The organism is Microcoleus sp. BR0-C5 (assembly GCF_036705045.1).
In the GTDB taxonomy this organism is placed as follows: Bacteria; Cyanobacteriota; Cyanobacteriia; order Cyanobacteriales; family Microcoleaceae; genus Microcoleus.
The window spans coordinates 1-44,251 of sequence record NZ_JAUBTR010000061.1 but is presented as its reverse complement, the minus strand read 5'-3'; the positions used below and the strand labels follow the sequence as shown (position 1 = coordinate 44,251).

At 46.7% G+C, this 44,251-nt stretch carries 34 protein-coding genes; 25 read left to right on the top strand and 9 right to left on the bottom strand.

Features of this window, described 5'->3' with window-relative positions; all coding sequences use genetic code 11:
* Positions 1 to 64 precede the first annotated feature (64 nt).
* From QUB08_RS23915 to QUB08_RS23905, 3 genes are all read right to left on the bottom strand, one after another.
* Positions 65 to 943, bottom strand: a complete 879-nt coding sequence (locus QUB08_RS23915; protein WP_333227712.1) for an inositol monophosphatase family protein — start codon at positions 941 to 943, stop codon at positions 65 to 67.
* A 250-nt stretch (positions 944 to 1,193) separates the two neighbouring features.
* A complete protein-coding gene (locus QUB08_RS23910) occupies positions 1,194 to 2,318 on the bottom strand; it encodes a cupin-like domain-containing protein (protein ID WP_333227710.1) in 1,125 nt (374 codons plus the stop codon).
* 232 nt (positions 2,319 to 2,550) lie between these two features.
* The gene (locus QUB08_RS23905) at positions 2,551 to 3,408 is read right to left on the bottom strand and encodes a sugar kinase (protein WP_333227708.1); all 858 of its coding nucleotides are present in this window, start codon (positions 3,406 to 3,408) and stop codon (positions 2,551 to 2,553) included.
* Between the two features lie 83 nt (positions 3,409 to 3,491).
* Between QUB08_RS23905 and rsmI the strand changes: the two genes are divergently transcribed.
* The 7 genes from rsmI to QUB08_RS23870 all read left to right on the top strand — a co-directional run bounded on the left by rsmI (position 3,492) and on the right by QUB08_RS23870 (position 10,141).
* A complete protein-coding gene (gene rsmI / locus QUB08_RS23900) occupies positions 3,492 to 4,376 on the top strand; it encodes a 16S rRNA (cytidine(1402)-2'-O)-methyltransferase (protein ID WP_333227706.1) in 885 nt (294 codons plus the stop codon).
* A gap of 112 nt (positions 4,377 to 4,488) precedes the next feature.
* On the top strand, positions 4,489 to 5,712 hold the full coding sequence (locus tag QUB08_RS23895) for a glycosyltransferase (RefSeq protein WP_333227704.1): 1,224 nt from the start codon (positions 4,489 to 4,491) through the stop codon (positions 5,710 to 5,712).
* Between the two features lie 233 nt (positions 5,713 to 5,945).
* Positions 5,946 to 7,106, top strand: a complete 1,161-nt coding sequence (gene hpxO / locus QUB08_RS23890) for an FAD-dependent urate hydroxylase HpxO (protein WP_333227702.1) — start codon at positions 5,946 to 5,948, stop codon at positions 7,104 to 7,106.
* A 111-nt stretch (positions 7,107 to 7,217) separates the two neighbouring features.
* Positions 7,218 to 7,580, top strand: a complete 363-nt coding sequence (gene uraH, locus QUB08_RS23885; RefSeq protein ID WP_333227700.1) for a hydroxyisourate hydrolase — start codon at positions 7,218 to 7,220, stop codon at positions 7,578 to 7,580.
* 297 nt (positions 7,581 to 7,877) lie between these two features.
* On the top strand, positions 7,878 to 8,897 hold the full coding sequence (locus QUB08_RS23880) for an aromatic ring-hydroxylating dioxygenase subunit alpha (RefSeq protein WP_333227698.1): 1,020 nt from the start codon (positions 7,878 to 7,880) through the stop codon (positions 8,895 to 8,897).
* A gap of 280 nt (positions 8,898 to 9,177) precedes the next feature.
* Complete coding sequence (uraD, locus tag QUB08_RS23875) at positions 9,178 to 9,675, top strand: 2-oxo-4-hydroxy-4-carboxy-5-ureidoimidazoline decarboxylase (protein ID WP_333227696.1); 498 nt, start codon at positions 9,178 to 9,180, stop codon at positions 9,673 to 9,675.
* Between the two features lie 310 nt (positions 9,676 to 9,985).
* Positions 9,986 to 10,141 (top strand): hypothetical protein, encoded by a 156-nt coding sequence (locus QUB08_RS23870; RefSeq protein ID WP_333227694.1) that lies wholly within the window; start codon positions 9,986 to 9,988, stop codon positions 10,139 to 10,141.
* On the opposite strand, the gene QUB08_RS23865 is transcribed toward QUB08_RS23870, so the two are convergent.
* Together QUB08_RS23865 and QUB08_RS23860 are read right to left on the bottom strand one after the other, a co-directional pair.
* A complete protein-coding gene (locus tag QUB08_RS23865; RefSeq protein WP_333227692.1) occupies positions 10,126 to 10,896 on the bottom strand; it encodes an ABC transporter permease in 771 nt (256 codons plus the stop codon). The two genes, QUB08_RS23870 and QUB08_RS23865, sit on opposite strands and share 16 nt — an antisense overlap.
* A 13-nt stretch (positions 10,897 to 10,909) precedes the next feature.
* A complete protein-coding gene (locus tag QUB08_RS23860; protein ID WP_333227690.1) occupies positions 10,910 to 11,737 on the bottom strand; it encodes an ABC transporter ATP-binding protein in 828 nt (275 codons plus the stop codon).
* A 428-nt stretch (positions 11,738 to 12,165) separates the two neighbouring features.
* On the opposite strand from QUB08_RS23860, the gene QUB08_RS23855 reads away from it, so the two are divergent.
* From QUB08_RS23855 to puuE, 4 genes are all read left to right on the top strand, one after another.
* The gene (locus QUB08_RS23855; protein WP_333227688.1) at positions 12,166 to 13,287 is read left to right on the top strand and encodes an ABC transporter substrate-binding protein; all 1,122 of its coding nucleotides are present in this window, start codon (positions 12,166 to 12,168) and stop codon (positions 13,285 to 13,287) included.
* 182 nt (positions 13,288 to 13,469) lie between these two features.
* Positions 13,470 to 15,707 (top strand): iron uptake porin, encoded by a 2,238-nt coding sequence (locus QUB08_RS23850; RefSeq protein ID WP_333227687.1) that lies wholly within the window; start codon positions 13,470 to 13,472, stop codon positions 15,705 to 15,707.
* Positions 15,708 to 16,003: 296 nt separating this feature from the next.
* The gene (locus tag QUB08_RS23845; RefSeq protein ID WP_333227685.1) at positions 16,004 to 16,717 is read left to right on the top strand and encodes a GntR family transcriptional regulator; all 714 of its coding nucleotides are present in this window, start codon (positions 16,004 to 16,006) and stop codon (positions 16,715 to 16,717) included.
* Positions 16,718 to 16,805: 88 nt separating this feature from the next.
* Positions 16,806 to 17,729, top strand: coding sequence for an allantoinase PuuE (gene puuE / locus QUB08_RS23840; protein WP_333227683.1), 924 nt, complete (start codon positions 16,806 to 16,808; stop codon positions 17,727 to 17,729).
* A gap of 53 nt (positions 17,730 to 17,782) precedes the next feature.
* On the opposite strand, the gene QUB08_RS23835 is transcribed toward puuE, so the two are convergent.
* A complete protein-coding gene (locus QUB08_RS23835; protein ID WP_333227681.1) occupies positions 17,783 to 18,181 on the bottom strand; it encodes an allophanate hydrolase-related protein in 399 nt (132 codons plus the stop codon).
* Between the two features lie 204 nt (positions 18,182 to 18,385).
* Between QUB08_RS23835 and QUB08_RS23830 the strand changes: the two genes are divergently transcribed.
* The 3 genes from QUB08_RS23830 (at position 18,386) to QUB08_RS23820 (ending at position 20,889) form a co-directional block, all read left to right on the top strand.
* Positions 18,386 to 19,645 (top strand): Zn-dependent hydrolase, encoded by a 1,260-nt coding sequence (locus tag QUB08_RS23830; RefSeq protein ID WP_333227679.1) that lies wholly within the window; start codon positions 18,386 to 18,388, stop codon positions 19,643 to 19,645.
* A gap of 111 nt (positions 19,646 to 19,756) precedes the next feature.
* Positions 19,757 to 20,344, top strand: coding sequence for a DUF4365 domain-containing protein (locus QUB08_RS23825; protein ID WP_333227677.1), 588 nt, complete (start codon positions 19,757 to 19,759; stop codon positions 20,342 to 20,344).
* Positions 20,341 to 20,889: a hypothetical protein gene (locus QUB08_RS23820; protein ID WP_333227675.1), complete on the top strand. Its 549-nt coding sequence runs from the start codon at positions 20,341 to 20,343 to the stop codon at positions 20,887 to 20,889. The genes QUB08_RS23825 and QUB08_RS23820 overlap by 4 nt, the downstream gene beginning before the upstream one ends.
* A 9-nt stretch (positions 20,890 to 20,898) precedes the next feature.
* Here QUB08_RS23820 and QUB08_RS23815 read toward each other — a convergent pair whose 3' ends face one another.
* Entirely contained in the window at positions 20,899 to 21,909 is a 1,011-nt protein-coding gene (locus QUB08_RS23815) for a DNA cytosine methyltransferase (protein WP_333227673.1), read from the bottom strand.
* Between the two features lie 148 nt (positions 21,910 to 22,057).
* On the opposite strand from QUB08_RS23815, the gene QUB08_RS23810 reads away from it, so the two are divergent.
* Entirely contained in the window at positions 22,058 to 23,323 is a 1,266-nt protein-coding gene (locus QUB08_RS23810; RefSeq protein WP_333227670.1) for a folylpolyglutamate synthase/dihydrofolate synthase family protein, read from the top strand.
* A gap of 5 nt (positions 23,324 to 23,328) precedes the next feature.
* On the opposite strand, the gene QUB08_RS23805 is transcribed toward QUB08_RS23810, so the two are convergent.
* Positions 23,329 to 23,904, bottom strand: coding sequence for a Uma2 family endonuclease (locus QUB08_RS23805; protein WP_333227668.1), 576 nt, complete (start codon positions 23,902 to 23,904; stop codon positions 23,329 to 23,331).
* Positions 23,905 to 24,355: 451 nt separating this feature from the next.
* On the opposite strand from QUB08_RS23805, the gene QUB08_RS23800 reads away from it, so the two are divergent.
* Complete coding sequence (locus QUB08_RS23800) at positions 24,356 to 24,973, top strand: hypothetical protein (RefSeq protein ID WP_333227666.1); 618 nt, start codon at positions 24,356 to 24,358, stop codon at positions 24,971 to 24,973.
* The gene (locus QUB08_RS23795; protein ID WP_333227664.1) at positions 24,970 to 25,401 is read left to right on the top strand and encodes a type II toxin-antitoxin system VapC family toxin; all 432 of its coding nucleotides are present in this window, start codon (positions 24,970 to 24,972) and stop codon (positions 25,399 to 25,401) included. The genes QUB08_RS23800 and QUB08_RS23795 overlap by 4 nt, the downstream gene beginning before the upstream one ends.
* A 49-nt stretch (positions 25,402 to 25,450) precedes the next feature.
* Here QUB08_RS23795 and QUB08_RS23790 read toward each other — a convergent pair whose 3' ends face one another.
* Positions 25,451 to 26,734 carry a sugar ABC transporter substrate-binding protein gene (locus tag QUB08_RS23790; protein WP_333227662.1) on the bottom strand — a complete coding sequence of 428 codons (1,284 nt, stop codon included), beginning with the start codon at positions 26,732 to 26,734 and terminating at the stop codon, positions 25,451 to 25,453.
* 382 nt (positions 26,735 to 27,116) lie between these two features.
* Here QUB08_RS23790 and pilM point away from each other — a divergent pair, with 382 nt between their 5' ends.
* The 8 genes from pilM to QUB08_RS23750 all read left to right on the top strand — a co-directional run bounded on the left by pilM (position 27,117) and on the right by QUB08_RS23750 (position 43,721).
* Positions 27,117 to 28,211: a type IV pilus assembly protein PilM gene (gene pilM, locus QUB08_RS23785; RefSeq protein WP_333227716.1), complete on the top strand. Its 1,095-nt coding sequence runs from the start codon at positions 27,117 to 27,119 to the stop codon at positions 28,209 to 28,211.
* A gap of 427 nt (positions 28,212 to 28,638) precedes the next feature.
* Complete coding sequence (locus tag QUB08_RS23780; protein ID WP_333227660.1) at positions 28,639 to 29,541, top strand: PilN domain-containing protein; 903 nt, start codon at positions 28,639 to 28,641, stop codon at positions 29,539 to 29,541.
* Positions 29,538 to 30,338 carry a pilus assembly protein PilO gene (locus QUB08_RS23775; RefSeq protein ID WP_333227658.1) on the top strand — a complete coding sequence of 267 codons (801 nt, stop codon included), beginning with the start codon at positions 29,538 to 29,540 and terminating at the stop codon, positions 30,336 to 30,338. Before QUB08_RS23780 ends, QUB08_RS23775 begins: the two co-directional genes overlap by 4 nt.
* 491 nt (positions 30,339 to 30,829) lie before the next feature.
* Complete coding sequence (locus QUB08_RS23770; RefSeq protein WP_333227656.1) at positions 30,830 to 33,205, top strand: AMIN domain-containing protein; 2,376 nt, start codon at positions 30,830 to 30,832, stop codon at positions 33,203 to 33,205.
* Positions 33,206 to 33,917: 712 nt separating this feature from the next.
* Positions 33,918 to 34,226: an HU family DNA-binding protein gene (locus QUB08_RS23765; RefSeq protein ID WP_333198661.1), complete on the top strand. Its 309-nt coding sequence runs from the start codon at positions 33,918 to 33,920 to the stop codon at positions 34,224 to 34,226.
* A gap of 15 nt (positions 34,227 to 34,241) precedes the next feature.
* Positions 34,242 to 35,507, top strand: a complete 1,266-nt coding sequence (locus QUB08_RS23760; protein WP_333227654.1) for a threonine-phosphate decarboxylase — start codon at positions 34,242 to 34,244, stop codon at positions 35,505 to 35,507.
* A 634-nt stretch (positions 35,508 to 36,141) separates the two neighbouring features.
* Positions 36,142 to 37,632: a dihydrolipoyl dehydrogenase family protein gene (locus tag QUB08_RS23755; RefSeq protein ID WP_445300950.1), complete on the top strand. Its 1,491-nt coding sequence runs from the start codon at positions 36,142 to 36,144 to the stop codon at positions 37,630 to 37,632.
* Positions 37,633 to 38,246: 614 nt separating this feature from the next.
* Positions 38,247 to 43,721, top strand: a complete 5,475-nt coding sequence (locus QUB08_RS23750) for an AAA family ATPase (protein WP_333227652.1) — start codon at positions 38,247 to 38,249, stop codon at positions 43,719 to 43,721.
* Positions 43,722 to 44,251: the final 530 nt, after the last annotated feature.

The following is a 44,251-nucleotide window of genomic DNA, read 5'->3' as shown; positions in this document are numbered from 1 at the left end:
CTAAAACTTATTCGTTACCATCTTTACGGGCGATTCCCTACGGGATAGCTTCGCACGCGCGGACTTACTTCAAACTCGCATCTATCCCCGCTAAAATCTCATCAGCTTGCCCGCACAAAGCAGCATGACAGCAACCGTTACTCGCCAACAATCCCCCCCACTGACTCACATCTCCCCGGTTATATTGCAAAGTAGAACCGTCAAAACGAGTAAATTGACCGCCCGCTTCAGTCAAAATTAATTCCGGTGCAGCTAAATCCCAATCTTTCGGTGCAGACTTTCCCGAAAGCGCAATATAAACATCAGCCTTTTGTTCGACAATTGTCGCAATTTTACAGCCAATACTACCGACAGCTATTTGATTTTGACAAGCCAGTTTTTGTAACAATTGATTAAAGCGATCGCCCCGGTGACTGCGGCTAGTTACTATAGATAAATCTGCCACTATATTTCGCGCCGAAACCTGCAATTTGACCGCAGAACCGTCCCGACTTTCCATAAAAGCGCCAGCATCGCGGATTGCGTAATAAATCTTTTGCTGTTGGGGCCAAGCTACAACTGCTAATATCGGTCTTCCCTCGAACGCTAAAGCAATGTGAACGGCAAATTCCCCAGTCCTGTCAATAAAATCTCGCGTTCCATCCAAAGGGTCAATAATCCAAACCCAACTTTGAGGTAAGGGAATTTGACCGTTGGTTTCTAAATAAGATTTGTAAGTTTCTTCGGTGAGATAGCCAAACTCTGTATTCCCTAAAGCCGACTGCAATTCGTCGAGAATGTAAGAATTGACAGCGATATCGGCGGCGGTGACGGGGCCATCTTTTTTCTCTTGGATGTCAAGGTTAGGAGTGTTGGAGTCCTGCCGATAATAGGATTGTAGGATATCTGATGCACTCCAGGCGATCAATCGCGAAATTGCGCTTAATTCTTCGAGATTTTTCATTAATTTACTTTTTTTGAACCGCAGATGAACGCCGATTAACGCAGATTTCTGTAGGGGCGGTGCCCCGTGCCCGCCCCTGGGAACTATACATTTACTCGTTCCCAGGAAGAGCCTGGGAATGCCTACCCGGAGACTCTGCCTCCTTCTTCCTGTTGGCAAAATCAGGCGCAGAGCTTTCCTTTTCCTATTAGTATAATCGGAGGCAGAGCCTCTAGATATGCGTTACCAGGCAGAGCCTAGTAACGAGAGATTACCAATTAATATGAGGATATTTCCATTCATAATAATTAGGAAACACAAAATTAGTAAACGAAACCGAAATACTAACCTCCAATGATTTTACATGGTGCCACCAACCGACCGGAATAAAGATAGCCTCTCCCGGTTCCAAAATTACTTCAATAATTTTTGCATCTCTGTAAAGCGGGTATTTTTCGTAATCGGGATTTTCGCCGTCCACCTTGCTGAAAACTCCGACGTGATTGTAAAGCAGAGGTGTTTGTTGGGGAGAAATCAACTTAATTAGTTTGCGACCAGACACTTGAGCTAAAATTAAATTAACTGGGTCATGGTGCAGCGGTGTAATCGTGCCTTTCGGACCGAACCAAAAGAAAACTCTGCCTTTTGTATCCGTCGGATTGAGGTATTCTGGGAATATTTCAATGTCGTTAAATAGCGGTTTAAATTCCTCTCTTTCCAAAGTTTGATTGTTAGCAACCATGTAGTAGTCGTTGCTAGGCCCGCCCTTGACCACCATCTCTACATATTTACGGAACAAAACAATTTTTTTGTGATTTTCTATCTTGATTTCGTAATTCGGGTCTGAATTGCGGTTGGCTTGAATTTGTACTTCTGCATCGCCATATTTTTGCTGCAAATACTCCGGCGTCCACAACTGCAACGCTTTCCAGTTGTGCATAATATTGGTAATAATTACGGGAGTATTTTTGGCGTAGTAATTTTCGAGAAAATACTCTCTGGAAAGGCTGCTTTTGCGTTCGATTGTGCCAAACTTGGAAGACAATGCAGCTAATTGATTGTTAATCCTGAGATGCGATTCTAATTTCTGCAATAACTGCACGTATTGACTGCCTGCTTGGAAGTAGGGATGAGAGGAGATTTCCCTAACTTCTGCGGTGGCTGTTTCCGCATCTATGCCGGTACTTATTAAGGCTTGAATGATTTCGGCGTCGGGTTGATTTAATAATTTGTTTGCCGCCACCCACTGTTTCATATTGTCGGGGACTTCTTGTTTGCTTGGGGTGAGTAGATTGGGCAAGTTTTGTGTCAGCCATTCTAGGTTAACTTGCTGTTGTTCTGTTAGGGTAATCCGCAAAGGGGGAAGGGTGATAGTTAGGGGTTGGGTGTCAGGCATGATTCGGGTATGTTTTTTTGGGAGTGTTTTGTGTGACTTTAACTTGTCTTACTAATATAGCAATTTTGTTAACGAACCGCGAAGGCGCTAAGGGCGCGAAGGAAGAGAAGAGAGAAGTTCACAAATTTTGTCTAGGTTGCTGTCAGGATTTTAACTTAACAGGTGTTGCCAGTTCAAGTTTTCTAGCTGGGAGGGTTTTCCCCCGGATACTTTGGTTAATTTTAATTTAAAATTAACCCTTATTCATCCAGGCGCGGGTTCCGAAGTTTTTGCAGGAATCGGAAGCGATTTTAGCTGCTGCAGTGAGAGTATCTGTAAAGTTATTTTCCACAATGTAGTGACAGAAAGCCCCGTGAAAGATGTCGCCAGCGCCTAAAGTGTCTGTGGCTTTAATTTGAGGTACTTCTATAGTGCCATAACTGCCATTGCTGAGGTATAAAAGTGATTTTTCGCCGCGAGTGATGGCAATATGGGAAATTCCGGCTGTTGAGAGATAAGCAAAGACTTGTTCTGAATTCTCGCAGTCGGGTGGATGAAAATTCTCGGAACATACCGCCCATTCAATAAAAGGCAATATTTCCTCTAATCCGGGTTTCCAACTGCCACCGTCGAGGAGAATGGGAATGTTTTTTGACTGGGCAAGTTGAGCAATTTCTTGGCTGGCTGCGATTTGATGTCCGTCAAGCAGTACAATATTAACGGATGTTAACATATCCTCGTTAATTGTTTGACTGTCAACTTGCGATTTCGTAGCATTGATCGAAATTACCGATCGATCGCCCGTTGCTTCAGTTACAATAATCGAGGAAACTGGCGGCGAGTGCGATCGCCCTGGTGCCAAATCGACTATCCTGACATTATACTCCGCTAAGTCTGCACGAATTAATTGGGCGATCGCGTGAGTACCCAAAACACCAGCCCATACCGCCGCATTCCCCAAATAGCTAAAAGTGACCGCAGCATTTGCCGCCGGCCCGCCCGCAGCAATGGTACAATCAGAAGCAACAACTTTCTGATTTTCACCCGGAGGCTTCTGGGCCAAATAAACTAAATCTAAAGTCGCCAATCCCAAAAACAATCCTGTTTTCATATCTTCTTAAATATGTGGCATGGGCCTGTGGCATGGGCGTCCCGCCCGTGTCCCATCTGCGGTTAAAAAATCCCAATCTTAAAATGCAAGCAAATCCCAATACAGGAACACTTTACATCGTAGGAACCCCGATCGGCAACCTCGAAGACATGACCTTTCGCGCCATCCGAATCTTGCAAACAGTAGACTTCATCGCCGCCGAAGATACCCGCCATACAGGCAAACTCTTGCACCATTTTCAAATCAAAACCCCCCAAATCAGCTATCACGAACACAACCAACACCAACGACTCCCCGAACTCATCGACAAACTGCATTTAGGCAAAGATATCGCCCTCGTCACCGATGCCGGAATGCCGGGAATTTCTGACCCCGGATACGAGTTGATCAAAGCCTGCGCCGATGCTAATATTAACATTATTCCGATTCCCGGCCCGACCGCCTGCATTGTTGGCATAACTGCATCAGGATTACCCACAGAAAGATTTGTATTTGAAGGTTTCTTACCCGTGAAAGGTCAAGAACGCCAACAAAGTTTAGAAGCTTTGCAAATAGAATCCCGCACTATAATATTATACGAATCTCCCCACCGATTGCGGCAAACTTTACAAGATTTAGCAAATAGTTTGGGAAGCGACAGACAGATTGTGCTGGCGAGAGAGTTAACTAAAATGCACGAAGAGTTTTGGCGTGGTAGTATAGAAAGTGCGATCAAACTTTACACCAATCGCGAACCCCAGGGAGAATTCACCCTCGTAATAGCCGGCATCCAAACAGCCGCACCAATTTTCTCCGAAGACGCCATCAAAGCAGAATTGCAAACCTTAATTGCAGAAGGCATAAGTCGTTCCCAAGCCAGCCGCCAGCTAGCGCAACAAACATCCCTCCCCCGCCGCCAAATCTACCAACTCGCCCTGACACTAGACGACAATGAATCACCACTAGAACAACCCTTAAATGAAGTGTGAATAACTCTCTTCTCTTCTCCTCTGCGCCCTCTGTGTCCTCTGCGGTTCATAAAAAAAAAATCTTGTTCACAAAACCAATAACATTGCTATACAATAATACCAAAAAACTTCTATGGTACGCGGAAACTACGATCGACAAAAACCATATTTACGCAACCCCCACATCAACAAACCAATCGCCGAAATTTATGCAGACTTAGACGCCTTTAGCTGGGAGATATTTGAAGACCAACCCCACCGCTTCGATACCGTCAGTTTCTACGTCTTGCTTCCCCCGCTGTTTTACGAAGGGCGTTTCATCAAAGGAATTTACTTCAGCGAAGCAGTAGAACTCATCAACAAACTATTTCCCCAACTTTCCTCAGTATTTTTCTCCTTCACCTATTCCCCCGGAATCTCCTATTCCTGGGCCCCCATAGCTGACGCCTACTCAAGTTTATACAAAAACCCGCAGCGGGATAAATGGTTTCGCGAAACTTATGTCGATCGCGCCCACAAACCAATCATACCACTGCAAGACACCGACTTCATCAACGAATACTTAATTTCCCCGCGCAACGTCCCCGCCAAAGACATAGACTTGTTAGCCGTCGCCCGAATTTCCGAAGAAAAAAATTTGCCAATGATAGCCAAAGCGTTAAAAGTTTACCGCCAAAAATATCCGCAAAAACCGATAAAGTTAACAGTAGTCACCGGTCACGAATTTGATGCTAGCAACCTGAAAACTCTCGACGAGTACGCCTTAAAAGAATGGCGGCAAATAGAGGAAATTTTAACCAATCCCTCCGACTACATTAACTTAGTGCCGAGAGTTGACTACTACAGCGAAATCCCCACATATTATTCGCGGGCGCAAGCATTCGTCCTCGGTTCGCTCCTCGAAGGAAAAAACCGGGGAATTACCGAAGCAATGAGTTGCAACGTACCAGTAATTTGTTTTGAAGAATTCAACCAATACGCCAGAGGCAACTCGCCAGTTTTCCCCGAAGGTGCGGGTCTTTACGCCAAATTTGACCCAGAATCCTTAGCCGATACTATATATACAGTATTGGAAAATCAGGCAGAATTTAAGCCACGATATCAGTATTTAAAGCATTGCGGGCGCAAGAACTTTTTCAATACTTGTATAGACAGTTTTCCTTACTATCAGCACAACATTCCCGACTACAAACCGGGAGATGCGATTAACAATTTGTGGCTGGATTTAGCGGTTCAGCAAAACTATCAAGTCAGCTTGAACAGCTTTTTGTACGGAGGTTCACCCCTTTCTCACCTGCGCGGGATAAATACAATTCAGCAAAATCTCGGCGAGTTAACAAAATTTATAGCTGAGTAAGATACCCACAGTAGGGACACGGCAATGCCGTGTCCCTACGGGGATATGCCGCACCAAAGCCGATCGCAATTTGCCTAAAACCGCATAAATTAGTAATTTACGATACAGTAAAAACCGCTATTTTGGTATTATAAAAGATAGTGAGTTTCACAATTAGGGCAGACCGGAAACAATAGTTATTTAACTGTTATCAATTCTGGAAATAAGATGTCATTCAGCAGGAGAAACACATAATGCACGACTTGAAAGTTGTCATCATCGGTGCGGGAATTGGCGGCTTAACTGCGGGCATAGCCCTCGAACAAGCGGGCTATCAAGTTGAAATTTACGATCGCGTAAAAGAACTGCGTCCCGCCGGAGCAGGCATCTCCCTGTGGTCGAACGGCGTCAAAGTTCTCAACCGCCTCGGCTTAGGCGAAAAAATGGCAAAAATCGGCGGTCAAATGGAGCGCATGGAATACCGCACCAAAACCGGCGAACTCCTGAATGACATCGATTTAATGCCGCTAATTCAACAAGTCGGTCAGCGCCCCTATCCCGTTGCCCGCCGCGATTTGCAGAATATGTTGCTAGCAGCATTTAAGGGAGAAGTCAAGCTCGACCGCAAGTGTATTTCTGTAGAAGAAGACGAAAGCGGAGTAACAGCAATCTTTGAAAATGGAGACAAAGCGCGGGGCGATTTGTTAGTGGCGGCTGACGGCGTGCGATCGATTTTGCGTACATATATATTGGGCCGCGAAGTAGAGCCGAAATACGGCGGCTATATCAACTGGAACGGGTTAGTTCCGGCAGATGAAGAACTCGCGCCGAAAAACACTTGGGCGATATATGTCGGCGAACACAAACGGGCGTCAATGATGCCCGTAGCGGGCGATCGATTTTACTTTTTCTTAGATGTTCCTTTGCCCAAAGGTACACCCGCCAATCCCGACAATTACAAAGCGGAACTTAAAGAACACTTTCAAGGCTGGGCCGAGCCCGTGCAATTGTTAATAGACAGGTTCGATCCCGCAGCAGTGGCGCGGCCGGAAATTCACGACGTAGGGCCGATCGACCGCTTCGTTCGCGGTAAAGTTGCTTTGCTGGGAGATTCCGCCCACGCCACCTGCCCGGATCTCGGACAAGGCGGCTGTCAGGCGATGGAAGATGCGCTGGTACTCAGTAACTACCTTTTGAGTACGAATTTGGGCGTAGAATTCGCGCTAAAACGTTACGAAACCGAGCGGAAACAGCGGGCCAATGCAGTTGTAGAAAAAGCCCGACAGCGCGCGGAACAAATACACGGCAAAGATCCGCAGGTAACAGAACAGTGGTACGAACAATTGGCTGATGAACGGCCTACTGATGTCACCGATGCGATCGCCAAAGTCATCGCGGCCGGCCCGTTACACTAATAGAAACAGATAATTGCCAGGACACAGCAGTGCTGTGTCCCTACGGATACCGGGTTCATTTAAATTGCTGCGCGCAAAATAGATCGAACACTAACATTTAACCTTGCAAAAATGTCAGGCAAACTTACTACTCACGTTCTCGATACAGCCCGCGGCTGTGCGGCAGCAAATATGTCGATCGCCCTGCATTCAATTGACCCAAACTCCGGCGAAAAAACCCTGCTGAAAACTGTAACAACTAATGCTGACGGCCGCACCGCAGATCCGTTACTATCAGAAAGCGAACTCAAACCGGGAGTTTACGAATTAGTCTTTTCCGTTGGCGAATACTTCGCGCAGTGTGCCGAAAATTTGCCAGAACCGCCGTTTTTAAACATCGTTCCGATTCAGTTCGGCATCGCCGATTCAAGCGCACATTATCACGTACCTTTGCTTGTTTCGCCTTGGTCTTACAGTACCTATCGCGGTAGTTGAAGAGAACTCACATTTTGCACCTCAAGAACAGGCTTTCCGGCCTGTTCCACAAAGAATGAATTTCTTGTGGGTGGGCGCACTTCAAGAACAGGCTTTCCGGCCTGTTCCACAAAGAATGAATTTCTTGTGGGGTGCACCTCAAGAACAGGCTTTCCGGCCTGTTCCACAAAGAATGAATTTCTTGTGGGGAGTAGGGGTTGGGCAGGAGAGCCCGCCCATAAAAACCTTACTGAGAATGGTGCAAGATGTCAGATAGAAGGAAGAAGCGTTTAGTTATTATTTAAAAGAGGAGGAATTATGTTAGTTACGAAGCAACCTATTTTCAAACGATTCTGGTATCCAGTGATTCCTACATCCGAATTGTCCGGCGAACCAAAAGCTTTTGAACTCTTAGGAGAATCTATCGTTTTGTGGTTGGATTCCGAAGGCAAACCCGCCGCAGTTGAAGACCGCTGCTGTCACCGCACGGCTAAACTGTCGATCGGCAAAATTGTCGGCGGCAACATTTGCTGCGCTTACCACGGCTGGACATTCAACTCATCTGGAACCTGCGTCAGCGTTCCGCAGCAGCAAAACGGCGCAATTTCTGCAAATTATAAAGTAAAAGCTTACCGCACGCGCGATCGCTACGGATACGTTTGGGTTTGTCTGGGAGAACCGCTGGCAGAAATTCCCGATATTCCCGAAGCTGGAGACTCGAATTACCGCCAAATTCACGAATTTTACGAACGCTGGAATTGTGCGGGATTGCGAGTAATGGAAAATGAATTAGATATGGCGCATCCGTCTTTTGTACATACCGCAACTTTCGGTAGCGAAGCACATCTCGCCCCGGATGTAATGGAATTTGAAGAAACAGAATGGGAACTGCACTACCGCAGCATTTTAGGCGTAGCAAATCCCGCACAGCAACAGCAAAACTTAAAAATCGAGCAACAAGAAACCGTGCGGACGATCGACGGAATTTGGTTTATGCCCTTTACCGTCAAACTGCGGATTGTTTACCCAAACGGACTCGTTCACATCATCGTCAATACCATGACTCCGATTAACGATTCCACATCTCAAATGGTGCAATTTTCCCTCCGCAACGATACCGAAGCAGATGCTAAAACCAGCGATATTATTGCCTTCGATCGCGCCGTTACATTAGAAGACAAACGCATTTTAGAAACCACCGATTGCGACGTACCCCTCGACATCACCCAAGAACAGCATATGCTGACAGATAAACCGGGAATCATCATCCGCCGCAAAATTGCTGCACTCCTAAAAGCCCACGGCGAAGTCGAACAAACTCAAGTCAGCAGTCATTAGTCATCAGTCAGTAGTCAGTAGTCATCAGATCGATCATAGGTCGGGGCGGGTTTTTGAGATTGTCGGTTTTTGGCGACTATTGTTGGTGAGGGGAGCCCCTACAGGAATCATGGTCAATCGACCGGACATAATATAACTTCCCGGTAGAAGATAATTTACTTCTTCCCCCTTCTTCCCTCTTTCTTCGTGCCCTTCGCGTCTTCGCGGTTCAATAAAAATAATTCCTCCGATACCAAACGAATAAAACAAACCTAATTAAAATTAATCAACCCAATTCAAAATGCCATACTCTTTAGTTCAACTCAACCAACTCAGCCAGGAGGAATTTACACAAGCCCTGGGCGAGATTTTTGAACACACACCCGCGATCGCCCGCCGCACTTGGGACGATCGCCCTTTTGCCTCCACAGCCGATTTGCACGCCAAAATGGTAACAGTTGTCAGCGCCATGACTCAATCCGAAAAATTAGCTTTGATTCAAGCGCATCCTGACTTAGGAAGCAAAGCAAAAATGGCGGAAGCATCCGTTAGCGAACAAGCCGGTGCGGGTTTGGATCGACTTTCTGCTGAGGAGTTCGATCGATTTCAATTCCTCAATCGATCGTACCGCGAAAAGTTTGGTTTCCCCTTCATTGCTGCGGTGAAAAAACACACTAAAACCAGAATTCTCGAAGCATTTAAACAGCGCCTCAATAATTCCCCGGAAACTGAAATGCAGCAGGCTTTAGCTGAAATTTGCGAGATTGCCCGCTTTCGGATCGAGTCAGCAATCCGATGATGCAGTCAAATTATTGTGGGGTGGGCGTCTCGCCCGCCCAAATTTAGTCTCAGACACGACTCTAAAGAAACCGGGTTTTTTTACGAAAATTCTTCGTTGCAGCCCGCAGGTTCGGTAAAAAACCCGGTTTCTGGGGTCCAATGACAATTTAAATGCAGGAAATATCACCCGATCGGGTGATACTTCCCGCCCAAAAAGTTCTATAATAGTATCATAAGACACAGAAAAAGATTCGGACATACCAAATCAAGCTGGTATGGTGACAGGTTTCCATGTGTCTCCCAGAAACCACTCTCTTGGAGGCAAAGTTATGACATTCTTCAATCGCCAACTCACAAAAAAATCCCCCGCGCCATTACCTGTAGAAGAAATTAAACAGGCTCAGCACGAAGAACCTTCAGGCCACCTGCACGGCATTTTCCGGCACTGGATGTGGCTTAGCCCATCCAATCACCGCGCCCAGTAAATCAGGTATTTCTCCGCCGCCGCAAACAAGCCATAAAGCACGGTTCCCATCACAGCCAAAACCATCAATCCTGCAAAACCTAAAGGCACGTCAAAGTTAGAACTCGCGGTGACAATTAAGTAACCGAGGCCTTTGTTGGATGCTACTGTTTCCGAAATAACAGCGCCGACAAAGGCGAGGGAAATTGCTACTTTTAGGGATGCAAAAACGTAGGGTAAGGTGTGGGGGAACCCAACTTTTTGGAATATTTCTATTTGGGATGCACCCAGCGATCGCATTACATCTTTCATCTCGGGTTCCACTGTATCTAATCCTAAAGCTACGTTAACGGCGATCGGGAAAAATGCCAGCAAAAAAGCAGTCAGAATTGCCGGCACCGTACCGATGCCAAACCACAGCGCAAACAGCGGCACTAACGCTACCTTCGGTACAGTATTGAACCCAACTAATAGCGGGTACAGAACTACATAGGCAATCCGCGAATATCCGATTAGAAAACCCAGCACTATGCCCGCTACAATGGCGAGGATGAAACCCGCGAGAGTTGTAAACAGAGTTTGTCCGGTGTTTTCGATCAGTGCTTTGCTTTGAGTGAAAGTTGCGACGATAATCGCAGAAGGTGCGGGCAAGTTGTACGGGGGAATTTTGAACAGGAATACCAGAATTTCCCACACCACGAACAGCAAGATTGTGGCAGCAATTGGCAGGACAATACTTGCCGTTTTTGAGCGCGCAAATTTTTCTAAATTATCCATTGCTTTTTCGTTTTTAATTGCGGTGAATGTGCCGGCGCAGTTCTGCTACGATGTGGTTGAAGTCATCCGACAGGATCATATCTAGATTAGTGGGACGCGGCAGGTTGACTTTGACTTTATAGACGATCGAACTCGGACGCGGCCCCATTACATAAACTGTATCCGATAAGAAAACTGCCTCCCGCAAATCGTGAGTGATCAGGATGCAAACGCACTTCACCCGCATCCACAAATCTTGCAGCATCACCCACATTTCCTCGCGGGTGAAAGCATCTAGCGCCCCAAAAGGTTCGTCCAGCAGCAGTATTTCCGGTTGGTGAATTAACCCCCGACACAGGGAAGCCCTCTGCCGCATTCCTCCCGACAATTGCCAGGGAAACTGTTTCTGAAAGTCTTGCAATCCGACTGTAGCTAACAATTCTTGGGCTTGGCGCACAAACTTTTCGCGCCGCTTCGGATCTTTAGATTCCCGCTTGTAAGGCTGCACTACTTCCAGCGGCAGCAGTACGTTGTCGAGGGTATTTCGCCAAGGCAACAGCACGGGATTTTGAAACGCAATTCCGACATTTTTGAGCGGTTTGGTAATCTTTTTGTCCCGAATCCGAATTTCGCCGATCGGGGCTGGAGATAGCCCGGAGACCATCCTCAAAATAGAAGTTTTACCGCAGCCGCTCGGCCCCACAAACGACACAAATTCTCCCTGGGCGATCGACAGAGAAATCTCGTCAATAATTCGCCTGGGTTGCCCGTCAACTCGATACTCTAAACCCACCCGATCGAATTCCAAAAGAGTCGGTTCTTGGGTTTCGATCGCATCTGTTATAATTTTAGGCTGTACCACGGTTAGTCTACCTCCTTTCTTTAGTAGAACATCAACAGTATTATCTCAAGACGAGCTCAACACGAGCTCAACACGATCCCGTCATCACTATCCTGTATACAAAAACAATTTCAAATTTATCTATTTATTGTTGATAATTTGGAATTTTGCTGTATCAGATAATACAAACTTTAGCATAAGCAAGTAAGCGATCGCAGCATCAGCCAGTGCACCCGAAAAGAGCAACTTATCTATTTGATTGTTGTTTAACGAAAACAAAAAAAATGTGTTTGTGTATACAGTACATCAAGTAATTAGAGTATACGGTATACAGCAAGCCAGAGCACTGCTTAACTTGGACGCAATATCCGCAGAGATTAGCGATCGAGTTTAGTGCGCTCAACTAGGTTTTTCCTTCGGTTGGTTGTCCAAATAGCAAGCTTTTTTCCATGAAAAATACGTGGTTAGTACGATCGCTATCCCCAGTGCCGATCGCAGCGCTACTAATTCTAAGTAGCTGCCAATCTCAGCAGCCGAATGCCACAACTACCCCTGCACCGGGGGGAGCAACTACAACAGCGGCGGCGGATACCGCACAGAAACGCACGATCAAAGTCAATCCATCTTGGCTGCTGCAAGGCGACAATGCACCGCTAACAATTGCCATTGAAAAAGGCTATTTCCCAGCCGAAGGATTGGATGTCAAAATAGAGCGGGGCTACGGTTCCTCTGACACAATTACCAAAGTTGCAGCAGGCCAATTCGAGATCGGATTTGGCGATATTTACTCGATGATGGAGTTCAACGCCAAGAATCCAAACGATCCAGTAGTAGCAGTTGCAGTACCTTACAACCGATCGGCTTTTGCAATTGTCGCCCTCAAGTCGAGCAACATAGCAGATCCTAAAGGATTAGCCGGCAAAAAGCTAGGAGCTCCCGCAGGAGATGCACCCCGCAAATTGTGGCCGGTATTTGCCCAAAAAACGGGCGTGCAGGCCGACTCAGTAGAGTGGATTACAATGGAGCCCAAGCTGCGCGAAACATTATTAATTAAAGGCGATGTGGATGCGGTGACCGGCTTTGCAACAACGATAATCCCTGCATTAGAAAAAGCAGGCAGAAAACCCGAAGATATGAATGTCTTTTACTACACCGAGAACGGTTTAGATTTGTACGGAAATGCGATCGTTGTTAAAAAAGCCTTTTTAGAAAAAAATCCAGAAGTAGTAAAAGGCTTTTTGAGAGCGTATTTTAAAGGACTTCAAGATACATTAAAAGATCCGGCAGCCGGATTGGAATCGGTGGTGAAAGCTGGAGATAGCTTGATGGACAAAAATGCGGAAAAGCGCCGCCTGCAAATTGCTTTAGAAAGGCTGTACGTCACTCCCGAAGTTGAAAAAGTTGGTTTGGGAGGAGTCGATCCAACTCGTCTGGAAGCCACAGCCAAACAAGTAGCAGAAGTCTTAAAGATTGAAGCTCCGCCAGTTAATCAGATATTTGATGAGAGCTATTTGCCTCCCAAAGAGGAGCGGGCTTTACCTCCTGCTGCCGATCGCAAACCCTTGACTTAAAAGTCGATCGAATATATTGCCGTTGTCCGAGATCGCTCGGCGGTTGAAACCGCTCCTTGTCAAACAAAGTCCGCCTGCGCGGACTAAGAAATCGAGGGGTATTCTACTCGTTACCAGGCAGAGCCTGGTAACGCAGATCCGGAGGCTCTGCCTCCAATTTCGCTATTTACGGTGTGAGGATCATGTCTAAATCTTTGTTTTTCCAAATCCTGCTGACAGCAACGCCAGCCTTTTTTTGTATTAATTTTCTGCATTCTCCTGCCAGCTTTGCTGCGGAAATGGCCGCTGCTGAAACCGAGGAAGCAAAAGCCCTGACAGCAGAGTTACCGCTAGCAGAATTAGTTGCATCGCCAGTGGCGATCGCACCAAGTCAAACACAGATAAACCCTGCGGTAACGCCAGAAATAAACGCCGCTATTGAACTAAACAAGCAACACAAATCCGAGCCGATTTCCCTCCTTTTTAACAGCGAAAATCTCGCAGCAGTTCCCCAATCAAACAATCTAGAAGCTGCAAACACAGTAACTGAAGAATCCGGCGAAGCACAAATTGCGATCGCACCAATTCCCACCCAGACAAATCCAGCGGTAACACCAGAAAATCCCGCCGCGATCGCACCCAAAAATCAACCAGAAACAGAGCCGGAAAAAGTTCCAGCATTTTCTCAAGAAAACGAAGTAAAACCTACAGAAACAGCAGCCCAAGAATCCGCCGGATCGAACGTATTGGCAGAGTCAATGCAAACGCAGGAAAATCTGGCGCCGGCAAGTATTGACGATATCCAACAGGTAGATAGCCTGGAAATAAACGACGCTTCCGAAATAGAGCAAGTTACCTCAGTTTCCCAACTCAGCGATGTCAAACCCACAGATTGGGCATTTCAAGCACTGCAATCATTAGTTGAACGCTACGGCTGCATCGCAGGATATCCCGACGGCACCTATCGCGGAAATCGAGCCATGACTCGCTACGAATTCGCCGCCGGCTTGAACGCTTGCCTCGATAAAGTGGCGGAGTTGGTAACAGCAGGAACATCCAACTTAGTCAAAAAAGAAGATTTACAAAAACTCCAGAAACTGCAAGAAGAGTTTGCGGCAGAACTAGCAACGCTGCGCGGTAGAGTCGATGTATTAGAAGCTCGCACGGCGGAGCTAGAATCTAATCAATTCTCGACCACAACGAAACTCAATGCTACGGTTTGGTTCAACCTCACATCAGCATTTCCCACAGGCGATATCACTGCCGAACGCAGCCGCACTGCCCCGAACAGCGCCTTTGCTCCCCCAACTCGCGATGCAAACAATCGACCGACTCGCGTCGATCGGGATACACCTGAAACTACTTTTAGCTACTACGCTTTCTTGACGCTAAATACCTCGTTTACAGGCAAAGATTCCCTGGTGACTCAGTTAGTTTTCGGCAACGGCAACTCGCCTGCAAACGAACTGGTATCGGCGGGTTTTTACAACTCTTGGGGAACGCCGTTTTTAGATCAAACAGGAGTGCCGGCGGCTAATAATGTGGGAATTCGCGAGATGTCCTACACGTTTCCAGTAGGAGATAAAGTTCAAGTTTCGATCGGGCCGCGGTTGAATTATTATCGATACTTTGACGGCAACCGCTTCACTTTCTTTCTGAGGGGGGCGACGAGTTTTAACTCGAACGGAAGTACACTGTTGAATGCAGTCGATCGCGGTTCGGGTGCTGCTGTTACTTGGCAAATTGCCAAACCAGTCAGGTTTACGGCTGCTTATATGGCTGAAAATACAGAATTTTTGAATCCTGCGGTATTCAATACCGCTAGCAATCCCAGCGATGGTTTGTTCAACAGTTCAAACACGATTACAGCGCAATTAGAATACTCTCCCAGCAACTCTTTCAATCTCAGGCTGATTTACGCGCGATCGAGCCTCAAACCTTATAATGGATTCATCGGCGGAGCAGTGGGCGAGCCGCTGCCTTACGGCTATGCAGATGACGGTTTCGGGGGAAGAGTGAGAGACTCCGGTGCAGATGCTTTTGTTGTCAATTTTGATTGGTTGCTGACCCAAAATTTTGGTTTATTCGGGCGGTATTCCTACGGGAAACTTGAGGTGAATCCGGTAAATCGCGATCGCTCTGGCGGAGATATTAAGGTACAGTCTTTTCAAGTCGGGATGGGATTTCCCGATTTGGGAAAAAAGGGCGCGCTGGGTGTACTTTCATTTGTGATTCCCCACGATTACATATCGGGCCGCAGATTTTTGCTGTCGGGCGGGGGTAATGGAGGGACTCAGTACGAGGTAGAGGGTTCGTACTATTACCCGATTACTAATAATATTGCGATCGTCCCGGCATTTTATGCTATCTTCAATGCCAACAATTTTGATGGCAATCCGACTGTATTTGTGGGAAATCTTCGCACTCAGTTTAGCTTTTAAGTAGGCACACGGCTTTTAAGTAGTTACACGGCAATGCCGTGTAACTACAGTTGCAGGTGCGGGTAGGGACACGGCACTGCCGTGTGCCTACAGGTGTCGCGTACAATCTATAGTCCCTACAAATGTCACCTGCAATCTATACCTATCTGGTACAGAAGCGTCAATGTGCTGTATCATTGATAATGAGTCAGCAAAAACAAACTCTCATTTAACATAAAAGTTTTAGATAGGAGGCTGAATCAACCATTTTTAACAATAGTAAACTAACTTTATTTTAAACTGAAGGATAACTGATTGTGGGCCTTTCATTTCGCGCGATTCGCCGCACTCAATCCCTCCACGAACAAACTTACCAAGCTCTCCGAACTGCTATCCTGTCGGGGGAATTAGTAGGTGGAGAACGCTTGATCGAAACTCAATTGGCCCAAATGCTAAACGTCAGCAGAACTCCGGTGAGAGAAGCTTTGTGCCAACTGCAACGAGAGAATTTAGTGACGGTAGATCCGCATCATGGATTGCGCGTCGCTACGCTGTCGATCGCCGATGCTGCGGATCTTTACGATTGCCGGCTCGCTTTGGAACAGTTATCGGCGGCCGGGGCAAGTCAAAATGCTACACCCGCTCAATTGAAACAACTCGAATCGCTCGTCCAGCAGGCAGAAAGTACAACACCCTTGCGATCGGGCGAACTCACCAACTATCAATTGCTGTACGCAGACTGCCAATTTCACCGCTTGCTAGCGCAAAGTTCCGGCAATCCTTGGTTGGTAACTCTGTTGGATCAGGTATTTGACAAAATGATCTTAGTGCGGCTCCGCACAATGGAATACAATCCGGCAGTATTGGAAATTCGCAGCGAACACCGCTGCATTTATCAAGCTGTGAGCGAACAGAATGCACTCGCCGCGGCGCAAGCAATTAAAGAACATTTAATCGCCAGCAAAGCGCGGGTAATTAAAGAAATTCAGGAGATAGAACAGCAGCACGGGAAAATAGATAAGTTAAAATAAAGGCGATCGTACCATTAAAAAGAATCTCTCCCGATGCCAGAGCGACAATCTCAATTAACGATCGCGAGCGTCCCGCTCGCACTGTAATATGTCAGCAAATTATCCGCGAGAATTAATCGGTTACGGGCAAAATCTGCCCCACCCCAAATGGCCCGATCGAGCGCGCATAGCCGTGCAATTTGTCATCAATTACGAAGAAGGCGGAGAAACCTGCATCCTGCACGGAGATGCGTCTTCGGAAACGTTTCTGTCAGAAATTGTTGGGGCCGTCCCCCTATCGGGACTGCGCCACATGAATATGGAATCTTGTTACGAATACGGCAGTCGGGCCGGTTTGTGGCGGCTGCACCGGATGTTTACTTCTAGAAAAATTCCGGTAACAGTTTACGGGGTGGCGATGGCATTAGAAAGGCATCCCGAAGCAGTAGCAGCGATGTTAGAGGCCGATTGGGAAATTGCCAGCCACGGCTACCGCTGGATCGATTATAAGTATTTTGGAGAAGAAGCGGAACGGGAGCACTTGCACAGGGCGATCGCCCTCCATACGCAAGTTACAGGCAGCCGTCCCCTCGGCTGGTATACCGGGCGCACGAGCCCCCATACTCGCAAGCTAGTAGCCGAGGAAGGCGGTTTTCTCTACGATGCCGACAGCTACGCGGACGACCTGCCTTACTGGGTGTACGAGTGCTCGCGACCCCACCTAGTAATTCCCTACACCCTCGACAACAACGATATGCGGTTTGCCACGAGTCAGGGGTTTAATTCCGGCGATCAGTTTTTTGCTTACCTGCGGGATGCTTTCGACGTACTCTACGCCGAGGGCGAGACAGCACCCAAGATGATGAGTGTGGGACTCCACTGCCGTTTGGCGGGCAGGCCGGGGCGCGCTGCTGCCCTGGCGCGTTTTTTGGATTACGTGCAGCAGCACGAAAAGGTGTGGGTATGCCGCCGCATCGATATTGCCCGACACTGGCACGAATATCACAAGCCGATAGTCTCCAAGGAGGACTGAAGTCCTCACTACAAACCTGAAATCCGTAGGGACACGGCAGTGCCGTGTCCCTACTACGAACCCGCTTTATAAGCGGCCCACCCACCTCGCTCGGAAATATCTTCCCATTGGTACTTGTCCACCAACTCCTGCGGGTACAAGAAAGCCGTCAACACTTCCCCGTCATCCAAAACCACATCCGACGGATACATATACGGCGGTTCCCCCGCTGCAAGCTGTTCAAATTGCTCTGGAGTCAGTTCGTACACTTCGCCCGGAATTGATACGCCGGAGGCGGCCACTTCGTAAATTGCAGGATGCCAGCCATTTTCTGCCGAATGCAAGCGGTAAATCGGACGAGTTTTCGCTTCTCTGATAAACTTGGCTTCTCCAAGGTTGCTGTTGTCCGGCTGACCCCGAAGGGCAGAACCGCAAATGAACACTCGTTTGGCTGCAATTGCTGTTTGACTCATATCCACACCCGATAAAAAATTGTGCTTTTTTGTACAGTTAAATCGCCGCGATCGCCTTTATTCTGCTTACTGTGTTTTGTATACAGCAGTTTAAGTGCCAAAGCCATCGATTTTTGTAAACAAGGCTACATAGTTTCGCCCATTTAAATGATATTGCATACAGTATACAACAATTAGTTAAATCAATCAATAGCAGAACTTTAGATGACAGTTACATTAACACTTTCAGTCAACGGCTCGCGCCTCAACCGCAGCATTGCCCAACTCGCTCAAATCGGCAAACTGCCGGGAGGAGGCGTCAGTCGGGTAGCATTTACCAAAGCAGATTTGCTTGCCCGCCAACTCGTTGAATCTTGGATGGTAGAAGCAGGGATGACAGTTCGCATTGACGCGGCGGGGAATATTATCGGTCGATATCCCGGAAAGCGCGAAGGTGCAGCGCTAGCCACAGGTTCTCACATCGACACCGTTCCTGTGGGCGGCCATTACGACGGAGTTTTGGGAGTTTTGGCGGGGATTGAAGTGGTGCGGGTACTGCACGAAAATAACCTGCGCTTGGAACATCCCATTGAGACGATCGTATTTACTGACGAAGAATGCACCGTTATCGGCTGCAAAGCAATGGCCGGAAATACAGTCAGCGACGCGGCATATTACCGACGCAGCGACGGTACTTCCATTGAAACTTGCTTGGGAAAAATTGGCGGAGATTGGTCAAAAATTGGGGATGCCAAACGCCATCCCCAAGAAATAGCAGCTTTTGTAGAACTGCACGTCGAACAAGGAGGCGTTTTGGAAAGTACCGGCGACGAAATAGGAATAGTCAAAGGCATTGTCGGACAGTACCGCTATGCAGTGACGGTAACGGGCCGCCCCAATCATGCCGGATCGACGCCCATGCACGCCCGAAAAGATGCCCTGGTAGCCGCCGCACAAATGGTACTGGCAGTCAACAAGTTGGGAGTGGAAACACCCGGAGAACAGGTAGCAACGGTGGGTTACTTAAATGTGTCGCCGAATGCTACAAATATTGTTCCGGGAAAGGTGGATTTTAAAATCGACTTGCGCGATATATCTCAAACTCATTTGGAAGAGTTGTTAGTTAAAATGAAACAGGAGTTTGGGGCGATCGCACTTGCCACCAAAACCGAAGTTGCAATGACCGAAATGCTGCACGTATTGCCGACGCTAGCAGCACCAAAAATTCAAAATGCAATTGCAGAAGTTTGCCGGGAATTAAGCTTGAGTTACACGCATTTAATCAGCCGCGCCGGACACGACGCACAAGAAATCGGACGGTTTGCCGATATGGGGATGATTTTCGTTGCTTCTCGCGGCGGCATCAGCCATGCAGAAGATGAATATACTTCCCCCGAACAGTGTACTCAGGGAGCAAATGCGCTGTTGCAAACGTTCTTGAAGCTCGATCGGCTTTATGGGGAGGGCGATCGATTTGAGATTTGAGATTTGAGATTTGAGATTTGAGATTGAGCGATGTAGGGTGCGTGACTGTGAATTGATTTGGGCTTGTGTGGCAGGCTTTTTTAGTCACGCACCGCAACTTTATGCAACTTTATGCAACTTTATATAGCAGAGTTTTATAATCCGATTTGGTGTTATATCATTACTTTAGGGCGACAAAATTGCAGTAGCAGTTTCATGGATATCAACACCCAAAAAGAAGAATTCAGCTATGCTTACATTTACGCAGTTGCCTCAGCAGCCGGGTGCATCTGCCAGCGAACAACTACTCCTCTAGATAAACTGGGTGTAGACCTAATTATCACGGGAATAGCAGCATCAGGTTTACCAAACTTTCCCATTCTTTACCTTCAAGTCAAATGTACCTCAAGAGATATCCTCAACGAAAATAGCCTTCGCTATCCCCTGAACATTAAAAACTACGAAGAATTGAGTACAAGCAACGCCTATCCTCCTAGAATTATAATTGTGGTCAGCGTTCCCGATAGAGTCAACGACTGGCTGCAACAAACAGAAGCGGAACTTTGCTTAAAACGCTGCGCTTATTGGATATCATTAGAAGGTGCATCACCTACTGACAATAAAGAAACCGTCACTATTTCAATACCCAGAACAAATATATTTTCGGCTGAGACTCTGACAACTATCATGCAGCGTATCGCAACCGGGAGACAACTATGAATGTGACAATAAAGGATATTGAATTGCTCAAAAATCTCCAACCTCAGCAAATTAGCTACTACTTAGAAGCAAAAGGTTGGAAACAAGCACAACAAATTGACAGCCGCGCTATTATTTGGACAAGCAGCGATATCAAGCCAGAAGCACCTCAAATCGTTCTACCTTTAAATTCCACTCTTCCTGACTTTCCCGTGTCAATGAACTTGATGCTAGAGACATTGGAGGTCATCGAAAATCGATCTCAAATGGAAATTTTAGCAGATTTAATTACCGGGCTTCCTAATACAACTATTCAGGGAATCGTGATTCAAATTCACACTCCTAACGCCGACAAATTAAGTGGCGAGATTACCTTATTAGGTGTCATTGGCGACCAACTGCGGAAAATTAAAACGGAACTTGCAGACAAAGACTACATCCTCGCTATCAAATCTTATCAAGAACGCTTGCCCGTTTTCTGTACGGGAGACTTAATCAAAGAAAATCAAGTATTTATTGTCAAAAATACCCGGAATTTTACCCTAGATGACCAATGGCAAAACTAACAAAAAATATTATTGTAAAGTCGAGGTGGCTAATCTGCCCGACTTTCCAATATCCTCAAAAATTTTACTTGCCAAAACTCTAGCCAAATTCACAGGAACAGCATTGCCGACCATTTTATATCCATCAGCAATATACTTGTACTTAAAAATAAAATCATCCGGGAAAGTCTGAATTCTCGCACATTCCCTCACAGAAAGCCGACGGTAAGGCAGAGGCGAATTGGGGTCAAAAATGCGCTTGTCTTTGCCAACCAAAATCATTTTACTAGCTTGAGGATGGAGAGGCGCGTGTCTGCCGCTTGCCTGAATAGTAAAAGAAGGTTCCGACCAACTTCTAACTCGATTTCGCGACATATAAATGCTCGAAAACCCCAAATCCGCACATTCGTGATTTGGGACATAATCGTGATAATTATCTAATTTACCCTTAACTGGAATAGGCGCGATCGACTCCAAATCAGAAATCGCATTTCTCAAAGTCAAAACCTCATCTCCAGGTTCGGGAAACTCAAAACCAAAACCCAGATTCTGCCGATAACCGACAACAATCACCCTTTGCCTGTCTTGCGGAACCCCAAAATTTTTAGCATTCAACAACTTGTAAGAAACCCGATAGCCAATTTGCTCGAATTGCGATAATATATAAGTGAAAGCCTCCTTATTTCTGGAAGCTAAAATCCCACTGACATTCTCAGCCAAGAAAAACAAAGGCTGCTTGTCGCCCACAATTCTGATATACTCCCAGAAAAGCTGACCCCGACTGTCATCAATCCCGCGTTTCGCACCGGCTTCACTCCAACTTTGACAAGGAGGGCCGCCAATAATTCCAATACAGTTGGGAATTTCATCGGAATTGATGTTTCGGATATCTCTTCGATCTAAAATAGTTTCAGGATGGTTAAACTCGTAGGTATCCCAAATAGTGCGATCGTACTCATTAGCCCAAACCGGCTTAAACCCAGCCAGACGAAAACCCAAATCCAATCCGCCACAACCCGCAAACAGAGAAATAATATCCACAGCCACGTTTTTTCACCCGCAATAAATACAATAAATCAATTATAAACCTCTCTTTTATTAGATATCTACCTCTTTCTTCTCTCACTCTGCGCCCTCTGCGGTTAATAAAAAAATCAAATTCCCAAACAAACAGAATTTATAATCCTCAATGAATGCAAATTCCCTCCTCAAATCTTACCAACACTTCGGCGTCCACCTCGGTCTCGAAAGAATCAAACAACTTCTAGAAAAACTAGACAACCCCCACAAACAAGTACCCATTATCCACATTGCCGGCACCAATGGCAAAGGTTCCGTTTGCGCTTATCTCTCTTCCGTACTAACAGAAGCAGGCTATCGAGTCGGGCGCTACACATCCCCCCACCTAATCGATTGGACAGAAAGAATTTGCATCAACCAAAAACCGATTTCCCCAACAGAATTGCAACAGTGTCTAGAACGAGTTGTCGCCGCCACCGAAAACAACACCGAAACACCCACTCAATTTGAAATAATCACCGCAGCAGCTTGGCTGTATTTCGCCGAACAAAAAACAGACATCGCAGTCATAGAAACTGGATTAGGAGGTAGATTAGACGCGACTAACGTTTGCGAAACGCCTCTCGCTAGCGTCATCACTTCTATCAGTCTCGAACACTGGCAAATACTCGGCCCCACGGTGGCAGATATTGCTGGGGAAAAAGCGGGAATTCTTAAAGCAAAATGTCCGGCAGTTATCGGAGAATTGCCAGAATCAGCTAGAATAGTTGTAGAAAAACGCATTCAAGAATTAGACTGTCCGGCAAGTTGGGTAAAACCAGCAATAGATTTAGGACAAGGATTCGCAGAATATCAGTTAAATCAAAATGCGGTTAAAATAAAATATCAATTGCCGCTGCTGGGAAAATTTCAACTAATGAATTCAGCAATTGCGATCGCAACTTTGCAAACTCTCCAAAACCAAGGATGGCAAATTTCCCCAACCGCGATCGCCAACGGTATCGCCAAAACCCAATGGCCCGGAAGACTCCAGCAGACAACTTGGAAAAACCGCAATATATTAATTGACGGCGCGCACAATCCAGCCGCAGCGATGGCCCTGCGTGAATATGTCGATCGCCTGAACAATCACCAGCCACCGGTTAACTGGGTAATCGGCATTCTTGCGACTAAAGACTGCGATGATATTTTGAAAGCATTACTCAAAAAGGGCGATCAACTTTACCTAGTACCCGTACCCGATCAAAACTCATCATCCCCCGCAGAATTAGCCACCCTCGCTCAAATTATCTGCCCCGAATTAACTCTCTGTCAAGCCTTCCCCGACTTAACAACAGCCTTAGATGCTGCTGTTACAGGTGACAACCTAACAATTCTTTGCGGTTCGCTTTATCTCGTCGGCTATTTTCTGCAACAACAACAATCCCAAACTTAAACGCATCATAATTGTGTTTCTTCCTCTGTAAAAATCGGAGGCCACAATTCCGAAACGGGCAATTCCCAACCGGGAAAAAGTTCTGCTACTGTTAAGATATCGCCATTTCCTAAAACAGTCGGTTCACCTGTAGAGCGATAAATAGTCACTGTTTCTTCATCAGGATCGATCAGAATTCCGACGAGCGCACCCAATTCTATAAACTTCAAAACCTTGGTTTCTATAGGCTTAATGCGATCATTCTGAGATTTAATCTCAACCACCAAATCGGGGACAAGTTCTCCAAAATAACGCGGACTTTGGCGCAAGCGGGCGGCGCGCACAAAAGAAACATCCGGTGCTTTGACATTCGTATCCGGCATGATGAAACCGCCTGCGGAGTCAAAGACTCTCCCCAAGCGACGGGGATTTATCCAAGCGAAAAGAAAGGCGATGAGACGGCTACTGATTTCACTGGATACGATGTCTGATGGCCCCATAATTGAAAGTCTCCCGTCTTCTAGTTCAATTTTGTAATCTAAACCCGCTTCGGAAAAAAGGGTTTGAACTTGGTTTAAATCTTTGAGTGTCATCGCTGGCATAAGAATTTTCTCCTATTCCGATCTGAGCTTTGATTTTAACACGAGTCAAATTTCTGAATATTTGAGGAATTCAGACTATCTTCCTACAAATCATCAATCCAGGTGAATTGAGAAAGGCGATCGCACGGGATATATAAACTCGGTTTCTGGGATGAGCGATCGTTCTTATCTACAAACACTTACCTCTAAAATAGTCGAGATTGACTTATCCAGAGTTTTCCTCCGACTCCGCGTTGTGAAGAGGCGATAATTTCATCATTCGATAATAACTTAAAAGCTTATATATGCTTATATATAGGGCGGCACAGATTCCCATTATTTAATAATACGTCAAGTGGCAGAAAAAAGCAAGGGGCGAGATTAAAAAAGATTAATGCCTAATGCCCAAGGCCCAAGGCATAATTTTTGTTACAATATAAATGAGTTTAGAAAAATTTAGAGATAGAAGTTTATGAGCAGCCTTATATCGGTGCAAACGTTAATTGAATATATAGAAGCTTTGCCAGCCCAAGAGCAAACTTTACTATTTGACGAGCTTTTCAGGCGAAACATAATCAAGCAGCTTCAGGAAAACAATACAGCAGCAGTGAAGGCGTCTATCATGGCAGAAAGAGAAAAGCCGCGCCAGGAAAACACCAAGCAGACAGTCAAGACAAAAACACTCTTAACAGGTAACGCTACCTGCGACATTCGCGCAGCCGATCGCACTAACTTTGGGGGCGACCTCGACAGCTCAACTGTTCAGATAATCATTAAAAACGAATCAGACAGAACAGTCAGTGCAGCGTTGCTGGGGTGGCCCGAATGTAAAGCTTTTGGCGAGACGCGATCGCAAGCACTGCAAAACCTTCACGATTTAGTAAATGCCCAGCTAGCCGAAGCTGAAATCGTCTCTGTCAAACTCACTCCTAGTCGATCGAACAATCCTTGGGTGAGGTTAGCTGGTAAGTATGAAAACGATCCGTATTATGATGAGGTATTGGCACACATAGAAGAATATCGCCGCGAACTCGATGCAGAAACCGAAGCTTATTACAGTCAAATTGACGCTGCGGTTGAGACAGAATGAGCCTATACATACTTGATACGAATTGTTTCTCCGATTTGCAAAAGAATGATCCCATGATGGTGCAGCGGGTCGAGGTTAACGCAGAAAACCTTGCTGTAACTATCGTAACCGTAGAGGAAGCAATTCGCGGCTGGTTCGATTTTATCAGAAAGGCTTCGGTCCCTTCGCAAGCGGACAAATTAGTATGGGGTTACACCAGGTTATGGGATACATTAGAGGATTTCAAAAATCTCAACATTCTGAAGTTTGACCAGAATGCTTCCACTATTTACACTGAGTTCCGTCGTCAAAAAATACGCATCAGCACGCAAGATTTGCGGATTGCTGCTATTGTACTGGCTAATAATGCTATCCTCGTTACGCGCAACTACCGAGATTTTTCGCAAGTGCCTGATTTAGTGCAGGAAGACTGGACAATTCAACCTTAAAAGCAAGAGGCGAGATCAAAAAAAATCCCGCCCCAGCTTCAATTAAAAACTACCTTTGATCCCAAGCCTTAGCCGCATCAGCCACAGCTTGATCGACCGACTTCTCATCCAACATTGCCGCTTGCAAATTGTCATAAATCGCCTTTTGCAGCTTCTTAACATCCTTGAGAGGGGGAATCAATAGCTCGGCGGAAGTCAACCCAGAAGCACTAACAACCCGAGCTCGATCGGCAGCAGCAGCATCAGTCGGAACGTTCTTAAAATAATCGTCCTGCAAAGCCTCAACCGTAGAAGGCAAAACATTAGCAGCCTTAGCAAAAGCCAACTGATTTTGAGAATTAGTCACGTACAGAGCAAACTTGACAGCATCATCAGGGCGCTTGCTGTCGCGGGGCACAACCAAATTCATCACCGCCACAGTCTTCTTGCCGGTTTCCCCCGTAATTTGAGGCGCAGCAGCCGAAACAGCACCAATACTCGGCGCATTCTCAGCAATCGCCTTCAAAAACTGAGGCCCGGAAGCTAAAAAAGTAGTTTCCCCAGCTTGATAAAGCTCGATCGCCCTACGATGTCCCTGCACCAAAACATCCTGCGGCAAAAGTCCGTTCTTGTACAAATCTACCCAATACTGAAAAACCGCTTTGCCCTTAGCCGTATTAAAAGCCGCCTTGCCTTTAGCATCAACCAAAGGCACACCCATCTGCACGAAAGATTGCAAAACTTCCGCCGAATCTTCCGGCACAAAAGTCACAAAAAAAGCAAACTTACCAGTCTTCTCCTTCACCTGCTTCGCAACAGTTGCCAACTCGGCATAAGTAGCCGGAGGCTTAGCAATTCCAGCCTTCTTCAACAACTCCGTATTGTAAATTGTCACCCCAGTCGTGAGATACCAAGGAATGCCAAAACTCTTGCCGTCGAGCATACTAGCTTTCCATATATTTGGGAGATAGGTTGATCGAACTTGCTGGGGAATCCGAGAATCCAAATCCAGCCAAGCATTGCGTCCCGCCAACAGCGAAGCAAAATCGGGATTTAGGTTCACCACATCCGGCGCAGTTTTCGCCGAAACCGCCCCCAAAATCTTGCTTTCCATCGCCGACCAAGGAACGTCCACCCAACGCACCTTCACCCCCGGATTTTGGGCTTCAAAACCGGCGATCGTCTTGTTGAAATACTCAGTAAACTGAGGTTGAAGCTGCATAGTCCAGAACTCGATTTCCTGCGTATTATTTGCCTGGGAATTAACAGCAGGCTTGCCGCAACTCACCACCGCAGCCAGCAGCAGCCCCACCAGTCCAAAAACAGCAAACAGTTGCCAAGATTTACGTTTCATAGAATAAAATTTGAGAGTTATGGGAACCGTTTGACAAAAAAGCGCTCGCCCGAATCAAGCGCCATCGAGTCAGTAACAGAGTTTTGTACCTGGGCACGGCGAGCGAGATAGTCTGTTTTTGTGCAGAATCGGCAGGTTTTCGGTCGATCGAGCTGGAATTTATTGACATTCGCAGCAGAATAGCTATTGTCAAGTAAATTGGATAGCATAAAATCGGAACTAGCGATCGCGCAACACAGACTGAACTGTGCAGATACGGCGGGATACCGAGATTACAGCACTCTTGCGGCAGTTGGAAACCAACCCTCCAACACGCCTGCGCGCTGAATCAGGCTGGCCAACTACAAAAGAAAAAAATAGCAATTACCGACGACCCAATCACATGGTTAACTTTTTCAAAGGTCTACTTTCCCAACGCCAGCCAGGAATCGGGATCGAAATAGCCCCAGACCGCATCAACATCATTCAGCTCGAAAAGAAAGCTCAGGCATTAAAATTAGGCATTCTAGCCTCAATAGAAGTTCCAGAAGACTATGTACAAGAAGGACAAATAGTCGATCCGCCGGGAATGGCAGAACTCATACGCGCCGTCCTCGCGGACAACAAAATCAAAGCCAAGCGAGTAGCCACAGCCATTCCCGGCCGCGAAGCAGTCATCCGCCTCATCCCAGTTCCCGCAGAGCTCAACGAAGAAGAACTGCGGGATTACATGAACGCAGAAGCAGGACTGTACTTGCCATTTCCTAGAGAAGACGCCGACGTAGACTATCAAAAAATAGGCCTTTTTGTAGATGACGACGGAGTAGAAAAAGTGCAAGTCGTGTTAGTAGCAACCCGCAGAGAAGTTACCGACACATACATCGAAACATTCAAAGAAGCCGGATTGATTATAGACGTATTAGAAGTAACCAGTTTTGCCCTAATCCGCACCCTCAAAGAACAACTGCAACAATTTTCCTCCCAAGAAGCAGCCGTCCTGACCGCCATAGAATTTGACAGTACCGAGTTAGCTATAGTAGTGGACGGCATACCTCAGTTCAACCGTACCATCCCGATCGGCACCTACCAAATCCAGACCGCCCTCAACCAAGCCATGAACCTGCCGCCAACCAGAGACACCAGCGAACTGCAAGGCATGACCCTGCCAGTCACAGATACAATGGGCGCATCGGGAGACGCCAATCCCGGTACAAATGCGATGATTAAAGTATTGGGAGAACTAGCAGACGAACTGCGCCGCTCAGTAGACTTTTACCTCAACCAGAGCGAAGAACTCGAAGTAGCGCAACTGCTGTTAGCAGGTCCTGGAGCTGCGATCGGCAAACTAGACGAATTTTTTATGCAAAGATTAAGCTTGCCCGCATCTCAAGTCGATCCCATCGAAACCCTAGGACTCGAAATCAGCCAAGAAATTACCCCAGAACAGCGAGCAGGTTTAGGAGTCGCCCTAGGTTTAGGACTAAGGGAGGTTATGTGACCTAACAGTTTTAGATGAGAGAAAAACAGATGTGAGAATTTTAGGTAAAAACCCCTTCCAAAAGAAGAAGGCAGAAAGCAGAAGGTAGAATATTGGAGGTAGAAGATAGAAGGTAGAAGGTAAAAGGTAAAAGGTAGAATATATCTGAGGTAGAAGCAGCCCCTTCCTTCAGTAGAAGGCAGAAAGTTGTTTCTTTCTTCCCTAAATAAATCCTTCACTTGTACCAGCAATCTTGGGTTCTGTCTAAAATCTAAAATTTCAAATTTAAATCTATAGCAACAGCCAAGACTGTTAGGACGTTCTTAATTGCTGAAACATAAGCGGTAGATCACTTTTTCCTTCTACCTTCTACCTTCTACCTCGTGCCTTCTACCTTCTACCTTGCGCCTTCTGCCTTCTTCCTTCTGCTATAAAATCGAGTGAAGCCATGTACAGCCTAGATATTAATTTTCTCAACGACCGTCCGGACTACAAACCCGTTGCAGCAGCCAAAAGCTCAGCTAAAAAAAGTTCCGGTGGAGCAAAAGACCAACTGCCCATATATGGGGCGACGCTGTTTGCCCTTGGCATCGTCGCCGCAGTCATGGGCGCCTGGTGGTGGGCGACTAACGAAAATAACAACTTGGCCGCACAACAAGCAACCATCGACCAAGAACTGGCAACGTTAAACACTCAAGCCAACGTCATCAAAGCCATCAATGCCGAAACCGACCAAGTTACCGCCGAATACAAAGCCTTAGCCGGAGTATTCGACCAAATTAAACCTTGGTCGGCGATGCTGCAAGACCTCAGTGCCCGCACTCCGGCGGGAGTGCAAATTGCCAAAATCGAGCAAATCGACCCCAGTCCCTCCCCCGTTGCAGCAGCACCCCCACCCGTAGCGACCCCCGCAGCCAGCCCGTCCCCAGGGGCGAGTCCGTCTCCAGCCAGCCCCCCCCCGGCGGCTGCTCCCGCCCCCGTCGTCCCGCAGCAGGCAGCAAAAGTACAAATTTCAGGGATAGCTAGTACCTTTGCTCAAGTTAACGACTTTATGTTGCTAGTCCAGCGCTCTCCTTTCTTCCTTAACACCGATACCAAACTGATAGCGGCCACATTAAAAAACAACCCCGCACAATTACAAGTGCGTAACCAAAACGCAGCACCACCAGAACTTCCCAAACTGCGACCGGTGGTGGAATATAAAATTGAAACCACGCTCAGCCCGACGGGAGCCTCCGAGTTGCTCCCCGAGCTCCGCAGCAAGCAGGCAGACGGGCTAGCAATACGGATAGAAACACTTCAAGAAAAAGGAGTGCTAGAACCACAAAAACCAGAGGTGAAAAAACAATGACATTCGCAAATGAGTATGGTCCTAGCGGACAAGCAGAAGAGACCGGGGGTCAGGAAATATTCGGCATTAAGCTGACACCCCAAGTCCAAGCAATCGGCATCGCGGTTCTCGGCCTCGTCATTGCCGGCGGCCTCGGCTACCAGTTCGTATTCCCGGAATTCCAAAAAGCCGACGCATCCAAGCAAAAAATTAGCGAAAGCAAGCAAACACAACTGCAATTGCAAACTCAAATTCAAAAAAAGGCAGAAGCAGAAGCCAAGCAAGAAGAAGCAAAACAGCGCCGGGCCAACGTGACGGCAATGTTTGCCAGCGACGCCAGCGCCAACACGCTTTTGCTTGACATGACCCAACTGGTTAATAGAATCAACGCCGGCGTGGAAGGAGATGACCTCAAGGCTAAAATTACCAAATTTGAGCCGGATATGCCCCCAGCTGCAGCAACCGCCGCGCCGGGAGCTCCCGACCCTGATATTCTGGCCGATACCTCCTTCGGGCCGTCCCTGGCTGGCAAGCTCAGACGCAAAAAATTTAAGGTAGAGTTTGAAGGCACTTTTGCTCAAACCCGCAATTTTATGCGTAACTTGGAGTTGATGCAGTCGCTGTTGGTAGTGAGGAATTTGAGATCTGAATTGGTAGCATCAAATCAGCCAATTGAAGTTGACTTTTTGAAAGGTAAAATAGTTCCTGTGGAGCAGCCACCAACTAAAATTAAAACTGCTTTTGACTTGCACGCCCTGCTGCCGTTAAAGCAAGAAGAAAAACCGCCAACTCAGGCTCCGAGTCCTGGTGCTAAGTAGCGGTAGTTGGGCGGATAGATATTAGCTATTGTTCCCAACTCGCTCTTTCACAAGCAAGGAGAAGGCAGAAGGCAGAAGGTTGAATTTAGAAGATTGAAGGTAGAAGTCAAAAAAGTATGAATGTCAGAAAAATATTTTTTAGATGGCAATCAACAATTTGCTCTAAAACCTACTTTCTTCTAATACCAATTTCTCAAAGTAATGGAACTGTATAGCAATCCTTGCAGGAGTCGTAATTTTTTTACCCCATCCCAACCCTCCCCTTACAAAGGGGAGGGAGTAAGAAATCCACAAATGATGCGAGGATTGCTGTAGGATAGTTTCTAACCCTTATGTCATCAGTTATTCCCAATCGAAAATAGCCAATCGAAAAGGGCATAACTTCTCCTTTCAAAAAGGCTCGAACCCTTGAATATTTTAGTCAGTTTAGCAGCTAGCGACAAAAGACTGCGAACAACAAATAAATAACAAAGTGTAGTTGAGGAGAGAACGTGAAACAGCATCTACGGTTAAGTGGAGGACTCTTATGCAGCGTTGCAGGAGTTTTGATCGCCCAAGCCCCCGTCTTGGCAGTGCCGACTCAAGTCACAGGAGTGCAAATAAGTCAAGGTAATAATGGCGTAAATATTGTTATGGCGACAGAAAAGGGCGATCGCCCGCAAGTTTTCGCCATCAATAACGGCAATACTTACCAAGCCACAATTATCAACACCCAGCTCCGCTTGCCACAAGGCAACAGCTTCCGTCAAGATAACCCCGCTCCGGGAATTTCTTCAGTAGAAATCAGCCAGGTAGAGGCTAACAGCATCCGCGTTGTGGTAGCCGGCACCAACGGAGTTCCCAACGGACAAATTGTTCCGGGACAAGGCCAAAGCATCGTCCTTAGCGTTGCCGGACAGGGTGGCACAGCACAGTCTGCCCAAACTCCACCCCCGCCACCTCCGGGACTGCCGCTGAGCCAAACAGCTCCCCCCCCGGCTCCCCAAGTCCGCACCTCGCAAAACCCAGGCGTGCTGCTGCCAAATCCCGAAGTTACTGTTACCAGAAACGATCGGCCGCCCCTCCCCAGCGAAATACAATCCCAGACCAATCAGGCTGCGCCTTTCCAGCCACGGGCCGTGGCGCCGCCCTTGGGAGATATCGCGGTGTCTAACATCGCCCCCGGCGCGGGAAATATTGAACTGAGTTCGGGAGAACGCATCCCCCGCTTGGTGCTGCGGGATGCCCCAGTCCGAGACGTTTTGGCTCTGCTGGCTCGCGCTGCTGGCTTGAACATTGCTTTTACAGGCGGCGGGGCCCCTGCTCAACCGGGCCAGCCCGCAGTGCCTGGTCAGCCAGGAGTATCGGGGTCAGATGAAGGGCCAAAGATTTCTTTGGACATCGAAAATGAGTCGGTGCAAGATGTCTTTAATTACGTGCTAAGGCTCAGCGGGCTGCAAGCTAACCGCCAGGGGCGGACGATTTTTGTAGGGACTAACTTGCCGATCGACTCCCGCAATATTATCATTCGGACTCTGCGGCTCAATCAAGTTCGCTCTACGGATGCAGCTAACTTTTTGAGCGCTCAAGGCGCGGAAACTCAACTGCCGATTACTCGCGTGACTATTCAAAGCGTGGGCCAGGGAAATGCTGCGCGGGATGTGGAAATTAGGGAACCCGACATTAAGGCGATCGGCGCTAGGGAAGGCACTGGGCCGCTGTTGCTGAGGGGACTGTCGGTGCTGGCGGATTCTCGGCTCAATTCCATCACTTTGGTGGGCGACCCGCGCAAAGTTGACATGGCTGTGGCTTTCTTGACACAGCTAGATTTGCGCCGCCGTCAAGTGGCTGTCAACGTCAAGGTGATCGATATCAACTTGACGGGAGCCAACGTCAGTAGCAGCAGTTTCTCTTTCGGAATTAATAACAGTTTCTTTGTCAATGACGACGGGGCGGCAAGTCTCAATTTTGGTGGCATCAATCCGCCCGCTAGGGCCGATGCTGTCGGCGGCATAACTAATCGGCCCATTGTCGGGCTTCCGTTTGCAGACGTGGAGCCTTTCTACGATCCGAACAGCCGGTTTACCGTACCGTTGACAGCGAACGGCCGCAAAGGTGTGTTCCTCCGGCCGATCTCCCCAATTACCACTGACCCCACGCGAGTTGGAATTAGCGATTACGACCCAGGAACGGCACCAACTGCAGGAGATGCAACTTTCGCCTTATTCCCGCTGTTCCAGTATCCCAGGAGGTTCCTGTCTACGTTGCAGGCAACTATTCAGAGCCAGAATGCCAAAATCCTGACCGATCCGACTTTGGTGGTTCAAGAAGGAGAAACGGCGAATGTGAATATCACTGATGAGGTGATCAGTAACATCACGTCCGACACCCAGACTACCGGAAATACAAGTACCACAACGGTGACGGCTGTCAAAGACAGGGCTGGTTTGCAGTTGGGGGTGGCGATCGACCGGATTGACGATAATGGCTTTGTCTCTCTGCGGGTGAACCCGATTATCAGGACACCTGGCACCCCCCAAAACCTGAGCACGGGCCCGAACACAAATACTATCAGGCTGCTGGGCGAGCGATCGTTGCAATCGGGGCTAATCCGCCTGCGGGACGGTCAGACTTTGATTGTTTCGGGGATTATCCGCGATGAAGAACGGGTTACAGCGAACAAGATTCCGATTTTGGGAGATTTGCCGATTATCGGTTCGCTGTTCAGGCGCACTGATAAGACCAACCAGCGGGCGGAGTTGATTGTATTGCTGACTCCACAGATTTTGGATGATAGTGATCGATCGAACTTTGGCTACCAAAACAGCATCAGTCCCGACGCCCGCCAACTGTTGCAGCGCAGTCAGCCCGTCCAGCCGAGACAGTAGGAACGAAGGAAGAAGGCATGGGTGTCAACTTTCCACGCTCTTTCCCCTGAGTCCGACAGTCCGACAGTCCGACAGGGGTTGAAACCCCGGCCTCAAAGCGAAAGTCCTTCAAAGAGGACTAAAGAACTCATTAGTCCTCTGCAAAAGGACTATCAATCACTCTTTCAGTCGTCTGAAGACGACTTTCGCTATTAGCCAGGGGTTGAAACCCCTGGCGGGTTTCGGGAGAATGAAACAGCCCTGCCCCACGGGGAAAAGAAAGGGGAAAGAAAGAAGGAAGAAGGAAAAAACTTTTCCTTTAGCCCTTGACAAATTACATTTTATTCCTTCTATTTATCCTTTTTTTCTGATCGGAAATCCACCGAGGCAATAAATCTTGTCTCCAAGGTGGTATTTTTTTACCTAAATTTTGGGATTAATTACAAAAATTAGCAAGTTCCATATAAATTAAAGGTTCCACCGATCCATAACGGTCGGCAAGACTTTAGAATAATGCAGTGAAAATTAGATGCTGTGGGGTTTTCAGCAGTTAGAAACAAAAATTCCTTTTCTGACCAATTACCCTAGGGTAATTGGTATTCAGCAGGAGTTGTGATTTGCGGAAGCGGACGGGAGCAATCGGGAACCACCCAAACCTCCCAATCCACACCTCAATCCAGTTGATAACTCACAGCTAATAGTTGAACTAACTCTGTTTAACGTAATTTTGCAAATCGAGAAGGAGTTCGCAATGAACAAAGGTGAATTGGTTGATGCAGTGGCGGAAAAGGCTAGCGTGACGAAAAAACAGGCTGATGCTGTTTTGAGTGCCGCCCTCGAAGCAATCATGGAAGCTGTCTCCGATGGCGACAAGGTGACGCTGGTCGGTTTTGGCTCGTTTGAGTCGCGGGAACGCAAGGCCCGCGAGGGTCGCAATCCCAAAACTGGAGACAAGATGGAAATCCCGGCAACCAGAGTTCCTGCATTTTCCGCAGGGAAGTTGTTTAAGGACAGAGTTGCACCCCCGAAAAACGCGGAATAGCTGGCGAACTGAGTCTTGATTAGACCTTTACACGGTGGGAATTTAGCTTGGGCAGCCTCACTGGCAGGCTGCCCTGCCTCTGCTATTGTCGATTTTTCTGCGAGTATCAGTCCTTTGGGCCCTCCTGAGTCGGCAGTGGCTGCGATTCAAGCTCACTTGAGCAGTTTGACGGCTTACCCAGACCCGGATTATGGAGAGCTCAGGACTGCTTTGGGGGAGGCTTTGAATGTTGACCGGGATTGGATTTTGCCAGGGAATGGTTCGGCGGAATTGTTGACTTGGGCAGCTTGGGATTTGTCGAAGCTGGAGGCGACTTATTTGGTGACTCCGGCTTTTGGCGATTACTCGCGGGCTCTTTCGGCTTTCGGCGCGCAGGTGATCAAATGCCCTTTGGATATTAAATCTTGCACCATTGTCAAGAACGGGCAAGATGCCCATTCCACAAGAGATGAATTTTCTTGTGGAACAGGCAAGATGCCTGTTCCTAAACAACTAATTGAGAATGGTGCCACATCTGAGTTGGATCTGAAATCGTTGGACGTTGGGGCAGGAAACGAGTTAGTAGCGGATGATTTGTCGGTTTCTAACCGTTCCCTTGTCTCCCCTTCTTTTCGTATCCCAGTTCCTCTTGCTCTCGATGCCGCCTCTCGACGAGGTTTGCTACTGAACAACCCGCACAATCCTACGGGTTTGCTGTTTGCTAGGGAGGCGATTTTGCCTTATGTGAAGCAGTTAGGTATGGTGGTGGTGGATGAGGCCTTTATGGACTTTCTACCGCCTTCTGAGCAGGAAACTTTGATCGATGCTGTTGAGGAGTTTCCGAATTTGGTGATTTTACGATCGCTCACTAAATTCTATTCTCTGCCGGGACTGCGGTTGGGCTGCGCGATCGCCCATCCCGATATTCTGCGCCGCTGGCAGCAGCAGCGCGATCCTTGGCCTGTGAATGCTTTGGCTGCTGCTGCTGCTGCTGCTGTGGTGCGAGATACTGTTTTTGAGCGGCAAACTTGGGATTGGCTGCCTGTTGCTCGCTTTGAGCTATTTGAGGGTTTGGCTAATTTGCCGGGTTTGCAACCTTTTGCAGGGGCGGCTAATTTCTTGTTGGTTGAGTCGTCTATCTCGGTTTCTTCTATTCAAAAAAGTCTGTTGGAACGACACCGGATTTTGATTCGGGATTGTTTGAGTTTTCCTGAGTTGGGCGATCGGTTTTTTCGGGTGGCCGTGCGTTCCAGGGCGGACAATCTGCGCCTGATTGCTGGACTTGCCGAAGTGATTCGTTAGCTGACAGTTGACTGTTGACTGTTGACTGTTGACTGTTGTCAGTTGACTGTTGACAACCAATAAAAGGTGACAAACGATTTTATTGGTCGTTTGAGAGTACCTCCCCAAGAAACCCGGTTTCTCTGGTAAACCTTGGGTTTTGCAGCGAAGTCTCTAGGAAGAAACCGGGTTTATGACCCCGCGCGCGGATCGTCCTAAACTACTAACTAATGACTAAGCTGTTCTGCATTTAAATGGTATGTCAAAAAAAATTAAAGTCTTGTGGGGAGTAGCGGTTGGGCGTCCCGCCCGCCCTTAATATACAATTTAAATGCGCGACAGCTTAGGATCGCGAATTAAATAATTTACACTCTTGAAAGTGGGTTGGGCGTCCCGCCCGCCCTTTCTGGACGGGCGGGACGCCCATCCCACAAGAACCATCACGCATTCTAAGTTATTTAATTCTCATTCCTTAATGACTAATGACTAATGACAATCAAGCATCCAGGATACCCGCCACGTGATTCATTCCGAAAGCAGACTCAGGACCCAGAAATAAAAAACCTGTATCCGATGAAACTTGCCCCTCGAATTTATCCGTGGTTAATGCTTCAATTCTTTAATCTAAAATCTAAAATCTAAAATCTAAAATCGATTGACTTCTTTATTTATGCTTGACTATGATTTAGTGATTATTGGTGGAACTCCGGCCGGACGTTATGCTGCTTTGACTGCAACTAATTTCCCGGCCCGCGTTGCTTTGGTGGAACCGCTTAGTAATTCGCAAGATTTGCCCACAGGGAGGAAAGAGTCGATCGACCTTGGTTTGAGATACAGCCAAACTTTGAGGGAGGCTGCTCGTTTTGCCCAGCAGATCAGTCGCCAGCAGTTGGGGGTTCGTTGGGAAGTCGCGAATTCCTCCATGCCGCTCAAATTGCGATTTGAGGGCGTTCTTAAGTGGGCAGATGATGTTGTTTCTAATTTGTCAGAAATGGATTCTCTCGGCCTTTTGGCTGCTCGCGGAGTCGATGTTATTGTTGGCAACGGCGAGTTTGTTGCGAAACCAGATTTGGCTTTTGTTGTCGGCGGGCGAAAATTGCGCTCGCTCTGTTATTTGCTAGCTTGTCCAACTCTGCCGGCGATTCCCAATATTGAAGGACTTTCGTCTGCTGGCTTTTTTACTTCGGAAACTGTCGGGGAATTAGCAAAACTTCCACAGTTGCCTAAAAGTTTGGCTGTAATCGGTGCCGATCCCAGCGGTGTCGAAGTGGCTCAGACTTTTGCCCGGTTGGGGGTTGCTGTCACTTTGGTAGTGAAAAGTTCGCACATTTTGGCTAAAGAAGACCGGGAGGCTGCTGGTTTGGTGCAAGCTGGAATGGAAGCTGAAGGAGTGCGGATTCTGACTACTACTGAGGTGACTCAAGCTAGGGTGATTGAGGGTAAAAAGTGGATTCAAGCTGGGCCAAGGGCGATCGAAGCTGAGGAGATTTTTCTGGCCGCCGGTAGAGGGCACGATTTTTCATCGTTAAATCTCGAAGCGGCTAAGGTTAAATTCAGCGATCGGGGGGTGATTTTAAATGAAAAGCTGCAAACAACAAATCACCGCATTTACGCGATCGGCGATGTTGCTGGAGGTTATCCGTTCCATCACATCGCTAATTACGAAGCTGCGGTTGCTGTGAAAAATGCTTTGTTTTTGCCACTGTTTCAAATAGATTATCGTGGGATTCCTTGGGCGATTTTTTCCGATCCGCAGTTGGCGAGGGTTGGCTTGACTGAAGCGCAAGCAAGGCGCCGTTTTGGAGACGATCTGATTGTTTGTCGGGAATATTTTAAGAATGTTGAAAGAGCTCAAATGTCCGGGGATACAACGGGTTTTTGTAAGATTGTCGGGCGTCGTAATGGGGAGATTTTGGGAGCGAGTATTGTGGGGCCGCAAGCTGCTGAGTTGATTCACGCGATCGCTTTGGCTGTGCGTCACGGGATGAAGGTTGAGGCGATCGCCCAACTTCCTTATATTTGGTCGAGTCTTTCGGAAATTAATGGTCAAACTGCTGCTGTTTGGGAGTCGCAGCGCTTGGGCAGAAACGCTTTTTCGCGCAATTTATGGGAGAATCTGTTTCACTGGCGCAGGTATTGGAAGTGAAAAAATCTCAGGGGTAATTGGTAATTATAAGTATGTGAGTGGTCAAATATAATTGACTTGGGCTAGTTCCATAGTCTGCTTCTGAATTTTGGCATTGAATGCCTGATTCACTTATTAGAGTGGGGCAGCTTGTTGTGGCAGTTGGACAAATAATTCGGCTGGCAATCCCATGAATCCCAATTTCTCCCAAATCTGACACACCAACTCAATTTCCTCTGCTTCCCGCTTTAAATTTCGCTCGGCCCGAATTGTACTAATGACATTAAATTATCACCTAAACTAGACATTAAGTATTTAAGAGGCGATCGCATTCAAGCATCGGTTTCAAAAATACTCTTAAGTACCTGATTAGCCTCTTAAATTCCTCTTCTATCAACTGCTGTCGTTCAATCAGCATTAGCCTCTTTCATTTTCTACTGAGCCTTAACTCAAGTATAAACAGCTCTTACATAAAATCTTCCACTATTGTTTTAAACTAGCACTTTCATAAGTTGAGCCACAAAGTATATTAAGAAAAATGTACTTGACTGAATAGCACAGCAGAGGGAGCGAAAATAGTAGATAGTAACTCTAACAAGCTTTTGGTTTGACAGAAGCAGTAGGAATACGTAGATATGATTAACATCACAAAACTTTTCCTAGGATATCAGATTAACGAGCAAATATACGCAGGCAATCGAACTCTAGTTTATCGCGGCATTCGCTCTTCAAATGGGCAGCCCGTCGTGATCAAACTACTGCGAAATGAATTTCCCAGCTTCAACGAACTGGTTTACTTCCGCAACCAATACGTAATTGCTAAAAACTTAAATATCCCCGGCACTGTTAAGGCATACAGCCTGGAGAGCTATCATAACCGCTATGCTCTGGTGATGGAAGACTTTGGCGGAATTTCCTTAAGTAGTTACCTGGCTAATCTACCATCCGCTAGCAACGAACCTCTAGAAGGCTTGCCCGTTAACGAGTTTTTTCCGATGGCGATTCAAATTGCCAGCGCCCTGGACGGACTTCACCGCCACCGAGTCATCCATAAAGACCTCAAACCCGCCAACATTCTAATTAACCCCACCAGCAAAGAAGTCAAGCTGATTGATTTGAGCATCGCTTCCCTGCTGCCGCGCGAAACCCAAGAAATTCAAAATCCCAACGTCCTCGAAGGCACTTTACCCTACATATCTCCCGAACAAACTGGGCGAATGAACCGAGGCATTAATTACCGCACAGATTTCTACTCGCTAGGAGTAACATTCTACGAATTACTAACAGGAAAATTACCATTCCAAACAGACGATCCAATGGATTTGGTACATTGCCACCTCGCCAAACAACCGCTGGCAGCCTCAAGAGTTAACAATAGCGTTCCATTGGTGCTGTCTCTTATTGTCAGCAAACTGATGGCGAAGAATGCTGAAGACCGCTATCAAAGCGCCCTGGGACTCAAGTACGATTTGGAAACTTGTTTGCACGAATGGCAAGAGACAGGGGCGCTGACTAACTTTACAATAGGGCAGCGAGATTTGTGCGATCGTTTCATCATCCCAGAAAAATTATACGGTAGAGAAAGCGAAGTATTCTCGTTGCTAGCAGCCTTTGACCGGGTGAGTGCGGGTAGCAGCGAAATGATGCTCGTTTCGGGTTTTTCTGGTATTGGTAAAACCGCTGTAGTCAACGAAGTTCACAAACCTATCGTGCGGCAGCGGGGCTACTTTATTAAAGGCAAATTCGATCAATTCCAACGCAACCTCCCCTTTAGCGCATTTGTCCAAGCTTTTCGCAACTTTATGGGACAATTGCTATCGGAAACAGATGCTAAAGTTGAGCAATGGAAATCGAAGATTTTGGCAGCTTTAGGAGATAGCGCTGGGGCGATAGTTGAAGTCATTCCCGAACTAGAACGTATTATTGGACAGCAACCGCCAGTCGCCGAACTTGCTGGCAGTGCCGCGCAAAATCGCTTTAATTTGTTGTTGGAAAAATTTCTTCAAGTTTTGACAACTAAAGAACATCCTTTAGTGATTTTTTTGGATGATTTGCAGTGGGCAGATTCAGCTTCGTTGAAGTTGATGCAAATGCTGATGAGCGATGTTGATAACCGCTATCTCTTCCTGATTGGAGCATATAGAGATAACGAAGTATTTGCAGCACATCCTTTGATGCTAACGTTAGCAGAAATAAAAAAAAATGGAGCCAAGACGAATACGATTACTTTAGCTCCCCTGCAACAGTCGGATGTTAATTCTTTGATTGCCGATACTCTGGCTTGTTCGACAGAGTTAGCTGCACCTCTGAGAGAATTGGTGTATCAAAAAACGCAAGGTAATCCTTTCTTTGGCACTCAATTTCTCAAGTCATTATATGAAGATGGACTGATTGAGTTTAATTTTGATCTTCGTTATTGGCAGTGCGATATTGCCGCCGTGCGCTCGCTAGCAATCACCGATGATGTAGTTGAGTTTGTGGCGCTTCAGTTGCAAAAGTTGCCAACTCAAACGCAAGAAGTCTTGAAGTTAGCAGCCTGTATTGGCAATCAGTTCGATTTAGGGACATTGGCAATTGTTTATGAAAAATCTCCACTAGAAACCGCATCTGCTTTATGGAAGGCCCTGCAAGAAGGGCTAATTTTACCAATTAGCGAAATTTACAAATTTTATCAAACAGAGGGAAATAGCAAATTAGTAATCGGTAATGGCAAGGAATCCGATCAATTATTAATTACCCATGACCAAGTACCCAAATATAAGTTTTTACACGATCGCATTCAACAAGCTGGCTATTCCCTCATTCCTGACAACCAAAAGCGATCGACTCATTTAAAAATTGGTCAACTGTTATTAAAGAATACGCCAGAAGCCGAACGAGAAGAAAGAATTTTTGATATTGTCAACCACTTGAATGTGGGAGTTGAGCTAATTAGTCAGTCAGCAGAACGGGAGCAATTAGCACAATTGAATCTGGTGGCTGGAAAGAAAGCTAAAGCTTCAACAGCCTACGCTGCTGCTACTGAATATTTGAATGTGGGAAGGGAATTACTGACAACCAATAGCTGGGAGAATCAGTATCAACTCACTTTGGCGCTGCATGAGGAAGCAGCAGAAGCGGCTTATCTGAACGGCGATTTTGACCAGATGCAGAAATTGGCTGATTTAGTGTTGCAACAAGCGATATCGCTACTGGACAAAGTGAAGGTGTACGAAGTTCAGATGCAAGCTTATATGGCTCAGAACAAGCTACAGGAAGCGCTGAATACGGGACTACAAGTTTTAAAACAGTTGGGGGTCGAGTTTCCCTCCGAGCCAAATCCCTCTGATATTGGGCAGGCATTAGGGGAAACCGCGTCAATTTTGAGCGGAACGCGAATTGAGGACTTAATTGAGCTGCCTCAAATGACCGATCCCTATAAATTAGCAGCCATCAGACTTTTATCAAGTATCTTTGCTCCTGCATTCACGGCTACGCCAGAACTGGTGCCTTTGGCGGTGTGCAAACAAATAGATTTATCCGTTCAATATGGTAACGCTTTGGTTTCTCCATTTGCTTATGCCAATTATGGTCTTCTTCTTTGTGGCATTGTGGGAGATATTGATTCAGGTTATCAGTTTGGTCAATTGGCTTTAAGTCTATTGTCCAAGTTAAATGCTCAAGAAATTAAAGCCAAGACAGTCATGATAGTAAATATATTTATCCGACATTGGAAAGAGCATTTGAGAGAATCCTTAGAACCTTTGATGTCAGCCTACTCTATCGGAATGGAGACAGGAGATTTAGAATATGCGAGCTATAGTCTATTCGCGTCTTCCTATTTTGCTTACTTTAGTGGCAAAGAATTAGCTGTCCTTGAAAGAGAGATAGCAAGAAACAAAGATGCTATTCATAAAATTAAGCAAGAAACAGCGCTTAATTATCTAGAAATCTATTGGCAGGTTACCTTAAATCTTCTGGGAAAAAGTGACAATCCCTCTGTTCTAAAGGGTGAAGTCTGGGATGAGCAGGTAAGGTTACCACTGTATCAGCAAGCAAACGACAAAATAGGAGTTGCCTACATATATTGGAACAAAATTTCACTTAGTTACTGGTTTGAAAATTACTCAGAAGCAATTGAGAATATCGCTATAGCCGAAAAGTATTTGGGCACAGTGATATCATTGCCCCTTGTTCCTCTATTCCATTTTTATGATTCTTTAGTACGGCTGGCAGTGTATGGCGATACTACACAATCCGAGCAACAGGCTATTCTCGACAGAGTAGGAGCTAATCAAGAAAAAATGGAAAAATGGGCGCATCATGCCCCCATGAATCATCTGCATAAATTCTATCTAGTAGAGGCAGAACGGCATCGGGTTTTAAACCAAAAAATAGAAGCGCTTGAGATGTACGATAAGGCGATCGCTTTTGCCAAAGAAAACGAGTACATCAACGAAGAAGCACTAGCTCACGAACTCGCAGCTAAATTCTACTTGGAATGGGGGAAAGAAAAACTGGCAAAACCCTATTTAATTGATGCTTACTATGCCTATGCAAAGTGGGGAGCCAAAGCAAAGATTGACCATCTAGAACAGCGCTATCCCCAATTGCTGGCTCCTATCCTGCAACAGGAGCGAAGTCGCCAGTATCCGAGCGAAACAATTCATACCTCCAGCAATAGTGAATCATCCCTATCTCAGATCAATAAAACACTTGTCGGTAGCACCAGCAGTTGGGGCTTAGTAGATTTGCCGACAGTTATCAAAGCTTCTCAAGCTCTATCTAGCGAAATTCAACTAGATCAATTGCTCACTACCCTCATGCAAGTGGTGGTGAAGAATGCCGGAGCACAAACCGGAGCATTAATTTTGAATGAAGAGGGAAACTGGAGGATAAACGTCCACTGCACAAACCGTCAAGACTGCCTTCTGCAATCAATTCCGGTTGAGGAGACAGAAGTAATTCCTCTAACCATAATCAACTACGTCAAACGTACAAAAGAAACCCTGATTTTTGATGATGCTAGCAATCAACCAAGATTTGCATCTGACCCCTACATAATCCAACACCAACCTCAGAGCCTGCTTTGCACTCCGATCAGCGAGCGAGGGAAAATGATCGGGATTTTATATTTGGAAAATAATTTAGCAACAGGGGTATTCACGGGCGATCGCGTCGCCATTCTCAACATCCTGTGCTCGCAAGCTGCAATTTCCTTACAGAACGCCCGACTGTATCAGCAATCCCAGGATTATGCCCAAAAACTAGAGCTTTATCTCAACGATCTCAAACAGATGCAACTGCAACTGGTACAGAATGAGAAAATGTCTGCTGTGGGAAATTTAGTCGCAGGGGTAGCCCACGAAATTAACAATCCCGTAGGCTTTATCGCCGGCAACTTGCAGCCGGCTCAAGAATACGTGGGGGATTTATTGAACTTGATTGATTTGTATCAAGAAAAATTTCCCGACCCGGGAGTGGAAATTGAAGCAGAAATTGAGGAGATGGACTTGGAGTATTTGCGAGAAGATTTGCCCAAATTGATTGGCTCGATGCAGGAGGGAGTCGATCGCATCCGCAATATCAGTACGAGTTTGAGAACGTTTTCGAGGGCCGATAGCGATCGACCAGTTTCTTTCAATATTCACGACGGACTCGAAAGCACTCTGCTAATTCTCAAGCACCGTTTAAAAGCCAGCGAGTTCCGCCCTGCCATTGAAGTTGTGAAAGAGTATGGTAACTTGCCCCTAGTAAAATGCTTTCCCGGACAGTTAAACCAGGTATTTATGAATGTGCTGGCTAATGCGATTGACGCTCTGGAGGAGTCCAATAAGGGGCGGAGTTTTACTGAAATTAAAGCCCTACCTAATCGAATCACGGTTCAGACTGCTTTGAGCGAAGACAACAATCAGGTTTTGATTCGCATTAAGGATAATGGAGTGGGGATGTCGCACGAAGTCAAGGAAAACATCTTTAACCACTTATTCACCACCAAGTGTGTGGGTCAAGGAACTGGATTAGGATTGTCTATAGCCCACCAAATTGTTGTGGAAAAACATGGAGGTACATTAGTGGTGAATTCTTGCCTCGGTCAGGGTTCGGAGTTTGTGATTTCTATTCCGGTGTGAGCAGTTGGTAGCAGGTCTTTAGAGCAATTAGCGCAATTAGCGCCGCCTTGCAATTACAAGCCCTGTTATTAGAAGAAAGAGGAAACGGGGAATGGGTAACGAGCAACAGGCTAGAGTTTTTCGTGCTAGGAACTGGCGACTACGGACTAGGGAAACAAAGAATCTAGGCTAAGTTTCCCATCCTCCGCCTGCATCTTATTAGTGATTGAGACAGCGGTTTGCAACGGCCTGCTTTACAAATAGTCTTCCCTTTTTTGTGACCGGTTTCGTGTTAAGAGTTCTCTTGAGATTCTAAGCCTTTACCTTACCGAAATGAAAGTCGCTATCATGCTACTGAGATGGTGGACTTAAATTTCATAATATGAGCAGGTGCGCGCACCCTAGGTTAATAAGGTGCGCGTTTGACGCTGAGATGTACGGAGAGGGTGGGATTTGAACCCACGTTAAAGTTGCCTGTGAACAAACCTGACGGTCAACTGAGTACAGTTAGACCGCAGGCTTCTTTTTCCTTTTTTTTCTCATGCTTTTTA

Excerpts from the sequence above, each read along its gene's own strand:
- QUB08_RS23790 (WP_333227662.1), bottom strand. The coding sequence starts at position 26,734 with ATGAAACGTAAATCTTGGCAACTGTTTGCTGTTTTTGGACTGGTGGGG.
- QUB08_RS23870 (WP_333227694.1), top strand. The coding sequence starts at position 9,986 with ATGACATTCTTCAATCGCCAACTCACAAAAAAATCCCCCGCGCCATTA.
- QUB08_RS23825 (WP_333227677.1), top strand. The coding sequence starts at position 19,757 with ATGCAACTTTATATAGCAGAGTTTTATAATCCGATTTGGTGTTATATC.
- uraH (WP_333227700.1), top strand. The coding sequence starts at position 7,218 with ATGTCAGGCAAACTTACTACTCACGTTCTCGATACAGCCCGCGGCTGT.
- pilM (WP_333227716.1), top strand. The coding sequence starts at position 27,117 with ATGGTTAACTTTTTCAAAGGTCTACTTTCCCAACGCCAGCCAGGAATC.
- QUB08_RS23775 (WP_333227658.1), top strand. The coding sequence starts at position 29,538 with ATGACATTCGCAAATGAGTATGGTCCTAGCGGACAAGCAGAAGAGACC.
- QUB08_RS23795 (WP_333227664.1), top strand. The coding sequence starts at position 24,970 with ATGAGCCTATACATACTTGATACGAATTGTTTCTCCGATTTGCAAAAG.
- QUB08_RS23895 (WP_333227704.1), top strand. The coding sequence starts at position 4,489 with ATGGTACGCGGAAACTACGATCGACAAAAACCATATTTACGCAACCCC.
- QUB08_RS23865 (WP_333227692.1), bottom strand. The coding sequence starts at position 10,896 with ATGGATAATTTAGAAAAATTTGCGCGCTCAAAAACGGCAAGTATTGTC.
- QUB08_RS23810 (WP_333227670.1), top strand. The coding sequence starts at position 22,058 with ATGAATGCAAATTCCCTCCTCAAATCTTACCAACACTTCGGCGTCCAC.
- QUB08_RS23850 (WP_333227687.1), top strand. The coding sequence starts at position 13,470 with ATGTCTAAATCTTTGTTTTTCCAAATCCTGCTGACAGCAACGCCAGCC.
- uraD (WP_333227696.1), top strand. The coding sequence starts at position 9,178 with ATGCCATACTCTTTAGTTCAACTCAACCAACTCAGCCAGGAGGAATTT.
- QUB08_RS23805 (WP_333227668.1), bottom strand. The coding sequence starts at position 23,904 with ATGCCAGCGATGACACTCAAAGATTTAAACCAAGTTCAAACCCTTTTT.
- QUB08_RS23820 (WP_333227675.1), top strand. The coding sequence starts at position 20,341 with ATGAATGTGACAATAAAGGATATTGAATTGCTCAAAAATCTCCAACCT.
- QUB08_RS23835 (WP_333227681.1), bottom strand. The coding sequence starts at position 18,181 with ATGAGTCAAACAGCAATTGCAGCCAAACGAGTGTTCATTTGCGGTTCT.
- QUB08_RS23905 (WP_333227708.1), bottom strand. The coding sequence starts at position 3,408 with ATGAAAACAGGATTGTTTTTGGGATTGGCGACTTTAGATTTAGTTTAT.
- QUB08_RS23880 (WP_333227698.1), top strand. The coding sequence starts at position 7,878 with ATGTTAGTTACGAAGCAACCTATTTTCAAACGATTCTGGTATCCAGTG.
- QUB08_RS23855 (WP_333227688.1), top strand. The coding sequence starts at position 12,166 with ATGAAAAATACGTGGTTAGTACGATCGCTATCCCCAGTGCCGATCGCA.
- QUB08_RS23800 (WP_333227666.1), top strand. The coding sequence starts at position 24,356 with ATGAGCAGCCTTATATCGGTGCAAACGTTAATTGAATATATAGAAGCT.
- hpxO (WP_333227702.1), top strand. The coding sequence starts at position 5,946 with ATGCACGACTTGAAAGTTGTCATCATCGGTGCGGGAATTGGCGGCTTA.
- QUB08_RS23830 (WP_333227679.1), top strand. The coding sequence starts at position 18,386 with ATGACAGTTACATTAACACTTTCAGTCAACGGCTCGCGCCTCAACCGC.
- puuE (WP_333227683.1), top strand. The coding sequence starts at position 16,806 with ATGTCAGCAAATTATCCGCGAGAATTAATCGGTTACGGGCAAAATCTG.
- QUB08_RS23750 (WP_333227652.1), top strand. The coding sequence starts at position 38,247 with ATGATTAACATCACAAAACTTTTCCTAGGATATCAGATTAACGAGCAA.
- rsmI (WP_333227706.1), top strand. The coding sequence starts at position 3,492 with ATGCAAGCAAATCCCAATACAGGAACACTTTACATCGTAGGAACCCCG.
- QUB08_RS23910 (WP_333227710.1), bottom strand. The coding sequence starts at position 2,318 with ATGCCTGACACCCAACCCCTAACTATCACCCTTCCCCCTTTGCGGATT.
- QUB08_RS23915 (WP_333227712.1), bottom strand. The coding sequence starts at position 943 with ATGAAAAATCTCGAAGAATTAAGCGCAATTTCGCGATTGATCGCCTGG.
- QUB08_RS23780 (WP_333227660.1), top strand. The coding sequence starts at position 28,639 with ATGTACAGCCTAGATATTAATTTTCTCAACGACCGTCCGGACTACAAA.